The organism is Streptomyces sp. NPDC043867 (genome assembly GCF_056435845.1).
In genome coordinates, this window is the sequence record NZ_JBWKDS010000028.1 from 1 (window position 1) to 57671 (window position 57671).

46 protein-coding genes and 4 pseudogenes (1 of these 50 running past the window's edge) are annotated in these 57671 nt (G+C 70.9%); 22 read left to right on the plus strand and 28 right to left on the minus strand.

Annotated elements, in window-relative coordinates; translation table 11 throughout:
* Positions 1-89 precede the first annotated feature (89 nt).
* The 3 genes from AC069T_RS25610 to AC069T_RS25620 form a co-directional block, all read right to left on the minus strand.
* A complete protein-coding gene (locus AC069T_RS25610; protein ID WP_478784955.1) occupies positions 90-1493 on the minus strand; it encodes a hypothetical protein in 1404 nt (467 codons plus the stop codon).
* Between the two features lie 234 nt (positions 1494-1727).
* Positions 1728-3032, minus strand: a complete 1305-nt coding sequence (locus AC069T_RS25615) for a GAF domain-containing protein (protein WP_478784956.1) — start codon at positions 3030-3032, stop codon at positions 1728-1730.
* Positions 3033-3354: 322 nt separating this feature from the next.
* The gene (locus AC069T_RS25620) at positions 3355-4989 is read right to left on the minus strand and encodes an acyl-CoA dehydrogenase family protein (RefSeq protein ID WP_478784957.1); all 1635 of its coding nucleotides are present in this window, start codon (positions 4987-4989) and stop codon (positions 3355-3357) included.
* Positions 4990-5006: 17 nt separating this feature from the next.
* On the opposite strand from AC069T_RS25620, the gene AC069T_RS25625 reads away from it, so the two are divergent.
* The 3 genes from AC069T_RS25625 (at position 5007) to AC069T_RS25635 (ending at position 8000) form a co-directional block, all read left to right on the plus strand.
* Positions 5007-6176 (plus strand): YihY/virulence factor BrkB family protein, encoded by a 1170-nt coding sequence (locus AC069T_RS25625; RefSeq protein WP_478784958.1) that lies wholly within the window; start codon positions 5007-5009, stop codon positions 6174-6176.
* A 179-nt stretch (positions 6177-6355) separates the two neighbouring features.
* Positions 6356-7303 carry an AraC family transcriptional regulator gene (locus AC069T_RS25630; RefSeq protein ID WP_478785041.1) on the plus strand — a complete coding sequence of 316 codons (948 nt, stop codon included), beginning with the start codon at positions 6356-6358 and terminating at the stop codon, positions 7301-7303.
* Between the two features lie 10 nt (positions 7304-7313).
* Positions 7314-8000: a helix-turn-helix domain-containing protein gene (locus tag AC069T_RS25635; protein WP_478784959.1), complete on the plus strand. Its 687-nt coding sequence runs from the start codon at positions 7314-7316 to the stop codon at positions 7998-8000.
* Here AC069T_RS25635 and AC069T_RS25640 read toward each other — a convergent pair whose 3' ends face one another.
* Complete coding sequence (locus AC069T_RS25640) at positions 8001-8399, minus strand: VOC family protein (RefSeq protein ID WP_478784960.1); 399 nt, start codon at positions 8397-8399, stop codon at positions 8001-8003.
* Positions 8400-8508: 109 nt separating this feature from the next.
* On the opposite strand from AC069T_RS25640, the gene AC069T_RS25645 reads away from it, so the two are divergent.
* Positions 8509-9168: a ThuA domain-containing protein gene (locus AC069T_RS25645; protein ID WP_478784961.1), complete on the plus strand. Its 660-nt coding sequence runs from the start codon at positions 8509-8511 to the stop codon at positions 9166-9168.
* Here the strand turns inward: AC069T_RS25645 and AC069T_RS25650 are convergent.
* Positions 9160-11151 carry an alkaline phosphatase family protein gene (locus AC069T_RS25650; protein WP_478784962.1) on the minus strand — a complete coding sequence of 664 codons (1992 nt, stop codon included), beginning with the start codon at positions 11149-11151 and terminating at the stop codon, positions 9160-9162. The genes AC069T_RS25645 and AC069T_RS25650 overlap by 9 nt on opposite strands.
* Before the next feature lie 121 nt (positions 11152-11272).
* Positions 11273-12367 carry a LacI family DNA-binding transcriptional regulator gene (locus tag AC069T_RS25655; RefSeq protein ID WP_478784963.1) on the minus strand — a complete coding sequence of 365 codons (1095 nt, stop codon included), beginning with the start codon at positions 12365-12367 and terminating at the stop codon, positions 11273-11275.
* Positions 12368-12726: 359 nt separating this feature from the next.
* Between AC069T_RS25655 and AC069T_RS25660 the strand changes: the two genes are divergently transcribed.
* Entirely contained in the window at positions 12727-14316 is a 1590-nt protein-coding gene (locus tag AC069T_RS25660) for a carboxylesterase/lipase family protein (protein ID WP_478784964.1), read from the plus strand.
* A 328-nt stretch (positions 14317-14644) separates the two neighbouring features.
* On the plus strand, positions 14645-16567 hold the full coding sequence (locus AC069T_RS25665; protein ID WP_478784965.1) for a lamin tail domain-containing protein: 1923 nt from the start codon (positions 14645-14647) through the stop codon (positions 16565-16567).
* Positions 16568-16742: 175 nt separating this feature from the next.
* On the opposite strand, the gene AC069T_RS25670 is transcribed toward AC069T_RS25665, so the two are convergent.
* Complete coding sequence (locus tag AC069T_RS25670; protein WP_478784966.1) at positions 16743-18245, minus strand: VWA domain-containing protein; 1503 nt, start codon at positions 18243-18245, stop codon at positions 16743-16745.
* 534 nt (positions 18246-18779) lie between these two features.
* Between AC069T_RS25670 and AC069T_RS25675 the strand changes: the two genes are divergently transcribed.
* Both AC069T_RS25675 and AC069T_RS25680 read left to right on the plus strand, forming a co-directional pair.
* On the plus strand, positions 18780-25931 hold the full coding sequence (locus tag AC069T_RS25675) for an RHS repeat-associated core domain-containing protein (RefSeq protein ID WP_478784967.1): 7152 nt from the start codon (positions 18780-18782) through the stop codon (positions 25929-25931).
* A 22-nt stretch (positions 25932-25953) separates the two neighbouring features.
* Entirely contained in the window at positions 25954-26394 is a 441-nt protein-coding gene (locus AC069T_RS25680; protein WP_478784968.1) for a hypothetical protein, read from the plus strand.
* 79 nt (positions 26395-26473) lie between these two features.
* Here the strand turns inward: AC069T_RS25680 and AC069T_RS25685 are convergent.
* The 6 genes and pseudogenes from AC069T_RS25685 to AC069T_RS25710 all read right to left on the minus strand — a co-directional run bounded on the left by AC069T_RS25685 (position 26474) and on the right by AC069T_RS25710 (position 32226).
* Positions 26474-27781, minus strand: a pseudogene (locus tag AC069T_RS25685) (tyrosine-type recombinase/integrase).
* Positions 27781-28005, minus strand: a complete 225-nt coding sequence (locus tag AC069T_RS25690) for a helix-turn-helix domain-containing protein (protein WP_478784969.1) — start codon at positions 28003-28005, stop codon at positions 27781-27783. Before AC069T_RS25690 ends, AC069T_RS25685 begins: the two are co-directional and overlap by 1 nt.
* Complete coding sequence (locus AC069T_RS25695) at positions 28005-29450, minus strand: replication initiator (protein WP_478784970.1); 1446 nt, start codon at positions 29448-29450, stop codon at positions 28005-28007. The genes AC069T_RS25690 and AC069T_RS25695 overlap by 1 nt, the downstream gene beginning before the upstream one ends.
* Before the next feature lie 149 nt (positions 29451-29599).
* The gene (locus AC069T_RS25700; protein ID WP_478784971.1) at positions 29600-30337 is read right to left on the minus strand and encodes a DUF2637 domain-containing protein; all 738 of its coding nucleotides are present in this window, start codon (positions 30335-30337) and stop codon (positions 29600-29602) included.
* Positions 30338-30373: 36 nt separating this feature from the next.
* Positions 30374-31972 carry an FtsK/SpoIIIE domain-containing protein gene (locus AC069T_RS25705; RefSeq protein WP_478784972.1) on the minus strand — a complete coding sequence of 533 codons (1599 nt, stop codon included), beginning with the start codon at positions 31970-31972 and terminating at the stop codon, positions 30374-30376.
* Positions 31969-32226, minus strand: a complete 258-nt coding sequence (locus AC069T_RS25710; RefSeq protein ID WP_478785042.1) for a hypothetical protein — start codon at positions 32224-32226, stop codon at positions 31969-31971. Before AC069T_RS25710 ends, AC069T_RS25705 begins: the two co-directional genes overlap by 4 nt.
* On the opposite strand from AC069T_RS25710, the pseudogene AC069T_RS25715 reads away from it, so the two are divergent.
* Together AC069T_RS25715 and AC069T_RS25720 are read left to right on the plus strand one after the other, a co-directional pair.
* Positions 32197-32289, plus strand: a pseudogene (locus AC069T_RS25715) (GntR family transcriptional regulator); the annotation flags it as partial. The gene AC069T_RS25710 and the pseudogene AC069T_RS25715 sit on opposite strands and share 30 nt — an antisense overlap.
* A 27-nt stretch (positions 32290-32316) precedes the next feature.
* Complete coding sequence (locus AC069T_RS25720; protein ID WP_478784973.1) at positions 32317-32691, plus strand: hypothetical protein; 375 nt, start codon at positions 32317-32319, stop codon at positions 32689-32691.
* A 559-nt stretch (positions 32692-33250) separates the two neighbouring features.
* Here AC069T_RS25720 and AC069T_RS25725 read toward each other — a convergent pair.
* Together AC069T_RS25725 and AC069T_RS25730 are read right to left on the minus strand one after the other, a co-directional pair.
* Positions 33251-33496, minus strand: a complete 246-nt coding sequence (locus AC069T_RS25725) for a DUF7848 domain-containing protein (RefSeq protein ID WP_478784974.1) — start codon at positions 33494-33496, stop codon at positions 33251-33253.
* Positions 33484-33726: a hypothetical protein gene (locus tag AC069T_RS25730; protein WP_478784975.1), complete on the minus strand. Its 243-nt coding sequence runs from the start codon at positions 33724-33726 to the stop codon at positions 33484-33486. The genes AC069T_RS25725 and AC069T_RS25730 overlap by 13 nt, the downstream gene beginning before the upstream one ends.
* 282 nt (positions 33727-34008) lie before the next feature.
* Here AC069T_RS25730 and AC069T_RS25735 point away from each other — a divergent pair, with 282 nt between their 5' ends.
* The 3 genes from AC069T_RS25735 (at position 34009) to AC069T_RS25745 (ending at position 36121) form a co-directional block, all read left to right on the plus strand.
* A complete protein-coding gene (locus AC069T_RS25735) occupies positions 34009-34728 on the plus strand; it encodes an XRE family transcriptional regulator (RefSeq protein WP_266718323.1) in 720 nt (239 codons plus the stop codon).
* Positions 34729-34730: 2 nt separating this feature from the next.
* A complete protein-coding gene (locus tag AC069T_RS25740) occupies positions 34731-35201 on the plus strand; it encodes an NUDIX domain-containing protein (RefSeq protein ID WP_266717122.1) in 471 nt (156 codons plus the stop codon).
* Between the two features lie 455 nt (positions 35202-35656).
* Complete coding sequence (locus AC069T_RS25745) at positions 35657-36121, plus strand: hypothetical protein (protein WP_478784976.1); 465 nt, start codon at positions 35657-35659, stop codon at positions 36119-36121.
* Positions 36122-36290: 169 nt separating this feature from the next.
* Here the strand turns inward: AC069T_RS25745 and AC069T_RS25750 are convergent.
* The 9 genes and pseudogenes from AC069T_RS25750 to AC069T_RS25790 form a co-directional block, all read right to left on the minus strand.
* Positions 36291-37577 (minus strand): annotated as a pseudogene (locus AC069T_RS25750) (tyrosine-type recombinase/integrase).
* A complete protein-coding gene (locus AC069T_RS25755; RefSeq protein WP_478784977.1) occupies positions 37577-37801 on the minus strand; it encodes a helix-turn-helix domain-containing protein in 225 nt (74 codons plus the stop codon). The pseudogene AC069T_RS25750 and the gene AC069T_RS25755 overlap by 1 nt, the downstream one beginning before the upstream one ends.
* Positions 37801-39173: pseudogene (locus AC069T_RS25760) on the minus strand (replication initiator). The gene AC069T_RS25755 and the pseudogene AC069T_RS25760 overlap by 1 nt, the downstream one beginning before the upstream one ends.
* The gene (locus tag AC069T_RS25765; protein WP_478784978.1) at positions 39095-39595 is read right to left on the minus strand and encodes a hypothetical protein; all 501 of its coding nucleotides are present in this window, start codon (positions 39593-39595) and stop codon (positions 39095-39097) included. Before AC069T_RS25765 ends, AC069T_RS25760 begins: the two are co-directional and overlap by 79 nt.
* Entirely contained in the window at positions 39586-40086 is a 501-nt protein-coding gene (locus AC069T_RS25770; RefSeq protein ID WP_478784979.1) for a hypothetical protein, read from the minus strand. The genes AC069T_RS25765 and AC069T_RS25770 overlap by 10 nt, the downstream gene beginning before the upstream one ends.
* A 1-nt stretch (position 40087) precedes the next feature.
* Positions 40088-40276 carry a hypothetical protein gene (locus tag AC069T_RS25775; RefSeq protein ID WP_478784980.1) on the minus strand — a complete coding sequence of 63 codons (189 nt, stop codon included), beginning with the start codon at positions 40274-40276 and terminating at the stop codon, positions 40088-40090.
* A gap of 209 nt (positions 40277-40485) precedes the next feature.
* Complete coding sequence (mmuM, locus tag AC069T_RS25780; RefSeq protein ID WP_478784981.1) at positions 40486-41412, minus strand: homocysteine S-methyltransferase; 927 nt, start codon at positions 41410-41412, stop codon at positions 40486-40488.
* Between the two features lie 132 nt (positions 41413-41544).
* Positions 41545-41778, minus strand: coding sequence for a hypothetical protein (locus tag AC069T_RS25785; protein ID WP_478784982.1), 234 nt, complete (start codon positions 41776-41778; stop codon positions 41545-41547).
* Complete coding sequence (locus AC069T_RS25790; protein ID WP_478784983.1) at positions 41775-42110, minus strand: hypothetical protein; 336 nt, start codon at positions 42108-42110, stop codon at positions 41775-41777. The genes AC069T_RS25785 and AC069T_RS25790 overlap by 4 nt, the downstream gene beginning before the upstream one ends.
* Positions 42111-42310: 200 nt before the next feature.
* On the opposite strand from AC069T_RS25790, the gene AC069T_RS25795 reads away from it, so the two are divergent.
* From AC069T_RS25795 to AC069T_RS25825, 7 genes are all read left to right on the plus strand, one after another.
* Positions 42311-43153 carry a helix-turn-helix domain-containing protein gene (locus AC069T_RS25795; RefSeq protein ID WP_358854086.1) on the plus strand — a complete coding sequence of 281 codons (843 nt, stop codon included), beginning with the start codon at positions 42311-42313 and terminating at the stop codon, positions 43151-43153.
* Positions 43135-43344 carry a DUF397 domain-containing protein gene (locus AC069T_RS25800; RefSeq protein WP_478784984.1) on the plus strand — a complete coding sequence of 70 codons (210 nt, stop codon included), beginning with the start codon at positions 43135-43137 and terminating at the stop codon, positions 43342-43344. The genes AC069T_RS25795 and AC069T_RS25800 overlap by 19 nt, the downstream gene beginning before the upstream one ends.
* Positions 43345-43575: 231 nt before the next feature.
* The gene (locus AC069T_RS25805) at positions 43576-45468 is read left to right on the plus strand and encodes a family 43 glycosylhydrolase (protein WP_478784985.1); all 1893 of its coding nucleotides are present in this window, start codon (positions 43576-43578) and stop codon (positions 45466-45468) included.
* Positions 45468-46907 carry an RICIN domain-containing protein gene (locus AC069T_RS25810; RefSeq protein WP_478784986.1) on the plus strand — a complete coding sequence of 480 codons (1440 nt, stop codon included), beginning with the start codon at positions 45468-45470 and terminating at the stop codon, positions 46905-46907. The genes AC069T_RS25805 and AC069T_RS25810 overlap by 1 nt, the downstream gene beginning before the upstream one ends.
* Positions 46908-47068: 161 nt before the next feature.
* The gene (locus AC069T_RS25815; protein WP_478784987.1) at positions 47069-48112 is read left to right on the plus strand and encodes a rhamnogalacturonan acetylesterase; all 1044 of its coding nucleotides are present in this window, start codon (positions 47069-47071) and stop codon (positions 48110-48112) included.
* Positions 48113-48218: 106 nt separating this feature from the next.
* On the plus strand, positions 48219-48494 hold the full coding sequence (locus AC069T_RS25820) for a hypothetical protein (protein ID WP_478784988.1): 276 nt from the start codon (positions 48219-48221) through the stop codon (positions 48492-48494).
* Positions 48491-49297 carry an isocitrate lyase/PEP mutase family protein gene (locus AC069T_RS25825; RefSeq protein ID WP_478784989.1) on the plus strand — a complete coding sequence of 269 codons (807 nt, stop codon included), beginning with the start codon at positions 48491-48493 and terminating at the stop codon, positions 49295-49297. Before AC069T_RS25820 ends, AC069T_RS25825 begins: the two co-directional genes overlap by 4 nt.
* A gap of 627 nt (positions 49298-49924) precedes the next feature.
* On the opposite strand, the gene AC069T_RS25830 is transcribed toward AC069T_RS25825, so the two are convergent.
* Positions 49925-50551 carry an alpha/beta fold hydrolase gene (locus AC069T_RS25830; protein ID WP_478784990.1) on the minus strand — a complete coding sequence of 209 codons (627 nt, stop codon included), beginning with the start codon at positions 50549-50551 and terminating at the stop codon, positions 49925-49927.
* Positions 50544-51128, minus strand: a complete 585-nt coding sequence (locus tag AC069T_RS25835; protein WP_478784991.1) for a TetR/AcrR family transcriptional regulator — start codon at positions 51126-51128, stop codon at positions 50544-50546. The genes AC069T_RS25830 and AC069T_RS25835 overlap by 8 nt, the downstream gene beginning before the upstream one ends.
* Before the next feature lie 203 nt (positions 51129-51331).
* Between AC069T_RS25835 and AC069T_RS25840 the strand changes: the two genes are divergently transcribed.
* The gene (locus AC069T_RS25840; protein ID WP_478784992.1) at positions 51332-53026 is read left to right on the plus strand and encodes a PHP domain-containing protein; all 1695 of its coding nucleotides are present in this window, start codon (positions 51332-51334) and stop codon (positions 53024-53026) included.
* Positions 53023-53538: a hypothetical protein gene (locus tag AC069T_RS25845; protein WP_478784993.1), complete on the plus strand. Its 516-nt coding sequence runs from the start codon at positions 53023-53025 to the stop codon at positions 53536-53538. Before AC069T_RS25840 ends, AC069T_RS25845 begins: the two co-directional genes overlap by 4 nt.
* 40 nt (positions 53539-53578) lie before the next feature.
* Here AC069T_RS25845 and AC069T_RS25850 read toward each other — a convergent pair whose 3' ends face one another.
* Both AC069T_RS25850 and AC069T_RS25855 read right to left on the minus strand, forming a co-directional pair.
* Entirely contained in the window at positions 53579-56470 is a 2892-nt protein-coding gene (locus tag AC069T_RS25850) for a glycoside hydrolase family 2 TIM barrel-domain containing protein (protein ID WP_478784994.1), read from the minus strand.
* A gap of 78 nt (positions 56471-56548) precedes the next feature.
* A protein-coding gene (locus tag AC069T_RS25855; RefSeq protein ID WP_478784995.1) for an ROK family transcriptional regulator crosses the window boundary here: on the minus strand, positions 56549-57671 show its 3' portion. 143 nt of this gene lie beyond the right edge of the window; 1123 of the gene's 1266 nt are visible here — the last part of the coding sequence; its start codon lies off the right edge, out of view — the gene reads right to left on this strand; its stop codon occupies positions 56549-56551.

Consider the following 57671-nt stretch of genomic DNA (forward strand, 5'->3'; position numbering starts at 1 on the left):
GAGTCGACGCGGAGCGTCGGCGACCGACGACAACGCCGCAGATGTGCGTGCCAGACCCCGCGACGCCGGCATGATCCAAACGACAGGCCCTAGCCGAGGGCGCTGTCCACCGACGACAGCGGGACGGCGTACAGCGCCCGCTCCGGGATGGCGTCGGGTTCCCACGCGTTGTCCTTGTTCGCCGCCCACTCGGTGAGCGTCCACAGCTCGTCGGTCTCGTGCCAGTACGACAAGGACTCCGTGTGCTGGCCCCAGCAGGCGAGTGTCCGGTCGGCGGTGCACCGGGCCGCCGAGGCCCCGCTCCCGTTCTGCCGCCAGAGGGTGCCGTGCCTGCCGCGGATCCCCGGCGCCTGACCGACGTACCAGTCGGCCTCGCTCGCACCCGCGGCCTTGTGGGAGAGGACGCCCTGCACCCCGACGGCCTTGGTCTCGTAGGCCTCGTCGGCGTTCACCAGGTCGCTCGCGTTGCTGCCGAGCAGGCCGGTGCGGTCGCTCGCGGTGCTGAAGTAGTAGCGCCAGAGGCGGGCCGGCTGGGTGCCGCCCGAGCTGAACCACTCGTTGGCGACGAGGCTGTCCGGCGTCGAGGTGCGGTCCAGCGAGACCGACGCGAAGCAGGGGACCGCGTTGTCGTGGCTCGACGTGCAGGTGCCGCCGGTCAGGTTGTACGAGCCGACGGCGGGCAGCACGTACTGGTAGCCGTGCGCCGAGTAGCCGCCGCTCACCTTGCCGACCACGTCGCTGTCGACGCTCGCCCGCAGGATGCGGTGCATGTCGAAGACGAACAGGGCGTTGTCGTGGTCGGCGCCGTTCTTCGCGGTGACGATCAGCTTGTCCTGGTACCAGACCATGCCGCCGACGTGGGAGCGCACCGCCCCGAAGCTCTTGCCGCCGCTCAGCGGCGCCACCAGCAGGACCCAGCGGTACTTGAGGTCGTCCGGGTCGTTCGCGTCGACGAAGGCGATCCGGGCCAGCCCGGTGTCCTCCGGGGGCTCGTCCGCCTTGTGGTCGTTGTGTGTCCAGCCGGCCAGGATGACGCGGTCGTCGCCCCACGTGCCGTCGTCGTCGGCGTCACCGGAGGTGGTGACGGACTGCGGCAGCCATTTCTGGGTGGTGGCGTCGCCGCTGTCCCAGCAGTACGCGCGCGTGGCCGTCGGCTCCACCGGCAGGGCGGCCGTCTCGGTGCCCGCGCACTGCGCCTTCGCACGCATCGGGTGGTTGGCGCTCTGCAGCACGCCGTGCACCCCGACGTTGCCGCCCATGTTCGTGGTGAGCGTGTCCAGGGTGCTCTCGGCGACCAGGTTCTCGTGCAGCTGGAGCTTGCCGATCTCGGCGGACGAGGTGAGCGGGGTGAGCTTGCCCGGGTCTGCCACGTCCCCGGCCTGGGAGGTGCTGATCAGGGTGGCCGCGGCGGTCAGGGCGAGCGCGGTCCCGGCCAGGGTGGCGCGCAGCGCCTGCCCCCTTCTCCTGCGACGGTGCCTGCCACGCTGCTTCATGCATCCTCCCGGTAAGGCCAACTGCCCCTCAAGGTCAAGACATTGAGCGAGGAGCATGCGGGGTGACCCATGAGAGGGATGCTACGGCAGGGAGTACCGAACCTGGTCAAGGACGGTCGAATACGAGAACATCCGCTGCACCGCGCCACCCCCCCCCGGGACCCGACCCGACCCGGCCCGCAGGATGTCCGTAGGTCTGTCCGCGCGATCCGCGCCGCCGCAGTCCTCGCCGGATCAGCGTGGCCGGGGAGCGCGCGGCCGGGCCGTGCGTGCCCGGACGATCGCGGGGGCCGTCGAGTGGGGCAGCAGGTCCAGCGGGTCCCCCGGGAGCAGGAGTTCGACGTCGGCGGAGTCGCAGAAACGATACGGCTGGTGTTCCAGAAAGGCGCCGAGGTAGCGCCGGACGCGGGACATCTCGGCGCGGACCGTCACCGTACGGCCCGGGTCGCCGAACAGGTCGTCGGCCAGGCCGGAGGCGCCGCGGCCGCCCGGGTGCAGGGCCAGCAGGCAGAGCAGTTCGGCGTGCCGGGGGCTCAGCCCGTGCGTCCAGGAATTCGCGCCGCCCGACACGGTCACCGCCCGGCGCCGCGGATCCGCCAGATCCAGCACGATCCGGACCGCCTCCCGCGGCGGCGGTTCGTCCGCGACCCGCAGCAGCCAGCCGCCGGGCAGCGACTCGACCGCACACGGCCCGAGGGACGGCAGCCGGCAGCGGCCGTCCCGGCCGAGGGAGGCGGGCAGCGCCACCCGGCTCGTGTACGGCATCCCGGTCACCGCCGCGGTCCAGCCGTCCCGGTCCACCACGAGGGCACGCCCGTCGAGCCGCGCCAGGACCGGCGCCGCGACCGCGCGCAGCCGCTCCAGCGAGGCCTGGTGCAGCTCCCGCAGCCGTGCCTGGGCGAGCTTGGCCACCGCGTCGACCAGGGCCAGCGTGGCCGGATGCATCGTCTCCAGCGGTCCGCTCACGTCCACCGCCCCGACCAGGCGGCCGTCGCGCGGGTCGGTGACCGGGGCGCCGGTGCACGTCCACGAGTGGTGGGTGCGCACGAAGTGCTCGGCGGAGAAGACCTGCACGGGGCGCCGGGTCACCAGGGGAGTGCCCACGCCGTTCGTGCCCACGACGTCCTCGCGCCAGTCGGCGCCGACCTCGAAGCCGTGCCCGTCGGCCTTGCGCAGCACCGCCGGGCTGCCCTCGCGCCACAGCACCCGGCCCTCCTCGTCCGCGACGACCATGATGTGCTGCGCCGTGTCCGCGACCGAGAGCAGACCCTCGCGCAGCACCGGCAGCACGTGCCGCAGAGGTGAGGCATGCCGCCGGCGCTCGATCTCCTCGTCACCGAGGAGCCCGGCCCGGAAGTCGTGGTCGGGGTCGACCCCGCTGCGCAGCATCCGCTCCCAGGACTCCTCGATGACCGGCCGCGGCGCCACCCGCGTGCGCTGCCCCGAGAGAGCGGCGCTGCGCACCTCGCTGAGCACGCGTGCCGCCTGCGCGGCGTCCAGGGCGGCGAGCCGCGTCACATCCATCGCCGAGTGCCCCACCGGATCCTCCTGCATAGCCTTGGGACAACCGGCTTCCGAGCCCCTTTTCGGCCAGAGCTCCACCTCCGTGCCGGCTGCCGTTCTCATAGTGCAGCCCGGCGGCCTCGGAGGTGCACGATCCGCCCGAAGGGAACGGGCGAGTTGCAACCCCCTGCAACCCTGGCGAAGCGCCCCCCGGTGTCCGAAACTTGAGCAGCGCCGCCCGTGCGGCGTCCGTGCTCCTTGACCGGGGCCCGCGGGACGGGGGTGGTGCCGTGTCGGCGCAGCACCACCCCTGTTCCGTACGACGCCGGAAGGCGCCCGGGCACGGACGGCCCGCCGGTCAGCTCACCGGCCGCGCCCGCTCCACCACCGAGGCCAGGTCCAGGGTGTGCGGCAGTGTGCCGAACGCCGAGCCCCAGTCACCGCCCAGCCGGGAGGCGCAGAACGCGTCGGCGACCTCCGGCGGCGCGTACCGGACCAGCAGCGACCCCTGGAGGACCACCGCGATGCGCTCCACCAGGCGGCGGGCCCGGGCCTCGGCGCCCTCCAGGTCGGCGAGTTCGGTCAGCAAATTCTTGATCGCGCCGTCCAGCCGGTGGTCCGCGCCGCGCGCCCGGCCCACCTCCCGCAGATAGGCGTCGAGAGCACCGGGCCCCCGCTGGAGGGCGCGCAGGACGTCCAGCGCCTGGACGTTGCCCGCGCCCTCCCAGATGGAGTTCAGCGGGGACTCGCGCAACAGCCGGGGCATGCCCGACTCCTCGACGTAGCCGTTCCCGCCCAGACACTCCAGTGCCTCGACCGCAACCGGCGTACACCGCTTGGTCACCCAGTACTTGGCCGTCGGCACCGCGAGCCGCAGGAACGCCCGCTCCTGCTCGCCGCCGTCGTCGTAGGCGGCGGCCAGCCGCATCGCGAGCGTCGTCGCCGCCTCCGACTCCAGCGCCAGATCGGCCAGCACGTTGCGCATCAGCGGCTTGTCGACCAGCGTGCCGCCGAACGCCTGCCGGTGGGTGCAGTGGTGGACGGCCTGGGCCACGGCCTGCCGCATCAGCGAAGCGGAGCCCAGCACACAGTCCAGACGGGTCGCCGCGACCATCTCGATGATGGTGCGGACCCCGCGCCCCTCGTCCCCGACCCGGCGCGCCCAGGTCCCGTCGAACTCGACCTCGCTCGACGCGTTCGACCGGTTGCCCAGCTTGTCCTTCAGCCGCTGGATGCGGAACACGTTGCGTGCGCCGTCCTGCAGCACGCGCGGCACGAGGAAGCAGGTCAGACCGCCGGGAGCCTGCGCCAGCACCAGGAAGCCGTCCGACATCGGCGCCGAGCAGAACCACTTGTGGCCCGTCAGCTCGTACGTCCCGTCCTCGGCGAGCGGCCGGGCCGCCGTCGTGTTGGCGCGGACGTCGCTGCCGCCCTGCTTCTCCGTCATGCCCATCCCGAAGAGGGCGCCGGCCTTCTGGTGGGCGGGCCGCAGCCCCTCGTCGTAGACGGTGGACGTCAGCCGCGGTTCCCATTCGGCGGCCAGTGCGGGGTCCGTGCGCAGCGCGGGGACCGCCGCGTGGGTCATCGACAGCGGGCAGCCGTTGCCCGCCTCGACCTGCGTCCAGATCACGAACCCGGCCGCCCGCCGGACGTGCCCGCCGGGACGGTTCCAGGCGGCGGTCAGACCGGCCGAGACGCCCTTGCCGAGGAGCCGGTGCCAGGACGGGTGGAACTCGACCTCGTCGACGCGGTTGCCGTAGCGGTCGTGGGTGCGCAGCCGGGGCGGATGCTCGTTGGCCAGCACCCCCCACTCCAGGACCTGGGCGGAACCGGACGAGCGTCCGAGGCCCGAGAGCTCCTCGCGCGCCTCGTCCAGGAGCTGTGGATCGAGATGACGTTCGACCGCCTCCACGAGGGCCCGGTCGGCGCCGAAGACGTCATATCCGACCAGGGGCGGAGGCTGGTTGGTCACAGTGTGGGTGCTGGCTGCCATACGGATACGGTAAGGACGTGCACCAGGCAAAAGAAACACCTGAACGGCCATCCTCCGGCCGTCTTCACCGCGCCAAGGCGCTGTACCGGAACGTGTCGAAGCGCAGGACCGCCTGGCTGCTGCTCAAGGACACCGTCAACTCGTGCATGGAGTACCGGATCCTGGGACTGGCGGCGGAGGCGGCCTTCTTCACGCTGCTGTCCGTGCCGCCGCTGCTGCTGAGCATGATCGGACTGCTCGGCTACGTGGACGACTGGACCGGCGCCGACAGCATCGCCAGCCTGGAGAACAACCTGCTGGAGGCGTCCCGCACCGTCCTGTCCGACAAGGGTGTCACCCAGATCGCCCAGCCGATCCTCGACGACGTCATGAAGGGCGGCCGGCCCGACGTCATCTCCCTCGGCTTCCTGTTCGCCCTCTGGTCGGGCTCCCGCGCGGTGAACGTCTTCATCGACACCATCACCGTCATGTACGGCCTCGACGGGACCCGCGGCATCGTCGCGACCCGCGTGATGTCCTTCCTGCTCTTCATCGTGGCGCTGCTGATCGGCTCGGTCGCGCTGCCCCTGATGGTCGCGGGCCCGGACGCGGTGGTGCAGATCGTGCCCTGGTCGACGACCGTCGTGCAGGTCCTGTACTGGCCCGTCGTCATCGTGCTGTCCATCGTCTTCCTGACGACGCTCTACCACGTGTCCGTGCCGGTCCGCTCGCCCTGGATCGAGGACGTGCCCGGGGCCCTGGTGGCCCTCGGCATGTGGGTGCTCGGCAGCCTCCTGCTGCGCATCTACCTGACCAGCACCGTCGAGGGCCCCACGATCTACGGATCGCTCGCCGCGCCCGTCGCCGTCCTGCTGTGGATCGGCGTGTCCGCCTTCGCGGTGCTGGTCGGCGCCGCCGTCAACGCCGCCATCGACCGGGTCTGGCCGGCCGCCGCCACCGCCGCGGCCCGCGCGGCCAACGAGCGGCTGCGCCGGGCCCAGGCCGCCGAGTACATCGCCCGTGCCTCCGCGGCCCGCTCCGGCGAGGGCGACCCGGACCCCGACGACGCGGACATGCCCTCCGAGTTCCCCGAGCGCTGGTCGCGCTTCCTGCCCCCGGAGGACGTGACCTCCCGGCTGCGGGCGCACGCCAGGAGCCCGCACCACCCGCCGGCCAAGCACCAGGACGAGACACCGCCCGAGCGGTGACCTCGCCGCACCGGTGGCCCGGAGCGGGCCGAGGGGCGGCCGGCCCCGGCGCGGTCACCGCTTCCGGACGCCGCCGTCGCGGTCGCCCTTCGCCGGACGCCTCGTTCCCATGAGCGGACGTCCACGGCCGTCCCCGCGGCCTCTACGCTGACGGCATGGACGCTCCTCCACGCTCGAACATGCTGACGCGGGGTGACCCGCTCGCAGACCTGCTCGAAGGTCCACGCGCGCGGGGCGCCTTCATGATCCGGGCGTGCTTCGACCCGCCCTGGTGCGTGCGAGTCGAGGACCGCGCCCCGCTCACGATCATGCTCGTGGTCCGCGGCGAGGCGTGGGTCGTGCCGGACGGGGGAGAGCCGGTACGGCTGCGGCCGGGCGACCTCGCCGTCGCGCGCGGGCCCGACCCGTACCTCTGCGCCGACCACCCCGACACCGCGCCGCAGGCGGTGATCCTGCCGGGCGGCGAGTGCGTCCACCCCGACGGGCCGTCCCTCGGCGGGCACTGGGACCTCGGGGTGCGCAGCTGGGGCGACCGGCCCGACGGCTCCACCGTGATGCTCATCGGCACCTATCTCGTGCGGGGCGAGATCAGCGGCCGGCTGCTGGACGCCCTGCCGCCGCTGCTGTCGCTCACCTCCGACGTCTGGGAATGCCCGCTCACCCCGATCCTGGCCGCCGAGATCGTGCGCGACGAGCCCGGCCAGGCGGTCGTCCTCGACCGCCTGCTCGACCTGCTCGTCATCGCCGCGCTGCGCGCCTGGTTCTCCCGGCCCGAGGCGGCGGCCCCCGCCTGGTACCGGGCGCGCGCGGACCCGGTCGTGGGCCGGGTGCTGCGGCTGGTGCAGGACGACCCGGCCCACCCGTGGACGGTCGCGTCGCTCGCCGCCGAGGCCGGGGTGTCGCGGGCCGCGCTGGCCCGGCGCTTCAACGACCTCGTCGGCGAGCCCCCGATGACGTACCTGACCGGCTGGCGCCTGGCCCGCGCGGCGGACCTGCTGCGCGACGGCGGGGAGACCATCGGCGCGATCGCCCGGCAGGTCGGCTACGGCAGCGCGTTCGCCCTGTCCGCCGCCTTCAAACGGGTCCACGGCGTCAGTCCGCAGGAGTACCGGAACCGGGCGGCGTAGCCTGGCGTACGTGTACGTGGAACGGGCGTCCCGGCTGGCGGGCGCCGTCGTGTGGTCGCACGGGGCGCCCGGCGACGCGGCACGGCCCGTGCTGCCCGACGGCTGCATGGACCTGCTGTGGAACGAGGGGCGGCTGCTGGTCGCCGGACCGGACACCCGTGCGTACGTCCCCGCGGGGGCGGCCGGCCGCTGGGCCGGCGTGCGCTTCTTCCCCGGCACGGCGCCCGCCTACCTGGGGGTGCCCGCGCACGAACTGCGCGACAGGCGGGTGGAGTTGGCGGACCTGTGGCCTGCCGCTGAGGTGCGGCGCCTGGCCGGCCGGATCGACGCCGCCGCCGACCCCGTGACCGCGCTCGAAGAGGTCGCCCTGGTACGGGCGGGCCTGGCCCGGCCACCCGATCCGCAGCTTTGGAAGGTCGTGGCATCCCTGCGCGCGGGTCGGTCGGTCGCCGCGGCGGCGGACGAAATCGGTCTCGGAGCACGCCAGTTGCATCGCCGCTCGCTGGCCGCCTTCGGCTACGGACCCAAGACGCTGGCCCGCGTGCTGCGGCTGCAACGGGCCCTCGCCCTCGCCCGCGACGGTGTGCCGTACGCCGAGACGGCGGCCCGCGCCGGCTTCGCCGACCAGCCTCATCTGGCCCGGGACGTACGCGAGTTGACGGGCATGCCGTTGGGGGAGTTGCTGGCGGGCGTCTGATCAGGCGTCGGGCAGGGGCGCGAAGAGGTCCACCCCGTTGCCGTCCGGGTCGTGCACGACCGCGTACCGCATGCCCCAGAAGGCGTCCCAGGGCGCGAGCTCCCCGTGGTGCCCGGCGCCGGTCAGGTCCGCGTACAGCGAGTCGACCTCCGCCGGAGCGTCGCAGCAGAAGGCGAGCGAGACGCGCCCGCCACCAGTCGGCGCCCGCCAGCCGGCGTGGAAGGACCGGATGGTCTCCTCGGTGTCGAGCGCCAGCCGCAGACCACCCGGCAGCTCGGCCTCGACGTGCGGCAGGGTCTCCGCACCCTCGGGGAAGACGATCCCGAGCCGGCGGTAGAAGGCGAGCGAGGCGGACAGGTCGGAGACGGCGATGCCGATCACGGCGAAGCGTGGAGTCATGTGATCACGGTAGGCAGGCCGGCGGCGGCCGGTCTTGAAGGAATCGGACGCGGACGCCCGGCCACGGACGCCCGGGATCCCGGACCCGCCGGGGAATAGGCTCCGGGGCATGGCCTTTCGCGTACTCGTGTACAGCCGCACCACCGACTACCGGCACGATTCCATCCCGGACGCCGTCGCCGCCGTGCGCGAACTCGGCGGCACGCACGGCTTCGCCGTCGACGCGACCGAGGACCCCGCCGCCTTCGAGGCACCCCTCGACGCGTACGCGGCGGTCGTCCTCCTGTCCACGAGCGGCGAGGTGCTGACCCCCGAGGGGCGTATCCGGCTGCGCGCGTACGTGGAATCGGGCGGCGGGTTCGCCGGGGTGCACGCGGCGGCCTGCACCGAGTACGACTGGCCCTACTTCGGCGAGCTGCTCGGGACGTGGTTCGCCCGGCACCCCGCCCACCAGCCGGGCAGGGCCGTGGTGGAGGACCGCGACCACCCGGCGACCCGACACCTGCCCGCGGTCTGGGACTTCACGGACGAGTGGTACGACTTCCGTGAGAACCCCCGGAGTTCGGTGCGCGTCCTCGTCCGCGCCGACGAATCCTCCTACGAGGGCGGCGGGATGGGCGCGGACCACCCGCTGGCGTGGTGCCGGGAGCAGGGCGCGGGCCGGGTCTTCTACACCGCGCTCGGGCACGCCTCGAAGGCCTACGCGGACCCCGCCTTCCGCGCGCATCTGCTGGGCGGGATCTCCTGGGCAGCCGGCGCCTCACGGTGACGGCGTCGACCCGTACGCCGTGAGGAAGCGATCGCGGAAGGAGTCCATCTTCCACACCGGGGCGTCGTGTTCGGGCTGGAGACCGTCCGTCCAGCCCCAGTCGGCGATCTTCTCCAGCACCTCGGGGTCGTGGGCGACGATCGCGCAGGGCACGTCACGGCTCGCGTGGTTGCCGCTGACCCGGGCCATGGGCTGGTGGTCGCCCAGAAAGACCAGGACGGTGTTCCTGCCGCCGTACCTGATCACGTAGTCGATGAGGCTCCTGACCGAGTACTGGATGGACTTGCCGTACTCCTGCTTCACCTTCGTCGAGTCGTAGAAGACGTCCGCGGGCTTCTTGCCGGCCCGCTGGATGCCCTCGTAGACCGAGCCGTCCCCGACCTGGTCCTGGGGGACCGTCCTCGGGATCGGGGCCCAGGGCTGGTGGCTGGAGGTCAGGATGATCTCCGACATCAGCGGCTTGTCGTGCTTCCTGCCGTGCTCCAGGCGTTCGAAGGCGGCGAGGGCGTACTGGTCGGGCATGGTCGACCAGCTGAACTTCGGGCCCTTGTAGCCGAGGTTCCGTGAGTCGTAGAGGTGGTCCAGGCCGTAGAACCCGGCCTCCGGCCAGGCCTTCTGGACGCCGGGCATGATGCCGACCGTCCGCCAGGCGCCCGTCTTCCTGAAGGCGCCGGTCAGGGTGAGGTGGTCCCCGGCGGTGACGGTGCGGTAGCGCTGCTGGTTGTCGATCCACAGGCCGGACAGGAAGGTGGAGTGTCCGAGCCAGCTGCTGCCGCCGTACGTCGCCGAGGTGAGCCAGCCGCTCTTCGCGGCGTACCCCGCCCTGCCGAGCCGCGCGGTCGCGGAGGCGAGCGTCGCGTCGACCCCCGGCGCGGTGACCGGGTCCTCGACCGCGCTGCGGCCGTAGCTCTCGATGAAGGTGAACATCACGTCCTTGCCGCGCAGCCCGGTCAGCAGCCGGCCGGGCGGGGTGCCGCCGAAGGTGTCCTTCTGCGCCGCCTCCGCGAACGCCGCCTCGTCCCGCAGGGTGGCCCGCACCCGCTGGGCCCGGTCCTGGACGCCCGCCGCCGCGTGGCCGGCGGCGACGGGCACGCCCCCGAACTGCACCCCGGTCGCCGTGCACAGGACCCAGACGGTCCCCAGCGCCAGCGTCGAACGGGTCGCGAGAGGGCGGTGCCGGGCCAGCAGGCGGGCGAGCCGTACGACCGCGAGCGCCATGAGGACCAGCACGGCGAGGACGAGGACGATCACCGCGACGGCGGCGGCGCCCGCGCCCGCCGGACCGACCGAGTCCTTCAGATACGCCCGGGCGTCGCCGAACAGGCTCCAGTCGAGGACGAGGTTGAAGCCGCGTCCGAGGAACTCCTCGAAACCCAGGTCGAGGAGGTTCAGGACCGTCAGCGCGCCGAGGCCCAGCCCTGCGGTCACGGCCACGGCGACGCGCGGCCTGCGCGGCAGGACGATCAGCACGGCGGCGCCGAGGACCGCCTCCACGGGGAGCCGCGCGAACTCGGCGGCCCGGAGGTCGCCGAGCCTGTTCGGGAGCAGCAGCGCGATGACGACGACCGCGAACGCCAGCACGTCGGTGCCACGGGCGAGGCCGCGCGCGAGCGCGGGGTGCCGTGCCCGCAGGCCGCGCGGCGCGCCCCCCGGGCGGCGGGTGCGGCTGTCGGGGGCGGCAGGGGTGTCGCGGGGGGCGCCGGAATCACCGCCGGGGCCGGTGGGCGCCTCGCCGGGGACGGCTGAGGCCTCGCCGGGACCGGCGGAGGCGTCAGGGGAGCCGGCGGAGACCTCGCGCGGATCGGCGGAAGCGTCACCGGAGTCCGCGGGCACATCGCCCGGGCCGGGGGAGCTGTCTCCCGGCTCGGCGGCGGCGGTGTCCGGGGCCTCCTCCTGCCGGGGTGACCCGGTCCCCGGCGTCTCCTTGCGCCGGGGTGTCCCGTCCGTCTGCCGAGGGCGCTGTGAGCGTGTGAAGAGGGACAACCCGGATTTCCTTCCGTGCGAAGCCCGGTGACGGCACCGCGGACCCTTCGGCGGGCCCGGCCTCGTGGTCCGCCGCTCCTTCGTACGGCCGTTCGCCGGGTTCCGTTCAATCGTCAGGGCGTCACCCCGGTGTCACCCCGCGGAGCACGTGGCCCGGGCCGCCGTGCAGGAAGGACCGCCCCGGCCCGCTGCGGGGAGGCGCCGTGCTGGCCCGCTCCACCAGACGCGTGGAGAGCTCGGTGCGGGTCCCCTCGGGCCGGTCGCCGGCCATCATGCGCACGAGCAGCCGCAGCGCCATCGCGGCCATCTCGGAGAGCGGCTGGCGCACGCTGGTCAGCGCGGGTGCCGCCCAGCGCGCCTCGGGCAGGTCGCCGAAACCGACCACGCTGAGGTCGTCCGGCACGCGCAACCGCCGCTCGGCCAGGGCCCGGTAGACGCCGAGCGCCATCGTGTCGGAGCAGGCGAAGACCGCGGTGGGCGGTTCGGGCAGGTCGAGCAGCCGGACCGTGCGCCGGTGGGCCCCGCCCTCGTCGAACCCGGCGTGGCGGAGGTACTCCGGCCGGCACCGGACACCGGCCGCCGCGAGCGCGGAGCGGTACCCGGCGATCCGCGCACCGCCGGCCGCCTCGTGCCGGCGGCCTCCGATGACGGCGATGCGCTCATGGCCGAGGGCGAGCAGATGCTCGGTCGCCAGCAGTCCGCCCCGCCAGTCGGCCGCGCCGACCGAGACCACGCCGGGCGGGGGCTCTTGCGCCGGGTCGACCATCACGAAGGGGATGCGGTGCTGCTCCAGCCAGGCGTACTGGGAGGGGGACAGCTCGGCCAGGCTGAACAGCATCCCCGCCGAGCCCCTGGCGGCGATCCTGTCCTGCCAGCCGTGCCCCGGCCGCCCGTCCCGGCCCGGGCCCGTCGTCACCACGAGGTCCAGGCCCGCGTCGTGCGCGGCCTGCTCCGCCCCGTGCAGCACCGCTCCCGAGCGGGAACTGTCGAGCGTGTGCACGACCAGATCGACCAGGCGGGGTGCCCGCGCCGCGTCGAAGCGGGGCCTGCGCACATAGCCGAGCCGGTCCAGGGCCTCGGTGACCCTCTTGCGGGTCCCGGGCGCCACGTCCTCCCGTCCGTTGACGACCTTCGAGGCCGTCGGCACGGACACGCCCGCCTCGCGCGCGACGACCGCCAGGGTCGGCCCGGCCGTCCCGCTCCGGCTCCGGACCATCCACAACCGCCTCTCCGCCCCGTCCCGAGGGCCGACGAATCTTCGAACAGCCACGGTCGCGCCCCGGAGGCGAAGACCGGATAGAAAGCGCTTCCTACAGTAAGCGTGCGGCAACTCGCGCCGGAAGACCCGGGAAATCAACGGCACGCGCGGACCGGCGAGCGTTGCGCCCCGTCGAACAGAAACCGCCGCGGGCCGCCGCCGCACCCTCGCGACCCGGACCCGACCGGCGCGACAGCGGCACGCAACCCGGGCGGGACACGCTGAAGACCGGTTCCATGCCGTCCGGGCAGCGGGGGCGCCGGGTGATGTGATGCGGTGACCGCTGCAGCCCCGCACCGCGGTGAGGAGAGGGATGTATGGGACGTATGGCCGGTGTGTCCGAGGATCCTGTGGTCACCACTCCGTACGGAGCCGTGCGCGGGCGGCGCGAGAAGGGTGCCGCCGTCTTCCGCGGTATCCCCTACGCCGCCCCGCCGTTCGGTCCGCACCGCTTCCGTCCGCCTGTCCCGCCCGAGCCCTGGGACGGCGTCCGCGACGCGGGTTCGTTCGGGCCGACCCCGCCGAAGCCGCCGTACTCCGAGGCGTTCGCGCGACTGCTGTCCGACCCCGTGGTGCCCGGCGACGAGTGCCTCAACCTCAACGTGTGGACCCCCGACCCCGATCCGGCGGCCCGGCTCCCGGTCATGGTGTGGATCCACGGCGGCGCCCTCACCCGGGGCTCGTCCGCCGTCCCCGTGTACGACGGCGGCTCCTTCGCCCGTGACGGCGTCGTCTTCGTCTCGCTCAACTACCGGCTCGGGGTGGAGGGTTACGGCCTCTTCCCGGACGCGCTGCCGAACCTGGGCCTGCGTGACCAGCTCGCCGCGCTGGAATGGGTGCGCGACGCCATCGCCGCCTTCGGAGGCGATCCGGACCGCGTCACGGTCTTCGGCGAGTCCGCCGGCGCGATCAGCATCGGCGCGCTGCTGGCGAGCCCGCGTGCCGAGGGACTCTTCCACCGGGCGGTCCTGCAGAGCGGCCCGCCGGAGGCCACGGAGCGGGAGAAGGTGCGGCGCCTGGTGCGGCGGATGGCGGCACGGCTGAGGATCCCGGCGACCGCCACCGCCTTCGCCGGCGTCGACCGGACCGTCCTCGCCGGGGTCCAGGCCGAGGTCGGCCGCCGTGCCAGCCCGGTCCTCGGCGGACCGGCGTTCGGCATCGTCGTCGACGGTGACCTGGTGCCGCGCGATCCGCTGGCCGCCCTGCTCGACGGCGCCGCCCGGGACGTCGGTCTGCTGCTGGGCTGGACCAGCGAGGAGTACCGGCTGTGGCTCGCGCCGACCGGACTGCTCGAACGCATCGACCGGCTCGGCCCGGTGGCCGTGGCCGGCGCGATGGCCCGCTGCCACTGCGGCCCCGAGGTCCCGCGCGGCTACCGCGCCGCCCATCCGGACGCGGGCACCGCCGAGCTGGTCGGCCAGCTGGTCACCGACCATCTGCTGCGGCGCCCCCTGCAGCGGCTCGCCGACGCCCGCGTCGGCCACGCCCCGTCCCACGTCTACGAGTTCGCCTGGCCCTCCAACGTGCCGGGGCTCGGCGCGTGCCACGCGCTGGAACTTGGCTTCGTCTTCGACACCGCCCATGTGCCGGAGTCGGCGAAGCTCGCGGGCCCCGGAGCCCCGCAGGAACTGGCCGACGTGATGCACGCGGCGTGGGTGCGCTTCGCGGTGGACGGCGACCCGGGCTGGCCCGCCTGGGACGCGTCGCACCCGGTGCGGATGTTCGGCACGGAACCCGAGCTGCTGTACGGGCCGCGGGACCACGAAATGGAGCTGTGGCAGGCGGAGTCCACCCGCGCGGCAGCCGCACCCGTGGCGGCTCCCCGGCCCGGTTCGCCCGTGCGGGGTACGGCGCCGCTGTCAGCCGTACGGCGCCTGCGTCGCTCCGCGGGTGTCCGTCGGCCGTGACCACGGCGACCCCGCCGAGCGGCCCCTCCCGGGCGGGCGGCGCTCTGCCGGGCACCGAAGGACAGCACCAGGCCGCGGAGCCGGACGCCGGCCTGCGGAGGCGCGATGAGGGAACAACCGGCCCCCACCGACGACGGTGGGCGGCCGGAACCCGCGGCCGCCCACGAAGTGCGCGCGTACGAGGGCAACGGCGGCGTCGTCTGCCTGACGTTCCGGTGGCCAGTGGGTGGCGTTCAGCCGGAGTACACGCCGTTTCAAGATCGTCTCGCCAGAGTTCCGCCTCGTGCCCACCTCATACTCACGTGCCGGCGCCGCCCCTGTGTGCGCCGTGGCTCTGGCCCTTTCCGGACTGCTCGTCACCGGGCTGCTGGCCGCTCAGCCCGCGGCCGCCGCGGACCCGGCCGGCTATCAGAACGTCCGGATCAACGAAGTCACCTCGTCGAACAACGACACGGTGGAGTTGTACAACGCCGGCGCGACCGCAGTGAGCGTCAGCGGCTGGAAGATGGCCGACGACAGCTTCTCGCCGCAGCCGTTCACCCCGTCCTCCGGCACGATCCCGGCGGGAGGCTTCGTCACCTTCAACTCGCCCAAGGGACTGGGTGATGCGGACAAGCTGGTGCTCTACACGTCAGGCGGCACGGTGGTCGACCGCGTCGAGTGGGCGGCCGGCAGGGCGAAGCCGGCGATGGCGCGTTGCGGAGGCGGCACCGGGGCGTGGGTGACCGCGGCCCCGGCGTCCACCTTCGGCGCCGCGAACGCCTCGGGCTGCCCGTCGTCGGTCCCGGCGGCGAGCCGGGTGCGGATCAACGAGGTCACCTCGAACGGCTCCGACACGGTGGAGTTGTACAACGGCGGAACGAGCGCCGTCAGCGTCGGGTCGTGGAAGTACGTCGACAACGACACCTCGCACCCCGCGGCGTCGGTCTCGTCCTCCTCGCCGAGCGCGAGCAGCATCCCCGCGGGCGGCTACATCACGTTCAACTCGACCATCGGCCTCGGCGACAACGACTCGGTCTTTCTCACCGACAGCAGTGGCAACACCATCGACTCGGTGACCTGGACGACCGGCGGCGCCCAGCCGTCGGACGAGCGCTGCGCCAACGGCACCGGCTGGTTCAAGGCCGCCACGACCGCGACGCTCGGCAGCGCGAACTCCTGCTCCGGCGGCACCGGCGGCGACCCGCAGAACGGGCAACTGCTCGGTGGCGGCGGCTCGCTCACCAGCGGCTGCGAGCCCGAGGCGCCCTCCGGCACGGGTTCCGCCCCGACGGGCACCCTGGCATGGCCGGGCGGCCCGAACGTCACGATCGCGGACAACGTCTGCGCCTTCACCACGTCCACGGGCCCGGAAGGCCGGGACCTGAGCGGCCTGGCGTTCGACCCGGCGAACCCGTCGGTGCTGTGGGCCGCCAAGAACAAGAACTGGCTGTACAAGCTGGTCAAGAGCAACGGCAAGTGGAACCCGGACGCGACATGGAGCGCGACCGGCAAGCAGATCCGCTTCGCGGGCGGCTCCGGCGAGCCGGACTCCGAGGGCCTGACGGTCGGCGGCAACGGCCACGTCTACGTGACCTCCGAGCGCGACAACACCGACAACACCCGGCCCAGGGACACGATCCTGGAGTTCGACCCGGCCGCGACCGGACCGACGCTGACGCCGGTCCACCAGTGGGACATGACCGCGCAGTTCCCGCAGCTCGACACCGGTGACAAGGACGACGCCAACCTCGGCTTCGAGGGCGTCGGGTACGTGCCGGACAGCTGGCTGACCGCGAACGGCTGGGTCGACCCGCGCACCGGCGCCGCCTACAACCCGGCGAGCTACCCGCTGCACGGCTCGGGCCTGTTCTTCGCCGGTCTGGAGTGGGACGGCTCGCTGCGCGTCTACGGCCTGAACTCCGACGGCACGTTCACCACGTTCGGCACGATCGCCACCGGCAAGGCCTCCGTGATGGACGTGACGTTCGACGCCGGCACCCAGCGCCTCGTCGCGACCTGCGACAACACCTGCGGTGAGACCCACACCTTCATGAAGGTCGACGCCTCCGGCGCGATCGTGCCCGACGTGACCTACACGAACCCGGCCGTCATGCCCACCGGCAACCTGGAGGGCTTCGCGATCGCACCGACCACGGCCTGCGTCGACGGCTCCCGTGAAGCGGTCTGGGGCGACGACGGCACCTACGGCTTCGGCTCCGGAAGCTCCTCCTACGGACACGCCCTCTACAGCGGCACTTTCCCCTGCTGAGCATGCCCCAGCACCGGAGACGGCCACCCACGGGCTGACCGCTCGGCGGGCCGGCCGGGCCGCGCGTCGAGCCCGTCGAGCCCGTCGAGCACGCAGTCCAGGCCGAACCCCCGCCCGCGCGCCCGCCGCGGCGGGGATGGCGGCGGGTCCTGCGACCCGCGGACCGGTCGTCGGATCAGCTGATCCCCAGCCGCCGGGCCTCCCGGACCCACGACGGGAACTCGGACAGCAGCCTGTCGTAGAGCTCCGCGTCCGATACGCGGCTGATGTCGTCGAGGGCGAAGAACCCGACGTTGTCGACGCGGCGGCCCGGCAGGGTGTCGAACCGTTCCAGGACGCCGTAGTCGGACCGCCCCAGTCCGACGAACTGCCAGAAGACAGGTTCGTCCACCGCCTGCCGCAGCTCGGCCTCGATCTCCTTGTTGCGGTGGACGCCGCCGTCGGAGAAGAACAGCACCAGGGTGGGGGCCGCCGCCGGGTGCTCACGGACGTACGCCCGGACCTCGGCGATCACCTTCTGCTCCTCGTTCTGGACCCCGACCGCGCGCATGTCCACCTGGCCCGGCAACAGACCCCTGCGCGGCTTCCTGCGCCGGAACAACGTCAGTTCACCGACCCGGACATGGAGCTGCAGCCACTGCGGCAGGTCACCCACGGCGAGGTCCGGCAGCCGGGCCGGGTTCGACGCGAACGTCCACGCCTGCATCTCACCGTCGTCGTCGAGCTGCGCGGCCACCGCGGCCATCCGCTCCACGACGTCGGCCACGACACCCTTCGAGTACAGGAACGACATGGACCCGGAGGCGTCCAGGACGAGGATGACGCGCGCACTCACCCCCTCCGCCCCGTGCTTGCGCAGACTGACGGCCACCTGCTCCTTGCGCAGGGAGAGCCGCTTGCGCATGTCCACCGGCAAGTGCTCCTCACCCTTGACGAGACGCGGGGAGGGGGAGGCCGGGGTGGCAGGGCCGGGCCGGGGCGGAGTGCTCGCGTACGGGGAGGCGGCGGGTGGAGCGGGAGCGGGCGGCGCAGGCGGCGCGGGCCGGGCCGGGACGGCAGGCGTGGGCGTCGGGGTGGCGGGCGCGGGCGGGAACGTGGGTGCGGTCGCGGCCGCAGAGGATGCCGCCGACGCGGTGGCGCCCGGTTCTTCGTCCACGCTGATCCCGAAGTCGGTGGCCAGACCCGCGAGTCCGGACGCGTACCCCTGTCCCACCGCGCGGAACTTCCACTGACCGGCCCGCCGGTACAGCTCTCCGCCGATGAACGCCGTCTCCGTCGTGGCCTCCATCTCGAACAGCGCCAGCTGCCCACCCGTGCCGGCGTCGAGCAGCCGCAGCCGCAGACCGGACAACTGGCCGAAGGTGCCCCCGTCCGCGGAGGCGCCGAGCACGACCCGCTCGATCTCCGGCTCCAGGGCCCCCAGATCCACGCCGACGGTGTCCGTCGTACCGCCGCCGTCCTGCCGCTTCCCCAGATGACGCACGGCACCCGAGGCGTGCTGGGGCTGGTTGTAGAAGACGAAGTCCCCGTCGTCCCTCACCCGCCCGTCGGCGCGGAGCAGCAGCGCCGAGGCATCGGCGTCCGGCGCGCCGGGGCCCCCGGACCAGCCGATCTCGACCCGCACCGCGCTGGCGGCGACGGGAAGGTTGCCGCCCTTGCTCATCGATGTCGCTGTCATACGTCCAGTCTGCCCGGAGAACCCGGCACCGGGACCGTCCGATGCACCGCACGCACACGGCTGCGTGCGCCCGATGCCCGGCTCCTGCCCCGGCGCGGGCCGGCGGCCGGAGGTTCCCTCGCCCCAGGGGTCGGGGGAAGGTGCTCTTTTCCTTGCATCCGACAGGGCCCTCAGTAAGTCCTAGCGCGAGGCTAGACGTGCTTTGGCCTCCGAAATAGGGGACGGGTGTGCTGTCTGCTCGGGGTCGTGGGAGGAGAAACCAGGTCGGGTCTCAAGCCCGTATCTGTCTACTCTCAGTCCTGCCCTGATACAGAGAGTGCCGTGATGTAGGTCACTGGTGTCTACGGGAACTCAACATCTTGCGATCTGTTCACAGGCCATTCACAACAGCTACTGTCCCAGTCCACTGATCAAGTTCTGCGTCAGGTCACGTGTCACCGTGCTGGGAAGCACGGCTGTTGTCCTGCCCGAATGCCATCAGTTCTTCTGTTGGACTGCCCGCATAGGTGCGGGTGGCACGGGGTGGGAGGTCGAGTGGCTGCTCGGCGTGCACGTTTCGTCTCAGTCGGCGTTGCGGGGGCGGTGCTGGCTGGACTCTTGTCGACGGTGTCTGTCATTTCGCCGCAACAAGCTGTTGCAGCCGCAGACGATCTGACTCCGATCGTTCCGTCGCAGTCCCTTGGTTCCGTGCCGACGCAGCAGGCGGAAGAAGTGGGCAAGCCGCTTCCCGCCCCGGACTGGCCGGCTGCGGCGGAAGCGACGGTGGATCTGTCGAAGTCAGCCCCAGGGGACGCGGGCACGGTCACTCCCGGTCCGTCGGCGTCGCCAAGCGGGGATGCCACGCAGATTGGTGAAGTTGTCGAGGTTGCCCCGGTTCCTGACGACGAAGGTGCAACGACACAACTGTCGTCGTCGCACCTCGCGGATGAGGCCACACCGTCACCCAGCCGCAGTACTTCGGACGTGCCAACCGCAAGCTCTTCGACCAGCCCTGAGGCCAGCGAGAGTGCTTCACCGTTGCCGACCGGCTTGCCAACCTCACGATCCGACAGTGACCCTGTGTCGCCGGACCAGGTCGACGTGCGCGTGCTGGACCGCAAGGACGTGGAACCCGCCGGCGGTATCGGGCTCGGAGTACAGGTCACACGTACTGACGGCGTGACGGAGCCCGGCCAGGTTCAAATCGGTATCGACTACTCGGGCTTCAGATACGCCTACGGCGCGGACTTTGCCTCCAGGTTGCGGCTGGTCAAGCTGCCGGCCTGCGCACTGAGCACCCCCGAAACCGAGGGGTGCACGGACCGGGAGTTCGTTCCCGCGGCCAATGACACCGCGACAAGCACACTTATCGCCACTGTGACCGCAGGCCCGGACACGGATTCCGAGGGTGCCTCGCCGCAACTGCTGCGTGAAGCCGGATCAAGCGGGGCGAGTGTCTATGCGGTGACCTCGAGCTCGTCGTCTGACCAGGGGGACTACCGGGCTTCCACGCTCTCGCCGACCGGGTCGTGGGAAGTGTCCACCGGATCGGGTGCATTCAGCTACAACCTGCCCATACAACTGCCTACCCCGCCGATGGGTTCCGCCCCATCGCTGGCGATGTCGTACAACTCGCAGTCCGTGGACGGCCGTACCTCCTCCAGCAACAACCAGGCTTCCTGGGCCGGCATGGGCTGGGATCTGAACGTCGGCTTCATCGAGCGCCGCTACCGCAACTGTTCCGACGACGGGCTGCCCACGATCGGTGACATGTGCTGGGACTCGCCGAACTCCGACAAAGAGCCGTCGGGCGCCGTCTACGTCATCAGCCTCAACGGTGTCACCTCTGAACTCATTCAGGACAACACCGGAACCGGCTCATACCACCTCAAAGACGACCAGGGCTGGCGCGTTCAGCGCCTGTTCAACGGCCACGGTGCAGGACGCGACGGCGAGTACTGGGTGATTTCCACTCAGGACGGCCACCGCTACTACTTCGGCTGGGGCCGCTCCGAGCGCACCGGCACCGCGACCGCCTCCGTGTTCACCGAGCCCGTCGTGGGCAACGACGCGGGAGAACCGTGCCACGACCAGTTCCCCGAGCCTTGCACCCAGGCCTGGCGGTGGAGCCTTGACCGGGCCGTCGACGCCAACGAAGTCGAGACCATGTACTTCTATGACAAGGAGTACAACCACTACCGCTCGGTCGCGAACACGGACAAGGCCCGCGAGTACGTCTCCTCCGGTTACGTGAAGGAGATTCAGTACGGCTGGTCCTCGCAGATCACCGACGGCAAGCTCCCGGCGAAGGTCGAACTCAGCCACGTCAACCGGTGTATCGAACGCGTCCAGGAGAATGATCCCCTGAGGGACGCGCCCGCGACCTGTCCCACCTTCGACGACAAGCCCGGCTCCTACCCGGATGTGCCGGTCGACCTGATGTGCGACGGCACCTCGGCCGACTACAACTGCGCCGGCAAGACGTACTACCCCACGTTCTTCTCCACCGACATGCTCTGGGACGTCAAGACCTACGTCAGTGACCAGGACGGCTCCGGCTGGGACCTGGTGCAGCAGTACCAGAACAAGTACGGCATGCCCAACCCGGACGGCACCGTAGGAAAGACGCTCTGGCTGGACTACATCCAGCGCAAGACCTACGGCAGCGCCGGAGACGACGATGACATCGTCCTGCCCGTCATCAACTTCAACCGCATCGACCTGGACAACAAGGTTGGTTCCACCGAACTGAACTTCCCTCGCATCCAGGAGGTCCACGGGGATCTCGGAGCCACCACCTCGGTGTCCTACGGCTTCGCCAACCCTTGCACAGCCGACGCCCTGCCCAGCCAGGCCTCCAATACCCAGGACTGCTTCTGGCAGAAGTGGGCCCCAGAAGGATCCACCGACTCCAGATCCGGCTGGTTCAAGAAGTTTCTGGTCACCAAGGTGGTAGTCGACCCGACCGTCACCACGAACCAGGACGGCGCGCCGCTGATGACCACCTCCTACACCTACGAGGACGGCGCAGGCTGGCGATTCACCAATGACCCGCTCGTCAAGGACGAGGACGAAACCTGGTCCGACTGGCGCGGCTACCAGGAAGTGCAGGTCACCACAGGCGCCGGCACCGGCCAGAAGACCCTGAAGAGCTGGCTGTACCGCGGCCTGTCCGGCGACCGGACCTCCAAGACGGATCCGTCAGCCACTAAGACCGTCACCGTCAACGACGGTGACGGCAACAACTACACCGACCATGCCTGGCTCGCCGGGAAAACCCTGTCGACGTCACTGCGCGACGACAAAGACGCGTCACATGAGCGCACTTACCACTCTTACTGGGACCACAACACCGCCCAGTACGACGGCATGCCCGACGCTCGCTTCGTTCGTGAATCGAAGACCACCACCAAAACCCTGATCAAGGGCGGCAGCTGGCGCGAGCACATCGTCGAGAGCGAATACGACGACGACAAGGCCGCCTCTGCCACGTTCGGCCTGCCCATGCGTACCGACGACTTGGGTGAAAGCGACGTCTCCGACAACCAGTGCACCACCATGGGAAGGGCCTACAACACCGAACCCTACGACTCCACCGGCGCCCAACGCTGGACCGTGCTGCCCGACCAGATCAAGCACTACTCGGTGAGTTGCTCAACCGCCGCAGACAGCAACCAGGACAGCTACACCACGACCCTCTACGACGACTCAGACAGCGTCGAGAACAACCACCCCGTTGACGGCAATGTCACCGAAGCCCGCATTTACACCAAGGCCGGTTCCCACCGTTCCACATGGGCAGACTACGACGACGCCGGACGCGCCATATGGACCGAGGACGGCAAGCACAACCGCACCACAACCACGTACAGCCCAGCGAACACCTGGCCGATGAACGGCACGACCACCACCACACCCGACCCCGACGGCGAAGCCCCATCAAGAGGTCCACTCACCTCGACGGTATGGATGTCCCGCTACTGGGGGGTGCCCACCACGACGAAGGACGTCAACGGCAACGTCAGCAAGGTGACGCTGGACTCCACGGGGCGCACGGTCGAGGCGTGGGCGCCGACCGAAACTGGCAGCTCGCCGTCGCTCAAGTTCAGCTACACCATCCCCAAGTCCACCAACAGCGCCGGCGTCCCGGACTCGGTGGACGGCTACCCGCATATCGCCACGCACGTCCTGCAGTCCGGCACGACCTACCTTTCCGCTCACGGATACCTCGACGCCCTCGGACGCACTCGGGAGACACAAAGCCCGCTGCCGTCCGACCTTGCACCCGGCACCACCCAGACGGTGCCCTACCGTCAGGTAGCGGTGACCCGCTACGACTCGGCAGGACAGGTCACCGGCACCTCAGCGGTCTTCCGGAACCAGGGCACCGCCGGCTCAGGCGGTCCTTCCAGCCCCGAGACCAAAGACCTGCCGTCCTACAACGACCTGGAGCTGGACTGGGCCGGTCGGACCGTGCTCTCCGAGCTCGAGGTATATGGAAACTGGCAGACCGCAGGACGGACCACCACCACCTACGACGGCGACTACACCAGCGTTCAGCCCGCCATCGGCACCGCGACCGACACCTACACCGACGTCTACGGTCAAGTGTCCAAGGTGCTGGAGCGCGACGGCACCTCCACCTTCACCACTTCCTACGGCTACACCCGCAAGGGCGAGCTGAAACAGATCACTGATCCCCGCGGAAACAACACTTTCTACACCTACGACTGGGCCGGACAGCGCACCAGCGCCGACGACCCGGACGCTGGCTACTCCACAACCGAGTACGACGACAACGGTCAGGTCGCCAAGACCACCAGCAACAACAGCCAAACAGTCCTGAACTTTGCCTACGACTACCTCGGCCGCCAGACCTCCGTCTACAGCGGATCCGATGAACTCGCAGCCTGGACCTGGGACGGCGCCAACGTCCCAGGCGGCAAGGGCCGCATCACCTCAACGACCAGCCGCGACACCGAGGGCAACACCTACACGACGAAGGTTGGAGCATTCGACCCCCGCGGCCGGGCGCTCAACACCACCCTCACCATCCCGGCCGCTGTCACCGGCCTCGCCGGCAGCTACACCAACTCCGTTACCTACGACGCCGCCGACCACATCACATCCGTGACCTACCCCAAAGCCGGCGGCCTCGACGCGGAAACAGTCACCACCACCTACGACAGCTACGGGCGCCCCAACCGCTTGACCGGCTCCCTCGGCAGCTCCGTCTACATCGATGCGACCGCATACGACGCCTACGGCCGCCTCACGGGACGCACCTACGGCGCCAAGCCCAGCAGCAGCGGAGTCCAAGCCAAGCGTGCCTACAGCTACGACGACACCAACGGCACCCGATGGCTCAAGACCATCGCCACCACCATCACCATCAACAGCCTGATCAGCGAAGCCCAGAAAGACACCTACGACTACGACCTGACCGGCAACATCACCGAACTGCGCGAACAGGCCAACGGCCAAACCGCCCAGTCCCAGTGCTTCCGCTACGACAACCAGTACCGGCTCGCACTCGCCTTCACTCACACCGCATCAGGCATCTGCGCCGACAAGACGAAAACCACCTCCGACTTCAAGGGCACCGCCTTCTACCAGACCGCCTACACCTACGACCGCATGGGCAACCTCCAGTCGGCCACCGACACCAACGCAGCCGGCACCGCAACCCTGCGCGACTACCTCTACCCCGGCTACGACGACGCCGGCACCTGGACCACCGCAAACGCCGACTGGCCCCACGGCGTCCGCAAAATCAACAAGACCACAGCTGGCACCACCACCCTCGCCGGCACCTACACGTACAACCCCGACGGCACCATGAAACAACGCATCGAGGGAAGTACAACAACCGACTACAGCTGGACCAAGCAAGGCCAACTGAACACCGTCAAGACCACCAAAGACAGCGGCAGCGAACTCACCCGGTACGCCTACACCGCCGACGGCAGCCTCCTGGTCCGCACCACACCGCAGGAAACCGTCGCGTCCGTCGCAGGCATGGAACTGCGCACCACTGACGGCGCCAAGGTCACCGCCACGCGCTACTACACCGCAGGCAGCACGACCGCAGCCATGCGTACCACCACGGGCAACACCGTCGGCAACGGCAAGCTCACCTACCTCACGGCCGACACCCAGGCCTCCACGCAACTCGCTGTCGACGCAGCAACCGGTGCGACAATCCGCCGCCGCTATACCCCCTTCGGAGACGAGCGCAGCGGAAGCCTGCCCACAGGCACGGATGCCGGTTTCCTGGGCCAGACCGAAGACACCAGCACAGGCCTTTCCCTCCTCGGAGCCCGCGCCTACGACCCGAGCCTGGGCCGCTTCCTCAGCCCCGACCCCCTCAGCGTTCCCTACCACCCCCAAAACCTGTCCGCCTACAGCTACAGCAACAACAACCCCATCAACGACAGCGATCCGACCGGCTTGTGCGCCGACCTGGACTGCGCTACACGTCCCACTCCCGATTCTGAGAACCACACCCCGACCCACGAGCCAAAACCACCGAAGCTGAATCAGAACGCGCAAGCTGCACAAGGTATGGGCACCGCTGACCCGGTGCTGCCCGCGAACACGACCGAGGTCTACCCCGGCGTCACTGCACCGATCGCCTGGCCGTACATAGAAGAACTGCAAAACCGGCTCAACAACTACATCAACTACTACTGTGGTGCAGACATTGGTTGCCTGAGCAGCTCCCAAGACGATGAAGAAGCCGCCCTGGATCGCCATAATCTGAATCACTTGGTGTACCTCGCGTGCCAGAGCATGGGGCATGAAACCAACTGCAAGTCAGTGCTTGGGACCTCCATGGCGGAATCCATGGCCTTCTTGGCTGGGATAGGTGAGGGGGAAGGCCCAGGAGGCGGGGCTGAGGGATCTTGGAATCTCGGCAAAGGCAAGGGCGGACCCTGCAAATGCTTCCTAGCAGGCACCGACGTGCAGATGGCAAACGGCTCCACGAAAAACATTGAAGACATCGAATCCGGTGAAAAAGTCCGGGCCACAGACCCCAAAACTGGTGAGTCGGATGCCAGAACAGTCACCCGCCTGATCATCAACGATGACGACAAGCATTTCAACGAACTGAAAATTGCCACCCCCGCAGGTATCGAAGACCTCACCGCTACTCACGAACACCCCTTCTGGTCCCCTTCAGAGCACGACTGGGTCACAGCGAGCAGTCTTGAAGTGGGCATGAGCCTCCTGACCAGCGGCGGTCAGACCGCCATCGTCACCGGCAACCGCGCCTACACGAAGCGCGCGAGAACGTACAACCTCACTGTTGACGGCTTGCACACGTACTATGTACTCGCTGGGCAGACGCCGGTTCTGGTTCATAACAGTGGAGGATGCCTTCCCGCTCTCCGGGACTGGAGCAGCCAGCGGTTCCAGTTCGGCAATCAGTCCTTCTTGCTCGATAAGAAGGGAATGGAGCACATCCTCACTCGTCATCACCCGAAGTATTGGGATGGCTCGGTGAAGAAAACACAGTCCTTCTTCGATTCGAGCATGAGTGTTGATGACGTCCAAGGCGCTATCGGTCAAGTCATGCGGCAGAACCGCGATACGCTGGTTCAGCGAGGCAGTCAAGGCATGTATCAGATTCGCGGGAACGTCAACGGCGTCGACTACGTACTCGGCATGAATAGAGGTCGAGTGGGCCAGTTCTATCCGGAATAACCATCATCGAAGGACCTGAGGCGTGGTTGAGATTGAGACGTTCCTGAAGGGCGCGGACGGTGGGTTCGTGCAGGTGGAAGCCTGCCGTACCCCGCCGCCCGACCTTGACTACATTGAAGGTGCCATTCGGCTGTCCGTTGATGGATTGGAAATCATCGGCACTGAAGAGTGGGACTACGTTGACCAGCTATGGTGTTATATCGCCGAGATGGTGACGAAAATGCAGTCTTCGGGTTACGCGGAGACGTATTTCCCGGATCAGCCGATCAAGCTCTCTTTTCGGGCCGCAGGGTCTCGCGTCTTGGTGACCGCCAAGATGGGCGAAGAAACGAAGACGGCAAATGCTTCATCCGCGGATTTCCTGGAGGCTGTCAAAGCGGCTGGGGTGATCTTCTTCAGGAAGATGTCCGAGCTTGTCCCGGCTAATTCGTATGCCGAGGCGCAGCAGGAGCTGTCAGTTTGAACAAGCCAGAGGCCCCGCCGGAAATTCTTGAATCCGGCGGGGCCTCTGGGGCTCTTGACGGCAGTAGTTGACGGCAACGTCAGCGGACGGGCGCGGCGCAAAGAGGTGGTTCGTCGCCGTCGTCGGGCTCGCCGGTGATCTTGGCGGGGTTACGGAGGGCGTTGCCAAGAAGGTCGATGGCGTTGCGCTGGAGGCGGAGCCTGACGTGGGCGTAGACGGTGGCGGTGACGCCGATGTGGGCGTGTCCGAGGAGTTCCTTGATCACGACGAGTTCCACCCCCTGCTCCAAGAGGAGCGTCGCCGCCGAGTGACGGAGATCGTGGAACCGGATGCGGCGGAGCCTGGCCCGGTGGAGCAGGGCGGTGAAGTGCCGGGTGAGGGTGGCCCCTTCGATCGGGGCACCATTGGGCCGGGTGAAGACGTAGCCGCTGTCCTGCCAGCTTTCGCCTGCTGCTTCGCGTTCCTGGCGTTGCCGACGGCGATGCTGTTCCAGGGAGCACAGGCACGGCGTCGGCAGGGCGATGCGCCGTTCAGAACTCTGGGTCTTGGTCGGCAGGGCGGTCAGGCCGCCGGAGTTGGTGCGCTGGAGGGTACGGCGGATGCTGGCGGTTCCGCCGGCCAGGTCGAGGTCTTCCCAGCGCAGGCCGAGGAGTTCGCCCTTGCGGAGCCCGGTGTGCAGGGCGAGTTCGAACAGAGGCTGCAACCGGTGACCGCGGGCGGCGGCCAGAAACTCACGCGCTTCGTCGGCGGTGAGGGGTTCGAAGCGGCGGGGTCGGGGTGTGCCGGTGCGGACGTTGCGGGCGACGTTGCGCGGGATCTCCTCCGAGCGCACCGCGTGCTCCAGGGCGGACTTGAGCACGGAGTGCACGTAGGCCAGGGTCAGCGGCGAGAGCCGCTTGGAGCAGCACTTTTCAGCGGCGCAGCAGTGGGGCTCATCGCGGGCGGTGTCGAGGCCGCGGGTGCAGCACTGGCAGGTGGTTCGGAGCTGGTTGAGCCAGGTGCGGACGTCCTTGGCGGTGAGCTTGGCGAGCTTCTTCCGTCCGAGGCCGGGGATGAGGTAGAGCCGGGTGACGGCGGTGTAGCGGGTGTGGGTGTTCTCGCGGAGCTGGTGGACGGCGACGTTCTCGAGCCAGTACGTCAGGTACGCGGCCAGGCTGCCCTGCGCGGATGGGGCGGGGAGGCCGCGGTTGCTGGCGGCGATCTTCTCGGTGAGTTTGGCGAGGGCTTCCTTGCGGGTGGTGCCGTAGACGCGGATGCGCTTGCGGGTGTTGCCGGGGGCGAGGACGTATCCGGCGGCTTTTCAGCGGCTGTCCTTGCGCTGGTAGACGGTTCCGTCGCCGTTGGCGCGGACGCGACGGGAGGCGGGGGTGTCGCGGGGTGTGGTCATCAGGCGGCTTCCTGTTCGAGGCGGGCGTGGATGAAGTCGGTGAGGGCGTGGGTGGGGATGCGGCGGGCGCGGCCGAGGGTGATCGAGGCGAGTTGGCCGGTGCGGAGGAGGTCGTAGACGGTGGAGCGGCCGAGCTGGAGGCGGGCCATGACCTGGGGCACCGTGAGCAGATCCAGCGCCGGTGCCGTCTGCGCGTGGAGGCCGGAGAGTGGGGGCGAGGCCATCAGCAGCCCCCTTCGGCCGCGAACTGCCGTTCCAGTTCCTTGCTGTGCCAGACGTGGGCGGCGAGGAGTGCGGCGCCGGGGCTGTAGCCCGAGCCGAGGTAGTCCCAGTGGCCGAGGACGAGGGTGGTGTCCGGGTCGTGCTCGGGCAGGCCGGCGTGGGGGCGGGCCTGTTCGGTGCGCCAGGCGCGGCGGGCGTCGCGCAGCGCGCCGAGGGTGGTGGAGTAGCTGCGGGATTTGGTGGAGAAGTGGCCCCGGAAGCCGAGCATGTGCGCCCACTTCCAGAGCTTGAGATCGGCGAACTCCGGCAGCCTGCCCAGCTCCCAGCAGGTGCGGATCATCTGCCGGACGTGGCGTGCCACCGCGAGCCGTGGCAGCGGGCGGGCCTGCCCGGTGCCGCCGCAGGCGGTGCACGGAAGCGGGGTCCCGTGGGGCAGGAGGGTGGCGCCGCGTCCCTGGCAGGGGCGGCAGAACAGAGCCCGGTCGAGGGTGCCGGAGGCGTCGGCGGATTTGGTGGCGTACTTGGCGACGTAGGCGGCGACCGCCTGGTCGGTCAGTTCGGCATCGGTGCCGAAGGCCGCGATCTCGCGCACGTCGAGCTGCTGGCCCCAGCCGAGTTGGCGTTCCCCGATCGCGTCGGAGTCGACCGTGACACGGACCCGCGCGGCGGCGGCGCGGACGGCGTCGGCGAGCACGGCGACGGTGGCGTACGGCGGTGGGGGCTGGTTATTGCCGTCCGGGCCGTCGAGCCGGATGACGGCATGGAAGTGGACCAGACCGCGCTGCTGGTACTCGGCGACTTTGGCGAAGGAGATCCGCAGGACCGCGCGGGCGGCCTTCTGGGGCATGCCGAGCCCGGCGGCGATCTCGCGGCGCAGGTAGGTGGTGAAGCGAGCCCACAGGGCGGAGGCATAGGCGTTGAACAGGACCGCGCCCGCGTAGTCGTACGTCGCCGGGTTCAGCGGCGTCCCGATCAGAGCGTCCTTAGGTTCGTGGAGCTTGCGGCAGCGGTAGGGACGGATGTCGCCGCCGGGGGTGGTGAGGCGGTTGTGGACGGGGCCGAAGGACGGCGGGGTGAGAGTGACGAAGACCCGGGGGTGGGTGCGGACGGTGTCGGGCACGGTCTTGCCGCCGGACAGGCCGGCGCGGATGAGGTGGTAGGTGTCGGCGGCGTAGAGGCGGGAGCAGGCCGGGCAGCGGGAGGCGCGGCGGTTGCCGCAGGTGGTGAGCAGGCTGCCCGTCGGTTCGGCGGAGGATGTGTAGGAGCGCAGCACCTCACCCGTCGCGGAATCGACGGTGGTGGTGTGGCCGGTCAGGCGCACGGGCTCGGTGCAGCCGCCGAGGCGTTCGATCTGCTGTTGCGCGCGGTCGAAGCCGGGGTGGTTGACCAGGTGGAGCAGGTCCCGCACGGCGGGGCTTGCCACGTGGCGCAGGTCCAGGGTGACCATTCGGGGCGTGTCCCTTCTGTTCGGGTGGGTGGCCCCGAGCAGCAACCAGGCAGGCTGAGAGGCGTGTTGGTGCTGCTCGGGGCATGACGAACCAGACCCAGGGGCGGGCGTGGATTCAGCGAGGGGATGCAGCCGGTGAGGGCCGGGGCTCAGAGCTGAGCGAGTGCGGCGGTGGCCACCGGCAGGGCGACGCCCATGCGCGTTCCCAGGTGGGCGGCGGTGATGGGTGTTCCGTACTCGGCGCGGTGGGTGTCGGCGATGCGCCGGGCCGCGTCCAGCAGGGCGGCAGGCAGGGCCGGGCCGGAGGCGGGCCGAGTCGTCTTGGCGACGGCGACGGGCGGAGTAGCGGCCGGAGCCGGAACGGGCTCCAGTTCCTCGGCCGAGGAGGCGGCGACGACCGGGGCGGGCGTCGGGGGCTCGGGTGCGGGTGCTTCGTCGGGCACCGGTTCGGAGATGGCGGCTGCCTCCAGGTGCCGGGTGGGGCGGGTGAGGGTGTGGAACTGGGCGAGGAAGGTGGGACCGACGTGGCCCCAGCCGAGCAGCAGGAGCGGGGCGACGGTGTCCAGACAGGCCCGTCCGTAGCGTCCGGCCAGCAGTGGTTCGGCGGTGTTCAGAGCGAGGGTGAGCAGGCCACACAGGTGCAGCAGCCGGGTACCGGCCTTCAACTCCGCCTTGGGGACGCCGCGTAGGGCGAGGAACCGCAGCGCGACCAGGAGCCCGACGACGGACAGGTCCACCATGGGGGCGATCAGCGGCGCGATCGGGTGGGGCACACCGAGTCGCAGGGCGAGCGCCCAGACGTTGCCGAAGGAGAAGACGAAGGCCAGGGCCGCGATGACCGCCATGACCACGGTCACGGTGCGTCGGGTGAACCGTTCCTCCGCCATATCCTCAACCTCCTTCCTGGAATGGGCTTTTCGGGGCTATTTGGCGAGCGAGACAGGGGTGTCGTCCGGCCCGTCGTCGGGGATCGTGCGGCCGGTCGAGGCGAGGAGGGCGTCCAGGCACAGGGCGGGATCGGCGGTCAGATGGGAGGTGGCTTCCGCGACGCGGGCCGCGTCCTCGTCCGAGACGTAGGGGGTGCGGATGCGGGTGTAGCCGGGGCGGCCCTGCATCGCCATCACGGCGACACCGACATAGGCAGGGTCCTGCAAGGTGACCGGGCTGGCGTCGGGCCAGTTGCGGATGTCGTCGCCCAGCGCGGCCACAGCGGCTTCCACCGTCTTCTGTGCGAAGGACAGCCCGATGGGGCACACGTCGCGGATGAACGTCGGGAGGGCGTCGCCGGTGGTCTTCTGGCTGATCAGGATCACCAGGATGCCGACGCTACGGCCCTTCTTGACCAGGTCCTCCACCAGCCGGGCGTTCTCCGCCGTCAGCGCGGCCAGACGTTTCGTCTCGGCGTCGCTGCCCTTGTACTCGCGGAAGAACGTGTGCGCCTCATCGATGAGCAGGACCGTGAGAGGCCACTGCGGCGAGGGGCCGACGTGCCACATGTTCTTCACGCCGAGCACGTCACGGATGGTCGAGGATCGGCGTCGACGCAGCTCCACCAGCCGCTTGAACAGCGCGTTCGCTTCGTCGAGATCGTCACCGCAGAACGCGAACATCCGCTTGACGAGGTCGGCGTAGTCGCCCTCGGAGGCGCGTGACACCTTGCCGTCCGCGGTCGCGATCTGCACGGCTGCCGACGGTGCGAAGTCGCAGACGAACTTGTTGACGGTCGAGGTCTTGCCCGAGCCGGGGGTGCCCGCCACGGTCACCCCGGGCACGTTGGCCAAGGGCACGCACACCCGGGCGGCGTACTCGTCCACGCCCAACTCCCAGCGCGTCAGGTCCGTGGGCGGGCGGCCGGTGGGCTGGTGTGCGGTCGGCGTGGTCAGCGGGTCGGAGCGCACGCCCCGGATCACCACCCTGCCGGGGCCGTCCGGCAGCACGGAGACCCGCGTGCACCGCCAGGCATCCGCCAGGAACCGCGCCGACTTCTGGTACTCCTCCAGCCCGACCTGCGGCAGCGTCCCGGCCCGCACGACCACGCCGAACCGGTCCGGGGTTACCTTGATCCGAGGCGTCAGCACCCGAGGTGCGGGAGCCGGGCCGTCCTTGGACGCGGTGATCTGCGCGAGCAGTCCTGGCGTCTTGTCGGTGACCGTCAGCCCCGCCATCCGCGCGAGCCGCACCCAGCCCCACCGCACCCGCACGGCCTGCCGCATACTGACCCGCGTGCTCCGGTCGGCCCGCACGTAGCGCACCACCGTCCACAGCAGCCACACGCCGACCAGCGCAGTAGCGATCGGCAGCGCGTACGACGCGTATCCCGTGATGGGTTCCATGTCAGGCCCCTCTTCGTGTATCAGGCGGAGCAGGCGACCCAGGTCCAGGCGGGCCGCCTGCTCCGTGCTCAGGCCGATCAGACCGAGCACCGCGGCCGAGACGCCGGAAGTGGCCTTGCCCTCGGTCCCCGACAGGGGCCGGAGCGGGGTCAACTCCCGCTCCGGCGCGGGGCTTCCGAAGCGGATCACTGAGCCGCCTCCACCGTCACCAGCTCCAGGCGGGCGGCGCGGTAGGCGACGCCGTCGGAGAGCTGACCGTTGAAGATCCGCGCCCACGGCGTGGCGAACAGCTCCACCGGCCGCACCATCGCACCCGGCTTGAGCCCGGCCGCCAGGCCCGTCTCCGGCACCGTGATCTTTAAGACGCCCGACCGCCGTACGCCCAGGTCGCCGACATCCTCCGCCGAGAGATCCTGGAAGGCACCTACCCTCCGGGCTCCCAGCTCCCTCCCGCCCGGGAGATCCAAGAGCGATTCAAAGTCGCCAACTCCACCGCACAGAACGCCTATCGAAGCCTCAAGCAAGCGGGACTGGTGTACGCGGTCAAGGGGCGCGGTGTTTTCGTTCGCCAGGAACCGGAGTCGGGCAAGTACCACGGACCGATCACGAACTACCTGCTGCGCGATGAGATCGACCGCGAGGCGCGTGTAGCCGCCACCGAGTTCGCCGACCTCAGCGACGAGGAGCTGCTGGCGCGGGAAGCGGAGCTAGACCGGCGATGGGACGTGGTTCGGGAAGAGCATCAGCGACTCTTCAGCGAGCGCCGGAAGGTCAAGCGAGAGAAGAGCCGACGCGGCCTGTTCCTGCCACCCCTCCATGACGACGACGCCGAAGCGGACGTATCGCCGAGCGAGAAGCTGAAGACCGCACTGGCCGAATCGAAGAAGCGCCGGCAGCAGCGACCCTGACCATCGGTCCGGCGGCTTGACCGGTGGGTGAGCTGTTCAGAGTTTCTTTACTTGATCAAGGGCGTCCCGCTGACGCGGGCCGCCGCGCGCCGGCGGTCGGTGACCGCCGCCTGCTCCTGTCTGCCGCCCCGCTGGCGACGGCCGCCGACCACTCGGCGCGCAGAGCCCGGGAGCGTAGGCCGGACCACCAATCGGAAGCCCCGGTGCGACCGCTCAGCAGCAGACTGGCCGGGCACCTGAGAGGCCGCCCGGCGGGCTCGCGCCGTCCCGGACGCCCATGCCTGGTGCCTGGCTGGGGGCCGTGACGATGGAAATAACTGGGCTGATGCCGGTGCGGGGTTGAGCGAGACACACGTGGCGGGTGGCCGGTCGGCACGCCCGCCGTCGTGGCTGACTTTCTGTGGCAGAGGCCAGAACCCCCACAGCCATGGGCACGGCACGCACGTGAGGCCCGCCCCTGCCGGGGCTGACGAGGAGGGGGAGCCTCGATCGGTTGCGCCCGGCAGGGACGGGAGTCGGGTGGGTCAGCGCGGTGCGGCGCCTGGGCGAGCGAGGTGGGTCACGTCTGGCGCCAGGCCCGCCAGGGCCGGGTGATGATCTCCCGGTAGGTGTGGTGGGACGGGTTCTGGCCGCAGTGCCGCAGCACCCAGTCCTGCGGTTCGGCGAAGTCCTCGCTTGTCGGCGAGGTCTCTCCGTCCACGGCGCACTGCATCGCGTAATGGACCGGCTCCGCGTCCGGCTCGCGGTCGGGCTGGAGCGTCCAGGTCTCATAGCGCAGGACCGAGCGAGGGGTCACCGTCCCCACCTCCGGTTGGCCACGGCCACCTTCGCGCTCAGCTCCTCCGTCGGAGTCGGCGTACGTACGTCCTCTGGAGGCACGTCCCACTCCCGGCCACCGCGCGGTGGCCGAAGCTGCACGTACGGCCCCACATGCCCCATCACCACGCCCACCTTGCCGTTTCGTCGGTCGACCACCAGGGCGCCGGCATCGGGCGTGGCGGTGTGCCCGTCGGCATCAGGGGTGGGGGCCGTCATCGTGACCACCCCGGCGAGGCGGCGCGCGACCGGGCGTCCAGTCGCAGGGCGGGAACACATGGGGTGGCGCTCATTCGCACGGTGACGCTCCTCGGCGGCGTTGATGCGGGCCCCTGGGCCTGTTGGTGCCGCGGGGTCGGCACCGATCCTCACGCCGGTCACCGGGACGAAGGAACCTCCACCAAACCCCACTCCGGGACGTCCTGCACCATGTAGAACGTCCCTGGTGCCGTCCTGAGGCGAAGGGGGAGACTCGTGCCGAACGAGAGACTACGAGCCGTCATGGCGGCGGGAGGCTGGACGTACGCCGCACTCGCTCAGCAGGTCGAGGTCGACCCCAAGTCGGTCGAGCGCTGGGTGAACCTCGGGCGTATCCCACGCCGTGCCACCGCTCTCCAGGCGGCCAAGGCCCTGGGAGAAGACGTGCACGCACTCTGGCCAGCACTGCGCCAGGCCCGCCCCGCCCGCGCCATCAGCCCTGAGTTGGTGGCGCTCTACGAGCAGCGGGCCGACCTCCCCGTCTCGGTGTTCACCGACCTGATGGCCCAGGCCCGGGAGCGGATCGACATCCTCGTGTACGCGGCCGTCTTCCTCCACGAGGCGTACCCGCGGCTGAACGAACTCCTCACCGAACGCGCCGCCGAAGGCTGCACCGTCCGCATCGCGATCGGGGACCCCGACAGCGACAACGTCCAAGCCCGCGGCCAGGAAGAGCGGTTCGGCCACGGCATCGAATCCCGCTGCCGCCTCGCACTCATGCACTACAGGCCGCTCGCCGGCACCCCCGGCATCGAAGTCCGCTCCCACGGCACCACGCTCTACAACTCCCTCTACCGCGCCGACGGCCAGCAACTCGTCAATGCCCATGTCTGGGGCGTCAACGCGTACGCCGCCCCCGTATGGCATCTTCGCCGACACGAGACAGGCGGCATGTTCGACACCTACGCCGACAGCTTCGACGCCGTGTGGACGACCGCGACCCCCGTACGAGAGGAAGGCTGACCGTGGCCCGCACCGAGTACTACGACGACCCCAGCGCGCCCGAGCCGAACAGTATGGTCGTCGCCGCATCCGCCGTCGTCACCGACGAGCACGGGCGCATCCTCCTCCAGCGCCGCCGCGACAACGACCTGTGGGCACTGCCCGGCGGAGGCATGGACCTCACCGACTCCCTGCCCGGCACGGCCGTCCGCGAGGTAAAGGAAGAGACCGGCCTCGACGCCGAGATCACCGGCCTGGTCGGCACCTACACCGACCCGAAACACATCATCGCCTACACCGACGGCGAGGTCCGCCGCCAGTTCAACGTCTGCTTCACCGCCCGTATCACCGGCGGCCAACTGGCAATCTCCGACGAGTCCACCGAACTCCGGTTCGTGCCGCCCGAAGAAATCGAGCAGTTGCCGATGCACCACACCCAACGACTCAGGCTCCAGCACTTCCTGGAACAGCGCGAGAAGCCGTACCTGGGCTGAATCGTCTGACGGCAGTAGCGACGGCAATAACCCCGCACAACCACGGACACCCACGCACTTCACCGGACCAGCAAACTGCGCTTGACCTGCGAAAAGGCAGGTCGAAGGCTTCGCGTAGCACACGTACTATGTGCTGGCGGGTCGGACGCCAGTTCTAGTTCACAACAGTAGTTGCCCCGAGGTCGACGAAATATCTGAGAATATTTCGAAGCATGCTCTCGATTCGGCGAAGCGTCCCGACGGGGACGGCACCCACTTCGTAAGAGGGGTCGATGACGGAGCCCTCCCTTACTACGTCGACGGCGTGATCAATGGGAATGTTCCCAATGTCGAGACTAGATATCTTCGGAATGGACGAGTCGGCTACTGGGACCCCGATAAGCGATCCGTCGTCATCGAAGATGGTGACGGTGGAACGGTATTCACTCCCAAGGGCGGGAAGGATTGGTTTGACAATGTTCTCCGATGAACAGGGCGATCGAGGCGCCAGGCCGCCAGCTTCCGTCATCGTCCTCAGTGTCGACCAGTTCGAAGTGATCTTCCAAGTCACGCATCAGCTGCCCAATTTCCAGGAGTCCCGCCTCATGGAGCTTGGGTGTACAGCGGCCGACCTGCAAACACTGATTGACGCACTTCGCGAGATTGATGCTCGCGTGGCTGGAGCTTCGCGAGTCTGCATCTGGCTTCGTGACGATGAGACGGAAATCGCCGTCGAGGTTCAAATTTCCTCAGGCGAGGTGAATGATGTAGGCGCTCCGAGCGCAGAGGTCATGGCGACTCTTCCGTTGCGAATCGGTAGACGCTGGTATGCGCTCGCGCAGCTAGTTGTTTCCGCTTTGGGGTCCCGGGAATTGTTCCTGCGGACGGGGTATGGGGCTGACGAAGTCCGGGCGGCGGTGGTGGGACTTGATTTGGATTAGTTCGCTGTACGGAAATCGACTGAAACGGATTCGGTAACAAATCTCATCAGGACGCTGACGAGAGCTGACCGCCTGTCTGGCGAACACGCTCAAGCACCGCAGAAGCCCCACCAGAATCGACTTCTGGTGGGGCTTCTCGGGCTCGTGACGGCAGTAGTTGACGGCAACGTCAGCGGACGGGCGCTGCGCAGAGCGGTGGGTCGTCGCTGTCCCCGGGGTTGCGGAGGGTGCGTCCGAGGAGGTCGATAGCGTCGCGCTGAAGACGGAGCCGGACGTGGGCGTAAACGGTGGCGGTGACGCCGATGTGGGCGTGGCCAAGGAGTTCCTTGATCACGACCAGTTCCACTTCCTGTTCCAGGAGGAGGGTCGCGGTCGAGTGGCGGAGGTCGTGGAACCGTATGCGGCGGAGTCCGGCCCGGTCGAGCAGAGCGGTGAAGTGGCGGGTGAGGGTCGCTCCTTCGATCGGAGCGCCGTCGGGCCGGGTGAACACGTAGCCGCTGTCCTGCCAGGCTGTCCCTGCCGCATCGCGCTCCCGACGCTGCCAGGTGCGGTGCTGTTCCAGGGAGCGCAGGCACGAGGTCGGCAGCGCGATCCGTCGTTCGGAGCTCTGGGTCTTGGTCGGGAGGGCGGTCAGGCCGGCGGTGTTGGTGCGCTGGAGGGTGCGGCGGATGCTGGCGGTTCCACCGGCCAAGTCGAGGTCCTCCCAGCGCAGGCCGAGGAGTTCGCCCTTGCGCAGGCCGGTGCGCAGGGCGAGCTCGAACAGCGACTGCAGCCGGTGACCGCTGGCGGCGGTCACGAACTGGCGTGCGTCGTCGGCGGTGAGGGGTTCGAAGCGGCGGGGCCTTGGTGTGCCGGTGCGGACGTTGCGGGCGACGTTGCGCGGGATCTCTTCCTCGCGTACTGCGTGCTCCAGGGCGGACTTGAGGACGGAGTGCACGTAGGCCAGGGTCAGGGGCGAGAGTCGCTTGGAGCAGCACTTTCCTGCGGCGCAGCACAGGGGTTGGTCGCGGGCGGCGTCGAGGCCGCGGGCGCAGCACTGGCAGGTGGTGCGGAGCTGGTTGAGCCAGGTGCGGACGTCCTTGGCGGTGAGTTTGGCCAGCTTCTTCCGCCCGAGGCCGGGGATGAGGTAGAGCCGGGTGACGGCGGTGTAGCGGGTGTGAGTGTTCTCGCGGAGCTGGTGAACAGCGACGTTCTCCAGCCAGTACGTCAGGTACGCGGCCACGCTGCCCTGCGCGGAGGGCATGGGCATGCCGCGGTTGCTGGCGGCGATCTTCTCGGTGAGCTTGGCCGGGGCTTCCTTGCGGGTGGTGCCGTAGACGCGGACGCGCTTGCGGGTGTTGCCGGGGGCCAGCACGTATCCGGCGGCTTTTCAGCGGCTGTCCTTGCGCTGGTAGACGGTCCCGTCGCCGTTGGCGCGGACGCGGCGGGAGGCGGGGGTGTCGCGGGGCGTGGTCATCAGGCGGCTTCCTGTTCGAGGCGGGCGTGGATGAAGTCGGCCAGAGCGTGGGCGGGGATGCGGCGAGCGCGGCCGAGGGTGATCGAGGCGAGCTGGCCGGAGCGCAGCAGGTCGTAGACGGCGGAGCGGCCGAGCTCGAGGCGGGCCATCACCTGGGGCACCGTCAGCAGATCCAGCACCGGGGCCACCTCCGTGCGGAGGACGGTGGGCGGGGGCGAGACCATCAGCAGCCGCCTTCGGCCGTGAACTGCTGTTCCAGTTCCTTGCGGTGCCAGACGTGGGCGGCGAGGAGCGTGGCGCCGGGGCTGTAACCCGAGCCCAGGTAGTCCCAGCGACCTACGACGAGAGTGGTCGTCGGGTCGTGCTCAGGCAGGCCGGCGTGGACGCGGGCCTGTTCGGTGCGCCAGGCCCGGCGGGCGTCGCGCAGCGCGCCGAGCGTGACGGAGTAGCTGCGGGACTTGGTGGAGAAGTGGCCGCGAAAGCCAAGCATGTGCGCCCACTTCCAGAGCTTGAGATCGGCGAACTCCGGGAGGGGGCCCAGTTCCCAGCAGGTGCGGATCATCTGCCGGACGTGCCGGGCGACAGCGAGCCGGGGCAGGGGCCGGGCCTGCCCGGTGCCGTCACAGGCGGTGCAGGGGAGCGGGGTTCCGTGGGGCAGGAGGGTGGCGCCGCGGCCCTGGCAGGGGCGGCAGAACAGAGCCCGGTCGAGGGTGCCGGAGGCGTCGGCGGATTTGGTGGCGTACTTGGCGACGTAGGCGGCGACCGCCTGGTCGGTCAGTTCGGCATCGGTGCCGAAGGCCGCGATCTCGCGCACGTCGAGCTGCTGGCCCCAGCCGAGTTGGCGTTCCCCGATCGCGTCGGAGTCGACGGAGATGCGGGCGCGCGGGGCGGCGGCCCTGATGGCGTCGGTGAGCACGGCGACGGGGCGTTCGAGGGCAGGGGCTGGGCGCTGCCGTCGGGGCCGTCGAGGCGGATCACGGCGTGGAAGTGGACCAGGCCACGCTTCTGGTACTCGGCAACTTTGGCGAAGGACACCCGCAGAACCGTGCGGGCGGCCTTCTGGGTGAGGCCGAGCCGGACGGCGAGCTCGCGGCGCAGGTAAGTGGTGAAGCGGGCCCACAAGGCTCCGGCGTGGGCGTTGAAGAGGACCGCGCCTGCGTAGTCGTACGTCGCCGGATTGAGCGGTGTGCCGAGCAGTGGGTCCGTGGGCTCGTGGCGGATTCCGCAGCGGCAGGGCCGGGCGTCGGGGCGGTTGTGGACGGGGCCGAAGGAGGGGGCGGTGAGGGTGGCGAAGACGCGGGGGTGGGTGCGGACGGCGTCGGGGACGGTCTTGCCGCCGGAGATGCCGGCGCGGATGAGGTGGTAGGTGTCGGCGGCGTAGAGGCGGGAACAGGCCGGGCAGCGTGAGGCACGGCGGTTGCCGCACGTGGTCAGCAGGCTGCCGGTGGGCTCGTCGGAGGCGGTGTAGGAGCGCAGTACCTCACCGGTCATGGTGTCGACGGTCGTGCTCTGGCCGGTCAGGCGGACGGGTTCGGTGCAGCCGCCGAGGCGTTCGATCTGCTGTTGTGCGCGGTCGAAGTCGGGGTGGTTGACCAGGTGAAGAAGTACGTGTGCGCCTCATCGATGATCAGGCCCGTGAGCGGCCACTCCGGCGACGGGCCGACATGCCACATGTTCTTCACACCCAGCACGTCCCGGATGGTCGCCGAGCGTCGCTTGCGCAGCTCCACCAGCCGCTTGAACAGTGCGTTCGCCTCATCAAGGTCATCCCCGCAGAACGCGAACATCCGCTTCACCAGGTCGGCGTAGTCACCCTCCGAGGCCCACGACACCCTCCCGTCCGCCGTCGCGAACTGCACGGCCGCCGACGGCGCGAAGTCGCACACGAACTTGTTGACCCCCGAGGTCTTGCGCGCACCCGGGACGCCGGCCACTGTCACCCCGGGCACGTTGGCCAGGGACACGCACACCTGCGCGGCGAACTCGTCCACCCCCAGCTCCCAGCGCGTCAGGTCCACGGAGGCCGGCCGGTGGGCCGGTGGCGGGTCGGCGTGGTCAGCGGATCGGAGCGCACACCCCGGATCACCACCCGACCGGGGCCATCCGGCTGCACGGACACCCGCGTGCACCGCCACGCGTCCGCCAGGAACCGGGCCGACTTCTGGTGCTCCTCCAGCCCGACCTGCGGCAGCGTCCGCGCCCGCACGATCACCCCGAACTGATCGGGCTTCACCTTGATCTTCGGAGTCAGCACCCGGGGTGCGGGAGCGGCAGCGTCCTTCTGCGCGGTGATCTGCGCGAGCAGGCTCGGGGTCTTGTCGATGACCGTCAGACCAGCCATCCGCGCGAGGCGTACCCAGCCCCGGCGGACTCGCGCGGCCTGCCGCATGCTCACCCGTGTGCCCCGGTCCGCCCGGACGTAGCGCACCACCGTGACCAGCAGCCACACACCGACCAGTGCCGCAGCGACCGGCAGCGCGTACGACGCGTATCCCGTGACAGCGTCCATGTCAGGCCCCCCTTTCGTGTATCAGGCGGAACACGTCGCCCAGGTCGAGGCGGGCCGCCTGTTCCGGGTCCAGGCCGAGCAGGTCGAGGACCGCGGCCGAGAGGGCGAAGGTGGCCTTGCCTTCCGTGCCCGGCAGGGTCCGGACCGGGTGCAACTCCCGCTCCCGTGCGGGGTTTTCGAAGAGGATCACTGGCTCGTCTCCACCGTCACCAGCTCCAAACGGGCGGCCCGGTAGGCGACGCCGTCGGAGAGCTGACCGTTGAAGATCCGCGCCTAGGGGGTCGCGAACAGCTCCACCGGCCGCACCATCGCCCGAGCGCTGACAGCGAGGCCGACCGGGCGGGGGCGGTGTGGACGCTCCCTATCTCTCAACGGGCCGACCGGGCCCGCCATCCGTGATCACCCGGCCCGCAGGGCTGCCGCGATTCCCGTGACGGCGTCCGGCCCCACCCGGCAGCACCCTCCGATCAGCCGGGCACCCGAGGCGCGCCAGCCGGTGACCTCCTCGGGAGTGAACGTGGCCCGGCCGTCCCAGGCGCGCTTGCCGGCGTCCCAGGTCTCGCCGCTGTTCGGGTAGACCACCACCGGCTTGCCGGTGACCCGCGCGGCCGTCCCGACGGCGCGGTCCACGTCCGCAGGGGCGCAGCAGTTCACGCCCACCGCGACGATCTCGTCGGCGTCGGCCGCGAGCGCGAAGGCCTCCTCAAGGGGCTGCCCGGCGCGGGTGCGGTCACCGTCCACGGAGTACGACAGCCAGGCCGGTACGCCGAGGCCGCGGACCGCCCGCAGCAGGGCCGCCGCCTCGTCGGTGTCCGGCACGGTCTCCAGGGCCAGCACGTCGGGAGCGGCGGCGGCCAGCACCTCGAGGCGCGGGCGGTGGAAGCGCTCCAGCTCGCCCACGCTCAGGCCGTAGCGGCCCCGGTACTCGGAGCCGTCCGCCAGCATCGCCCCGTACGGGCCGGCCGACGCGGCCACCCACAGCGGCCGGCCGATCCCGCCGGCCTGTGCCAGCCGGGCCGCCTCACGCGCCGACTCGACGCTGGAGCGCAGGAGTTCGGCGGCGCGTGCGGGGCCGACCCCGCGCTTGGCGAAGCCCTCGAAGGTGGCCTGGTAGCTGGCGGTGATCGCCACGTCGGCGCCCGCCTCGAAATAGGCCAGGTGCGCCTCGACGAGCGCCTCGGGCCGGTCGGCGAGCAGCCGCGCCGACCACAGCTCGTCGCTCAGGTCGTGGCCGGCCGACGCGAGCTGGTTGGAGAGCCCGCCGTCCAGGACGACCGTGCCGGTGGCGAGTGCGTCGGTGAGGGTGCGGGAGGTGTCGCTGGTCATGCCCCGACGCTAGCCGATGCGCGGGGCGGCGCCCCGGGGTGTCCACGGTCCGCCGCTCGGCGACGAGCGCGAACTGCTCGCCTCCCTTGACGGACGGGTGCCGGACGATGCCGTGGTGCCGGGGTGGCTCCGTCACGGGTTTCCCTGCCTGCTGCGGGCGTTGACCTCGGCCACCAGAGCGCTCAGCAGCTCGGCCTGGCTCAGTGCTCGGACGTGGCGCGGGTCCGCGTCCCATTCGAGGCCACCGCCGAGCGGGCGGATCTGGAGGCAGGGGCCCTCGTGCCCCATGACCCGCCCGACCCGGTCACGCACGGTGTCGCGGACGGCCTCCCCGACACCAGGGACGTCGCCCCCGCCCCCGGTCACCTGCCGATTCCCTTCGAGATCACGTCCGCGAGCACGAGGGCCACCGGCGCGGAGCACACCCCGAGGTGGACGAGCGCGTACCGGATCTCGCCCTCGCGGTCGTCCGCCCAGGGGGTACGGACGTCCAGCGCGGGGAGCTGGATGCCGGCCTGGCTGAGGGCGTGAGCGAGGGTGTCGCGGGCGGCGAGGGCCTCCTGGGCCCTGGGCGCGGGGGGCGTCGAGGTGGGCACGTCGGTGGGGTGGCCGGGTGCGGCTGTGGCCGTCGGCGATGCCGTGGCCCCGGTGGCGCTCGTGCTCGTCGTGCTGTGCGGGCGGTGCGATGCGGCGGTCATACGAGTCCTCGTCGGTGAGTACGGCGGATTCCATGACCCGGCTGCGCTGGGTGAATTACGCTGCGTAGTCCGGGCGTTACGAGAATGCGCCCGGATCTGGGCGGCCGCGCCGTGGACGGGTTCGTGCTTCCCCGTGCCCCGAGGGCCGTTCCACACCTTCCACACCGTCCACGCGAGCCTCTCGGAGGGGAGTCAGCCGTATGCCGCAGCGTCGCGTCATCACCGGCCGCAGTCAGGAGCCACGTCAGCGGTTCGCCGAGGAGCTGCGGATCCTGCGGGCGGGCAGCGGGACGAGCCTGCGGCAGCTCGGTGAGCGGCTGGGCTGGGACTGGTCCCTGTTCGGCAAGATGGAGAAGGGCGAGACGCTGGGCAGTCCGGAGGTCGTCCAGGCCCTCGACACGCACTACGGAACGCCCGGACTGCTGCTCGCGCTCTGGGAGTTGGCCGCGGGGGACCATACGCAGTTCCGTGAGCGGTACCGGCGGTACATGGCGCTGGAGGCCCAGGCGGTGAGCCTGTGGCACTTCGCGGTGAGCGTCCTGCCGGGGCTGTTGCAGACGCCGGGGTACGCGCGGGAGGTGCTGGCGGCCGGTGGACTGAAGGGGAAGGAACTGGAGCAGCAGGTCGAGGCGCGGATGGGCCGGCGGGAGTTGCTGGAGGGGGAGGATGCGCCTCCGTTCCGGACGATCCTGTCGGAGGTGGTGCTGCGGACGCCGCTGCGGGACGCGGGGGAGTGGCGGGGCCAGTTGGAGCATGTGGTGGAGCTGGCGGACAGGCCGAATGTGACGATGCAGGTGCTTCCCCTCAGCGCCGGCATGCATGGCCTGGGCAGCACCGCACTGATGTTCCTGCGGCTGACCGGCGGAGTTACCGTGGCCTATACGGAGAACGCACACCGTGGCGAACTAATCGAGGAACACACGCCAGTTGAGCGACTGCAGCGTGCGTACGATGCGATGCGCGACATGGCGCTGTCCCCGGCCGAGTCGCGGAAGTTCGTCCTGGCCATCTTGGAGGAAGTACCGTGCGAGGCATCGACCTGAGTGCCGCTGGTTGGCGCAAGAGTTCCTACAGCAACTCGGACGGTGGCGAGTGCATCGAGGTCTCTGACGACTTCGCCGCTGTCGTGCCGGTGCGAGACAGCAAAGATCCGCACGGGCCGGTGCTCGTGTTCCCGGCGGCCGGCTGGTCCTCCTTCGTGGCAGCCGTGAAGAGCAGTCGTCTGAGCGACTGACGCTGAACGTCGAAGGGCCCTCGCGAGGATCGGTACCGCGAGGGCCGCCTTCATGTCCGGTTCGGGCAACCCGGCCGGAAGGCCGGGCCATCTTCGTCCCGTCGGACCCGTTGACCTCCTCGTGACACGCCTTTACCTTTTCGGCGTTCGTGATGACAGATGCCGTTCGGAATACCGAACGGCATGGTCCGAGCGACCCCCTGTGTCCCCCACCACGGAGAGGCGGTCCGCATGAGCCGCGCCGACGACCTGCCCCACATCCCGAGCCGCAGACTGGTGTTGAAGGGCGCCCTGGCCGCGGGCGCCCTCACCGCCACGCCCGGTGTCGCCGCGGCGGCCGCACCGACCGCCGCCCCGGCAGCCGTGACGGCGGCCGCCCCGTACGTCAATCCGCTCGTCCGCAACCGCGCCGATCCCCACATCCACCGGCACACCGACGGCCGTTACTACTTCACGGCCACCGCCCCCGAGTACGACCGGATCATCCTGCGCCGCTCGCGCACCCTGAACGGACTCGCCACGGCCGACGAGTCGGTGATCTGGCGCAAACACGCGAGCGGCGACATGGGCGCGCACATCTGGGCCCCGGAGATCCACCACATCGACGGCAAGTGGTACATCTACTTCGCCGCGGCTCCCGCGAACGACGTGTGGGCGATCCGCATCTGGGTGCTGGAGAACGCCAACTCCGATCCCTTCAAGGGAACCTGGACGGAAAAGGGCCAACTCAGGACGGCGTGGGAGACCTTCTCGCTCGACGCCACCACGTTCACCCACCAGGGCACCCGCTACCTCGCCTGGGCGCAGCACGAGCCCGGCATGGACAACAACACGGGCGTCTTCCTCTCCGCGATGGCCAACCCCTGGACGCTCAAGGGGCCCCAAGTCCGCCTCACCACACCGGAGTACGACTGGGAGACCGTCGGCTACAAGGTGAACGAGGGCCCCTCGGTCATCCAGCGCAACGGACGCGCCTTCCTGTCGTACTCGGCCAGCGCGACCGACCACCACTACTGCCTCGGCCTGCTCACCGCCGACGCCGGCAGCGACCTCCTGGACGCCCGCTCCTGGTCCAAGTCGCCCGCCCCGGTCTTCACCAGCAACGACACCACCCGGCAGTACGGGCCGGGCCACAACTGCTTCACCGTCGCCGAGGACGGCCGCACCGACGTCCTCGTGTACCACGCCCGCCCGTACAAGGAGATCACCGGCGACCCGCTGAACGACCCCAACCGGCACACCCGGATCCAGCAGCTCCGCTGGCACGCGGACGGCACCCCGGACTTCGGCGTGCCCGTCGCCGACACCCCCGTCCCGGCCGTCCGGGCCGCGACCCGCTACACAATGACCGCCTTCACCAACAGCAGCGAGTCGAACCTGTACATCTACGACTCCGCGGACGCCCTGTCGTACCGGCTGCTGAAGGGCCCGGCCTACACTCCGCCCACCGGACTGATCCGCGACCCGTCGGTCATCAAGCACTCCGACGGCTACTACTGGATCGCCTACACCACCAACTGGACCGGCAACACCATCGGGTTCGCCCGCAGCAAGGACCGCACGAGCTGGCAGTTCGTCGCCGACCACACCCTGCCCACCGCCGGCCTTGCCCGCACCTGGGCGCCCGAGTGGTTCGTCGACCCCGCGAACGGCAGCGTCAACATCGTCGTCGCGCTCGACACCACCAACACGTCCGTGTTCCGCCCGCATCTGCTCACCGCGTCCGACACGTCCCTGCGCAACTGGTCCGTGCCCAGGCCGCTGTCGGGGCTGGACACCGCCAACTACATCGACACGTTCATCGTGCGCTACGCCGGCAAGTACCACGCCATCACCAAGCAGGAGACCACCAAGTACCTGGAGCACGCGGTCGCCGACCGGCTCGCCGGCCCCTACACCTTCGTCGGCAGGGGCGACTGGGCAGGCTGGGGCAGCTGGCGCGAGGGCCCGGCCCTGGTGCACCTGGACAACGGCGCCTGGCGGATCTACTTCGACGGCTACGCGGAGCAGAAGTACTACTACAGCGACAGCCTCGACGGCCTGCGCACCTGGACCCCGATCCGCACCCTGCCCGGACTCTCGGGCTTCGCCCGGCACTTCACGGTGCTGAAGGAGAGTGTGTGATGACCGGAACGACCAGCACGCCGAGCGTCACCCGCCGCGCGTACGCCGTCGTCGTCGCCCTGTGCCTCGCGCTCGCCGCGGCACTCACGAACGCGGGACCTGCCGCGGCGGCACCGCAGACCGTCGTCAACGGCACGCAGTTCACCGACACCTCGGGCAACGCCGTCCACGCGCACGGCGGCGGCGTCATCAAGGTCGGCGCCTACTACTACTGGTTCGGCGAGCACCGCAACGCCGACAACACCTTCCAGTACGTGGACGCCTACCGCTCCACCGACCTCAAGAACTGGGAGTTCCGCAACCACGTCCTGACCCGGTCCAGCGCGGGCGAGCTGGCGAACGCCAACATCGAGCGGCCGAAGGTGATGTACAACGCGGCCACCGGCACGTTCGTGATGTGGATGCACAAGGAGAACGGCACCGACTACAGCGAGGCGCGGGCGGCCGTCGCCGTCTCCGGCACCGTCGACGGCGACTACACCTATCGCGGCAGCTTCCGGCCCCTCGGCCAGCACATGTCCCGTGACCTCACGGTCTTCGTCGACACGGACGGTACGGGCTACCTGGTCTCGGCCGCTCGCGAGAACTACGACCTGCACCTGTACCGGCTCACCGCCGACTACACGGGCATCGCCGCGCTGACCGCCAACCCGTGGCCCGGCGGCCACCGCGAGGCCCCCGCCCTCTTCAAGCGGGGCGGTGTCTACTTCATGCTGACCTCGGGCGCCACGGGCTGGAACCCCAACCAGCAGCAGTACGCGACGGCGACCTCCCTCACGGGTCCCTGGAGCGCGATGACGAACGTCGGCGACTCCACCGCGTACGGCTCGCAGACCGCGTACGTCCTCCCCGTGCAGGGCACTTCGGGCACCTCCTACCTCTATCTGGGGGACCGCTGGGGCAACGCGTTCGGCGGGACGGTCAACGACTCGCGGTACGTGTGGCTGCCGCTCTCCTTCCCGACGTCGACGAGCCTGAGCATGAGCTGGTACCCCGAGATCACCGTCGACACGGCCACGGGGACGGCCGGCGGCACGAGCGCCACCTACGAGACGCTCACCGCCCGGCACAGCGGCAAGTGCGCCGACCTGCCGAGCCGGTCGCTCCTCGAAGGTGTCGCGTTCACGCAGTACGCGTGCAACGGCGGCACCAACCAGAGGTTCTGGTTCAGGAGTTCCGGCGGTGGTCACTACACGCTGATGACCCGGCACAGCTCCCTGTGCCTGACCGAGGGCGCCACGAACGTCACCCAGGAGGACTGCACCGGCGCGACGGCGCAGCAGTGGTCGGTGACCGCCTCCGGCGGCTACGTCCTGCTCAAGTCGCGGGCGAGCGGGGAGTGCCTCGACGTGTCCGGCGCGTCCACTTCCGACGGGGCCGCCCTCATCACGTACACCTGCACCGGCGGGACCAACCAGCAGTGGACCCGCGGGACATGAGATCCGGCGTTCCCCTGGCGGGGCGTCGCCACCGCCAGGGGAAGCGTTTTCACGTCGATGAAGTAGCAGTTCGAGCAATTCCTGCGGGGCACCCTAGAAAGCGCTTGCTGAGAACGGTACCGTCCAGCCGCCGGGTGAGTCGTCCTGCCGGAGGAGCCGCAATGAGACGTGTCAAGACCGCTGTGCTCGGGGCGCTCGTCGCCGCCACCGCCCTCTCGGTCACCCCCGCGCAGGCGGGGACCGGCCGGGGGAGTGCCGCCCTCGGCCGGGAGAACTGCACGGCGACCACCTGCCACTTCGACGTGGCGCCGGGCACGTACGAGGTGAAGGTACGGCTCGGCGGCGACGCCCCCGCGAGCACGAGCGTCCGCGGCGAGACCCGGCGCTCGCTCCTTCCCGAGACGGCCACCGCGGCCGGTGAGCGAGTGGCCCGCAGCTTCACCGTGAACGTCCGCACCCCCGAGGGCGAGCCGACCGGTCCCGAGGGCAGCGCGGGCCTGGACCTCGCGCTCGGCGGGTCGGCCCCCGCGCTGGCGGACATCCGGGTGACCCCGGCCCGGCACGTCCGCCAGATCTTTTTGGTCGGCGACTCCACGGTCTGCGACCAGCCGGGGGACCCGTACTCGGGCTGGGGACAGCAGCTGCCCCAGTACCTGCGCAAGGGGCTCTCCGTCGCCAACTACGCCGACTCCGGCGAGAGTACGGTCACCTACCTCGAGAATCCGGCGCTCTTCGCGACCGTCCGGCCGCTGGTCCGCAAGGGCGACCTGGTCCTCGTCCAGCTCGCGCACAACGACAAGACGACCGACGAGGCGACCTACCGGGCGAATCTGGAAACCCTCGTGGCGGGCGTCCGCGCCCGCGGCGGCAGGCCCGTCCTGGTGACACCCGTCGTCCGCCGCTGGTTCAACGCGGACGGCACGCTGAACAACAACACCGCCCTCCTCGTGAACGGCCTGGGCGTCGACCACCCGGCCGTCGTCCGCTCGGTCGCGGCCGCCGAGGGCGTGCCGCTGATCGACCTGACGGCCAGGACGAAGTCCGTCGTCGAGTCACTGGGCGTCGAGGGCTCCAAGGCGCTCTACCTCTACAACGAGAAGCGCGACAACACGCACACCTCCGTCCACGGTGCCACGGTGTACGCGGGCCTGGTCCGCGACGAACTGGTGGCGCAGCGGCTGGTCCCGAGCGGGCTGGTGAGGTGAGGTGACTCCCGGGGCGTCCCGACCGGAACCGGGACGTCCCGGGAGCCGGCGGGGGGACCGGCACGGTTCGGCCGGCGCCGAAGCCTCGGGGCTCTAGCGTTCCCCCATGAACGAGCAGCCGCAGGACACTTCGCTGGACGCGGGCCGGTGGGCGCGGCCCTGGGACGTGAGCGCGCGGACGGCTCCGGCCGTGGACGCGGTCGTCATGGTCGACCACGTCCTCGCGCTCGCCGCGACCCGGACCGCCCGGGGGCGGGAGCCCGGCCACGCCGACAGCCGCGTCCACACCCCGCACACGGGTGAGGGCCGGTCCCTCCGCGAACGGGCCGCGCACCTGACGAAACCCGCTTACCACGCCGACGCCCACGGACGGCTCGCATGACCGCCCTCTCCGACTTTTCCGCCTTCTTTGGCCTTCACCACGGCGATGCGCCCCTGCTGCTGCCCAACGCCTGGGACCACGCCTCCGCCGTGGCGCTCGCCGCCCAGGGGTTCCCCGCGATCGGGACCACGAGCCTCGGGGTCGCCGCGGCCGCCGGGCTGCCGGACGGTACGGCGGCCGCCCGGGAGCCGACGGTGCGGCTCGCCCGGCAACTCGGCACGGGCTCCTTCCTGCTCTCGGTCGACGCCGAGGACGGCTTCGGCCGTAGCCCCGACGACGTCGCCGAGGTGGCCCGCCGGCTGGCCGACGCCGGTGCCGTCGGCATCAACCTGGAGGACGGCCTCGCCCCCGCACGGCTGCACGCCGCGAAGATCGCCGCGGTCAAGGCCGCGGTGCCCGACCTGTTCGTGAACGCCCGCACCGACACGTACTGGCTCGGGGACGGCGGCCACGCCGAGACGTGCCGCCGCCTCGACGCCTATCGAGAGGCGGGCGCGGACGGGGTGTTCGTGCCGGGACTGACCCACCCGGCCCGCATCACCGAGCTGGTGCGCGCCCTCGACGTGCCGCTCAACATCCTCTACTCACCGCTCGGCCCCACCGTCGCCCAGCTCGGGGACCTCGGCGTCCGCAGGATCAGCCTCGGCTCCCTGCTGTACCGGCGGGCACTGGGCGCCGCCCTGGAGGCCGCCGCGGACATCCGGGCGGGACGGCCGCCGCGCGGTGTGGCACCGACGTACGCCGAGGTGCAGGCGCTGAGCACGGAGGGTCCCGGCGGACAGGGCCTGTCAGCAAGGCCCTAGGGGCTAGGTCGTGTCCGCAAAGTCCCGCCTGTTCCGCGACGCCTGGCACGCACTCTCGCCGCACCGGGCGAAGCCCCAAGTACGTCCAGTACGAGGGTCTCCGCCCGGCACGCCGAGAGCACGCACCAGACGCCGCGGAACCCGCCCTCCGGGCGGACGACGAGACTTTGCGGACATGACCTAGAAGCGTCCGGGTCAGCCGCTCCGCGAACTCCCCGGGGTGTTCGACGGCCCCGAGATGCCCGCCGGGGAACTCGGCGAAGCCGCCGCCGGCCAGCTCGGCCGTCAACGCCGCCGTGCGGTGCAGGAGTTGGCCGCGGGAATCGATACCGGCGCCCAGCACCAGACGGGAGCCGAGCACCCGGAGAGCGGTCAGGTCCGGCTCGTGGGCGGTGAACTGGCGCAGGACGCGGGTGAGGAAGAGAGCCATGGGCGTGACCTGCGCGTCGGCGGACGGGGGCCCGTCGGCCTCCGCGTCCGCGCCGACGGCGGACCGACGTGCCTCCGCGGCGCCACGGGGCGGGCGCGGACCGGGTTCCGTGTCCGGGCCGGACGGGCGCGGGCCGGCCTTCGTGTCGTCACCGTCCGCGCGCGGAGCGGTTGTTGCGCCGCCCTGGCGCGGGCCGGTTATCGTGCCACCGGCACCGCGCGGACCGGGTTCCCCGTCGCGTCCGGCCGGCGGCGGCTCGGGTTCCGTGTGCGGGACGGCTGTCGAGCGATCGGCCGCGTCCGCCGGGGACGGGGGCGCCGGCGCGGCCCCGGCCCGGTCCCGCGGTGTCCGTTCCGCCAGTCCGGCCGCCAGCCGGGCCCCGCGGCCTCCATGCCCGCCGCGCGGTAGGTGGCGTACACCTCGGCGAACATCGCGAGGTGCCGCGCCGCGTCCGGCAGGACGGTCACGCTCGGCGGCTCGTGCGCGACCACGCGCCGCACCCGCGCCGGGTGCCGGGCGAGGAGGTCGAGTGCGGCGACACCGCCGGAGCTGGTGCCGAACACGTACGCGGACTCGCCGTCCGGCAGCACCTCGGCGAGCACCCGGCTCGCACCGTCGCTCCACGCCCGCACCCGCTGGTCCCCGACGGGCGCGCCGAGCCGGCCGTGGGCGAGGCCCAGCGGGTCGTACGTCACCACGGTGAACCGGGCGGCGAGCCGTTCCGTCAGCCCGCCGAGCCCCATGGGGTGTCCGGCCCCGCCCGGGACGACCAGCAGTACCGGTCCGCTGCCGGCCACGTCGTAGTGCGCCGGGACTTCATCCATGGCCGGGCTCCTCCTTGGGCCAGTGCTCCAGCAGGACGTGCAGGGCGTCGACGGCGCGGTCCCAGGACGTCTGCACGTCACGGGGCGCGCCGAAGCCGCCGGCGGCCTCGATGCCGCAGAAGCCGTGGAACGAACTGCGCAGCAGCCGTACGGCGTCGGTCAGGTCCGGCTCGTCGAGTCCGTAGGCGCGGAGCATGCCGTAGGTGATCTCCGCGGTCCGCAGCAGGGCGCGGGAGCCGGCGACGAGATCCTGGTCGATGCGGATCTGGGTGGCCGCGTACCGTCCCGGCCGTCGGAGGGCGAAGTCCCGGTAGGCGCCGGCGAACGCGGCCAGCGCGTCCTTGCCGGCCCGTCCGGCGACGGCGTCGGCGATCTGCTCGATCATCTCCTCGCCGGCCAGCAGGGCGACCCTGGTCCGCAGCTCCTGGAGGCTCTTGACGTGCGAGTACAGGCTCGCGTCCTTCACGCCGAAGCGGCGTGCCAGGGCGGAGACGGTGACACGGTCGAAGCCGACCTCGTCCGCGAGATCGGCGGCGGCCGTCACGAGCCGGTCGACCGTGAGCCCGGCACGGGCCATCCCCTCACCACCCACTCCTCTGCGCGTTGGAAACCTAGGATCCCTAGGAGACAGCCTAATGTACCGAACGGCTGAGGGTGGCGGGGCGGAGCCGCCTTTCCGGGGCCGTCCGAAGATCACGCCGCGGCCGTTCGGCGTTCATGTGTTCCGACGATTCTCCTTGTCGCGCGGCCGTCCGGCGCCGCCGGACTCAGGAGGCCGACATGGGGCACGGACACGGGCACGGGCATCACCACCACACGCACGACCACGTGGCCCAGCCGCTCCCGGCCGCCTTCGACACCTCGGTGCCGGACGAGGCACTGACCCCCGAGCAGCAGTCGCGCCGCTCGCTGCTGCGGCGCGCCGGTCTGCTGGGCGCCGGGCTGGCGGCGGGCAGTGTCCTCGCCGAGGGGGCGACGGCACCCGCGTACGCCGCCGAAGGCCGTCGCGGAAGGGGCGGCTTCCTCTGGCTCTCCGGCGACCACCACATCCACACCCAGTACAGCAGCGACGGCAAGTACCGCGTCGGCGACCAGGTGCGCCAAGGGGCCCGGCACGGGCTCGACTGGATGGTCATCACCGACCACGGCAGCGAGACGCACGCCAGGATCGGCGTCGAGAAGGTCAACCCGGACATCCGGGAGGCCCGGGCCGCGTACGAGGACACGCTCGTCTTCCAGGGGCTGGAATGGAACATCCCGGCCGCCGAGCACGGCACGGTCTTCGTCCACCCCGGCAGGAACGAGGTCGCCGTCCTCAAGCAGTTCGAGACCTCGTACGACGGCAGCGTGCGGGGGGCCTCCGACTCCACGCCCGCCAACGAGGCGCTGGCCGTCGCGGGCCTCGACTTCCTCGCCGAGCAGGTGCGGCGGCGCAAGGTCAAGGACGCCCTGATGCTCGCCAACCACCCGGCGCGGCGCGGTGTCGACTCCCCGCACGAGATCCGCGGCTGGCGCGACGCCACCCCCGCGAGCCACCAGATCGCGGTCGGTTTCGAGGGCGCGCCCGGCCACCAGGCCGCCGGCATCGCCGCGCCCACCGGCATGGGCCGCGCGCGCGGCATCTACGACAACAGCCCGAGCGCGAACTCCTTCGCCGGCTACCCGCTGGAGAGCTACCGCACCTGGGGCGGCTTCGACTGGATGACCGCCACCGTCGGCGGCCTCTGGGACAGCCTCCTCGCCGAGGGCAAGCCGTGGTGGATCACCGCCAACTCCGACGCGCACCAGGTGTACACGGACACGGCCGTCCGAGGCGGCCCCGACAGCGACTTCACCGCCAACGGCAGGCACACGGACCCCGTCTACGGCGGCAGGGTCGACCTCACCCAGGGCGACTACTGGCCCGGCCAGTACAGCCGCACCCACGTGGGCGCCGACGGCTTCTCGTACGCCGCCGTCATGGACGGCATCCGTGCCGGCCGGATCTGGGTGGACCACGGCCAGTTGGTCAGCGGTCTCGACGTCAGGGCGGCGGGCGGCGGCCGTTGGGCCACGCTCGGCGGGGCGCTGCACGTCAAGAAGGGCACGAAGGTGACCCTGACGGCCGACGTCGCCCTGGCCGGCGGCCCGAACTGGGCGGGATTCGTCCCGCGGCTGGCCCGGGTGGACGTCATCCGGGGAGACGTCACGGGCGCCGTGCGGGACAAGGACACGTTCACCGCGCCGACGGCCGAGGTCGTCCGCTCGTACGAGGTCGGGAAGTCCACCGGCACGGTCCGGCTGACGTACTCCCTGGGCGAGGTAGACCGTCCGCTCTACGTCCGCCTCCGCGGCACGGACGGCAACCGCTCGGCGACCGGCCTGATGGGTGCCGCGGTCGACCCCGCGGGCCCGGCCGTGGACGTCGTCGGCGACGCCGACCCGTGGCGCGACCTGTGGTTCTACTCCAACCCCGTGTGGATCCTGCCGTCGTGAGCGCACCCCACACCCTCACGGTGGACGCGGGAAGCAGCGACCTGCGTGCGGCGGACCACCTGCTGCGCGCCCTCGCCGCCGAACTGGCGCTCACCGAGGACTGGTTCGGCTGCACCCATCTGGTGCGCGGCGAGCGCCCGCGGGTCGCCCTCTCCCTCGCCGCCCCTTCACGGGCGCTGCTGAGCACCGTCCGGCAGCGTCTCACCGCCCAGGGGTACGAGGTGTCCCCGGGAGCACCCGACGCGGTGGGCCGCGCGGTGCTGTACCCGGGCGTCACGCGCCTCACGGGCACCGTGACGGTCGCGGAGGCCCTGTCGGCCTCCGCGATCGCCCGCGTCGCCGTCCTGGGCGCGTCCGGCCGGCCCCCGCCCGAGCAGCGGCTGGTGACGCGGGACCATGTACGCCCCGAGTGGCGGGACGGCGTGCTCGTCCTGACCGCGATGCCCGCCGCCGGCGGCACCCTCGTCCCCTTCGAGGTCCCGGAACCGACGCCGTGCTGCGCGGACCACTGACGGAGGCGGGAGAAGGCCGGACGCCGTCCCGGTGACCGTGTCAGCCGTCGAGTTCCGCGAAGACGAACGAGAACTCGGCTGGTTCGGGCCGCAGTTGGTACTGCGGGAGTGCGCCTGGGCCGCACGACTGGGAGCCGATGCCCTGCTGGCCGTGGTCCAGGTTCACCCAGACCGTGTCGCCGGGCTCCAGGTCCGTGAGGTGGTCCGCCGCGTCGAGCTGCTCGGTCGTCCAGCGCCGCGCCGTGAACCAGAACTCCGGGTCGCCCTCGACGCGCAGCCCGCCGAGCCGGGCCCAGCGCACGTCGGCCCGCGCGCCGTTCTCCTGCGGACGGACGTACGGCGTCTGGAGCGCGTCGACCGACGCCTCCCAACGGCCGAGCCGCGAGGCGGACCCGGTGTCCGGATAGGCCTCGCCGGGACCGCCGCCGAACCACGTCACCCGGTCCGCGGAGGACGCCAGCCCGAACCGTATCCCGAGCCGCGGCAGCGGCACCGTCCACGCACCCTCGGGCGCCACGGACACCGTCAGCCGCAGCCGCGTCCCGTCGGAGGTCCACCGGTACACCGTGCGCAGGCCGATGTCCCGTCCCGCGGGCGCCACCCGGGTCCGGACGGTCAGCGCGTCGCCTGACACCTCCACCCCGTCCGTGCGGTGCCGCATCCGGTGCAGGCCGAGCCTGCGCCACAGCGGGCCGTGGCGCGGGTCGGACTGCCAGGACGCGCCGTCGTCGTTGTCGGTCGGCGCGCGCCACACGTCCAGGCGCAGTCCGGTCACCGCCGTCCCGCCGATCGCACGCAGCGCACCGGTGCGGGCGTCCAGGACGGCGGGCCCCAGCGTGATCGTGCGCTCGCCCGGCACGGGCCCCGCCGAAGGCACCACGCGCGGCGCGCGCCGGCCGGCGGCCGGGATCTGGGCCCAGGCGACCTCGTGGCCCCGCGGCGCCCACGCGGTCTCCCCGGCCAGCACCGCGCGGACCGTCCACCCGGTCTCGGCCCCGCGTCCGTCGGGCGGCGGCGGCAGCTTCACCTCGGCGCTCTCGCCGGGAGCGAGCGCGGGCACCGACAGCGTGCCCGCCGCGACGGTCTCGCCGTCCACCTCGTGCGACCACGTGAAGGCCAGCGCGGAGAGGTCGGCGAAGTCGTACCGGTTGGTGATGCGGAGCGTTCCGCGCCGCCCGTCGCCGGTCAGGCGGACCGGCTCGATCACCTTCTTGTACTCGACCAGTCCGGGCGAGGGCGTCCGGTCGGGGAAGAGCAGCCCGTCGCAGACGAAGTTCCCGTCGTGCAGCTCCTCCCCGAAGTCGCCGCCGTACGCGAACCCGTACCGCCCGTCCTTGATGCCGTGGTCGATCCACTCCCAGACGAAACCTCCCTGCAGGCGGTCGTGGGACTCGAACAGCCGCTGGTAGTCGGCGAGTCCGCCGGGGCCGTTGCCCATGGCGTGCGCGTACTCGCACAGGACGAAGGGCAGGGTCCGCCGCCGGTGGCCGCCGCCGTCCAGACCCCGGCCGATCCGCTCGACCTCGGCATGGGAGGCGTACATCCGCGCGTACACGTCCGTGTCGCGGCAGTCGGGGTCGCCCTCGTAGTGCAGGAGCCGTGAGCCGTCCCGGCCGCGGATCCACTCGGCCATGGCGGTGAGGCCGCGTCCGGTGCCCGCCTCGTTGCCGAGCGACCAGACGACCACCGACGGGTGGTTCTTGTCGCGCTCGACCATCCGGGCCGCGCGGTCGAGCAGGGCCGGGGTCCAGCGGTCGTCGTCCACCGGGTTGTCCCGCCAGTCCTGCTCGGTGAAGCCGTGGGTCTCCAGGTCGCACTCGTCGATCACCCACAGGCCGTACTCGTCGCACAGATCGAGGAAGGCGGGGTGCGGCGGGTAGTGCGAGGTGCGGACGGCGTTGACGTTGTGCCGTTTCATGAGCAGCACGTCCTCGCGCATGGTCGCCACGTCCAGGGCGCGGCCCCGCTCCGGGTGCCACTCGTGCCGGTTGACGCCCCGGAAGAGGACCGCACGGCCGTTGACCTTGATCAGTCCGTCCTCGAGAGCGACCGTCCGGAAGCCGACCCGCAGGGGCACGCGCTCACCCTCCGTCGCCAGTACGCCGTCGTACAGGCGGGGTGTCTCGGCGGTCCACGCCGCGACCGGCAGCGTCACGGACTCACCGGTGGCGATGTCGACGCCCAGCTCGGGCACGGTGACCCGGCCGTCGACGTCGGAGTCCACCCGCAGGGTGCCCTCGCCGGTGACGTGGTCGTACGAGGCGTGCACGAAGAAGTCCCGTACGCCGCCCGCCGGGCGGTGCAGCAGGGTGACGTCCCGGAAGATGCCGGGCAGCCACCACTGGTCCTGGTCCTCCAGGTACGAACCGGCCGACCACTGGTGGACCCGGACCGCGAGCCGGTTGCCGGCCGGCCGGAGCAGTTGCCCCACCTCGAACTCGTGCGGCAGCCGCGAGCCCTTGAACCCGCCCAGCTCCGTACCGTTCAGCCACACCCGGGCACAGGACTCCACCCCGTCGAACCGCAGCACGCTGCCGCCGTCCGCGGGCCACCGCGCGGGCAGGTCGAAGAACCGCAGATGGTCGCCGGTCGGGTTCTCGGCGGGCACCCGCGGCGGGTCGACGGGGAAGGGGTAGAGGTGGTTGGTGTAGATCGGAGCGCCGAAGGCCCCGTCGCCCTGGAGGACCCAGTGGCCGGGGACGGACACCTCCGCCCAGCCCTCGCAGTCGTAGCCCTCCTCGGCGAAGGAGTCGTCCTCGGTGTCGGCGGCCCGGGAGAGACGCAGGCGCCAACTCCCGTTCAGTGAGAGGGAGTCGGCGTCGGAGGACGCGTACCGGGCGCGCGGGGGCAGAACCCCGCTGCCGGGGGAGACGTCCTCGACGTAGTCGCTGGCGGACTGGGATGTCCCGAGGGGGGAGGTGCGGAACGACATCGGTCTCCTAGCTGGGCCCGTGATGGGATTCGCTGTGCGGGTGCCGGACGCGTCCGTACGACCGGGACGCCCGTCCGTTCACGCGGATGGTGCGGTACGGCTCCTGGCAGGGGCGGACGCGGTGCCCCGTGGGGCAGGTCCTGCGGCGGACCTGTGGCCCACCGCGGACAGGGCGCCCTCCAGCGCGAAGGTGGCGGCGCCGAGGCACACCGGGTCGGTGGGGATGGGGGACAGGACGATCTCGGTCGCCGCCAGCGGCCGCTTCAGCGCGTGCCGGGCGACGGCCGCGCGCACCTCACGCAGCAGCGGCTCGCCGAGCGCGGCCGCGACCCAGCTGCTCAGCACGACCACCTCCGGATTGAGGAGGTTCACCAGGTCGGAGACCGCGGCGCCCAGATAGCGGGCGGTGTCACCCACCACCTTCAGGGCCACCGGGTCCTGCGCCGCCACGCCGCGGGCCAGCGCGTCGATCGTGGCGGTCTGGTCCCCGGGGTGCAGCAGGGCGCTGCCGGGGCTCAGCTCCCGCAGGTTCAGCATGATGCCGGGCGCCCCGACGTACGTCTCCACGCAGCCCTGGTCGCCGCAGTGACACAGGCGCCCGTCCAGCACCAGCGTCGTATGACCCCACTCGCCCGCGCTGTTGCTGACCCCGCGGTACACCCCTCCGCCCAGCACGAGACCGGCGCCGACACCGGTGCCGAGGTTGACGACCACCGCGTCCCCGCGGCCGCGCGCCGCGCCGAACCAGAGCTCGGCCACCGCGCAGGCGCGCAGCGGGTTGTCCAGGTGCAGCGGGTAGGGGACGTGCTCGGCGAGCAGGTCGAGGAGCGGCACGTCGTGCCAGTCCCAGTTCGCCGCGTACTGGCACACCCCGCGCTCGCGGTCGACCTGCCCGGGGACGCTGACTCCCACCCCCAGCACGCGGGCGTCCGCCACCCCGGCCTGCGCCACCACCGAGGCGACGGCCGCCGCGACCTGCGCGACCACCTGCTCCGGGCGGTTCTCGCCGGGGAGCAGATCCGCCCCGGCACGGGCGAGCACGCCCAGGGAGAGGTCGAACAGCTCGACGCGTACGTAGGTCTCGGCGATGTCGACGCCGATCAGCGCGCCACCCGGGGCGTCCACCGCCACCAGGCCGCGCGGCCTGCCGCCCGCGGAGTCCTCGAAGCCGACCTCGGTCAGCATCCCCAGGTCGAGCAGC

What these genes read in the sequence shown, in the direction of transcription:
- AC069T_RS25795 (WP_358854086.1), top strand. Translation starts at nt 42,311, where the DNA reads ATGCCGCAGCGTCGCGTCATCACCGGCCGCAGTCAGGAGCCACGTCAG.
- AC069T_RS25695 (WP_478784970.1), bottom strand. Translation starts at nt 29,450, where the DNA reads ATGGTCACCCTGGACCTGCGCCACGTGGCAAGCCCCGCCGTGCGGGAC.
- AC069T_RS25745 (WP_478784976.1), top strand. Translation starts at nt 35,657, where the DNA reads ATGTTCTCCGATGAACAGGGCGATCGAGGCGCCAGGCCGCCAGCTTCC.
- AC069T_RS25850 (WP_478784994.1), bottom strand. Translation starts at nt 56,470, where the DNA reads ATGTCGTTCCGCACCTCCCCCCTCGGGACATCCCAGTCCGCCAGCGAC.
- AC069T_RS25825 (WP_478784989.1), top strand. Translation starts at nt 48,491, where the DNA reads ATGACCGCCCTCTCCGACTTTTCCGCCTTCTTTGGCCTTCACCACGGC.
- AC069T_RS25620 (WP_478784957.1), bottom strand. Translation starts at nt 4,989, where the DNA reads ATGGCAGCCAGCACCCACACTGTGACCAACCAGCCTCCGCCCCTGGTC.
- AC069T_RS25670 (WP_478784966.1), bottom strand. Translation starts at nt 18,245, where the DNA reads ATGACAGCGACATCGATGAGCAAGGGCGGCAACCTTCCCGTCGCCGCC.
- AC069T_RS25770 (WP_478784979.1), bottom strand. Translation starts at nt 40,086, where the DNA reads ATGGACGCTGTCACGGGATACGCGTCGTACGCGCTGCCGGTCGCTGCG.
- AC069T_RS25610 (WP_478784955.1), bottom strand. Translation starts at nt 1,493, where the DNA reads ATGAAGCAGCGTGGCAGGCACCGTCGCAGGAGAAGGGGGCAGGCGCTG.
- AC069T_RS25820 (WP_478784988.1), top strand. Translation starts at nt 48,219, where the DNA reads ATGAACGAGCAGCCGCAGGACACTTCGCTGGACGCGGGCCGGTGGGCG.
- AC069T_RS25660 (WP_478784964.1), top strand. Translation starts at nt 12,727, where the DNA reads ATGGGACGTATGGCCGGTGTGTCCGAGGATCCTGTGGTCACCACTCCG.
- AC069T_RS25755 (WP_478784977.1), bottom strand. Translation starts at nt 37,801, where the DNA reads ATGGTCTCGCCCCCGCCCACCGTCCTCCGCACGGAGGTGGCCCCGGTG.
- AC069T_RS25810 (WP_478784986.1), top strand. Translation starts at nt 45,468, where the DNA reads ATGACCGGAACGACCAGCACGCCGAGCGTCACCCGCCGCGCGTACGCC.
- AC069T_RS25730 (WP_478784975.1), bottom strand. Translation starts at nt 33,726, where the DNA reads ATGACGGCCCCCACCCCTGATGCCGACGGGCACACCGCCACGCCCGAT.
- AC069T_RS25735 (WP_266718323.1), top strand. Translation starts at nt 34,009, where the DNA reads ATGGCGGCGGGAGGCTGGACGTACGCCGCACTCGCTCAGCAGGTCGAG.
- AC069T_RS25835 (WP_478784991.1), bottom strand. Translation starts at nt 51,128, where the DNA reads ATGGCCCGTGCCGGGCTCACGGTCGACCGGCTCGTGACGGCCGCCGCC.
- AC069T_RS25830 (WP_478784990.1), bottom strand. Translation starts at nt 50,551, where the DNA reads ATGGATGAAGTCCCGGCGCACTACGACGTGGCCGGCAGCGGACCGGTA.
- AC069T_RS25690 (WP_478784969.1), bottom strand. Translation starts at nt 28,005, where the DNA reads ATGGCCTCGCCCCCACTCTCCGGCCTCCACGCGCAGACGGCACCGGCG.
- AC069T_RS25840 (WP_478784992.1), top strand. Translation starts at nt 51,332, where the DNA reads ATGGGGCACGGACACGGGCACGGGCATCACCACCACACGCACGACCAC.
- AC069T_RS25700 (WP_478784971.1), bottom strand. Translation starts at nt 30,337, where the DNA reads ATGGCGGAGGAACGGTTCACCCGACGCACCGTGACCGTGGTCATGGCG.
- AC069T_RS25630 (WP_478785041.1), top strand. Translation starts at nt 6,356, where the DNA reads ATGCTGACGCGGGGTGACCCGCTCGCAGACCTGCTCGAAGGTCCACGC.
- AC069T_RS25805 (WP_478784985.1), top strand. Translation starts at nt 43,576, where the DNA reads ATGAGCCGCGCCGACGACCTGCCCCACATCCCGAGCCGCAGACTGGTG.
- mmuM (WP_478784981.1), bottom strand. Translation starts at nt 41,412, where the DNA reads ATGACCAGCGACACCTCCCGCACCCTCACCGACGCACTCGCCACCGGC.
- AC069T_RS25790 (WP_478784983.1), bottom strand. Translation starts at nt 42,110, where the DNA reads ATGACCGCCGCATCGCACCGCCCGCACAGCACGACGAGCACGAGCGCC.
- AC069T_RS25815 (WP_478784987.1), top strand. Translation starts at nt 47,069, where the DNA reads ATGAGACGTGTCAAGACCGCTGTGCTCGGGGCGCTCGTCGCCGCCACC.
- AC069T_RS25645 (WP_478784961.1), top strand. Translation starts at nt 8,509, where the DNA reads ATGGCCTTTCGCGTACTCGTGTACAGCCGCACCACCGACTACCGGCAC.
- AC069T_RS25655 (WP_478784963.1), bottom strand. Translation starts at nt 12,367, where the DNA reads ATGGTCCGGAGCCGGAGCGGGACGGCCGGGCCGACCCTGGCGGTCGTC.
- AC069T_RS25640 (WP_478784960.1), bottom strand. Translation starts at nt 8,399, where the DNA reads ATGACTCCACGCTTCGCCGTGATCGGCATCGCCGTCTCCGACCTGTCC.